The organism is Aerococcus urinae (assembly GCF_001543175.1).
In the GTDB taxonomy this organism is placed as follows: Bacteria; Bacillota; Bacilli; order Lactobacillales; family Aerococcaceae; genus Aerococcus; species Aerococcus urinae.
Genome location: NZ_CP014161.1, coordinates 403700 through 461370, shown reverse-complemented (window position 1 = coordinate 461370; position 57671 = coordinate 403700). Strand labels below are relative to the sequence as shown.

General features: G+C 43.7%; 48 protein-coding genes and 1 riboswitch (1 of these 49 cut by a window edge). Of the genes, 8 read left to right on the top strand and 40 right to left on the bottom strand.

Translation table 11 applies throughout. From position 1 onward, the window contains the following. Positions 1–820, bottom strand: partial view of an excinuclease ABC subunit UvrB gene (uvrB, locus tag AWM73_RS02050; RefSeq protein ID WP_060777863.1) — the beginning only. It extends 1175 nt beyond the left edge of the window; the window shows 820 of its 1995 coding nt (coding positions 1–820); the start codon lies at positions 818–820; the stop codon falls past the left edge of the window. A gap of 180 nt (positions 821–1000) precedes the next feature. Between uvrB and rpsT the strand changes: the two genes are divergently transcribed. Further along, entirely contained in the window at positions 1001–1255 is a 255-nt protein-coding gene (gene rpsT / locus AWM73_RS02045; protein WP_060777862.1) for a 30S ribosomal protein S20, read from the top strand. A gap of 77 nt (positions 1256–1332) precedes the next feature. Here rpsT and holA read toward each other — a convergent pair whose 3' ends face one another. The 13 genes from holA to AWM73_RS01980 all read right to left on the bottom strand — a co-directional run bounded on the left by holA (position 1333) and on the right by AWM73_RS01980 (position 20401). Then, positions 1333–2352: a DNA polymerase III subunit delta gene (gene holA, locus AWM73_RS02040; protein ID WP_060777861.1), complete on the bottom strand. Its 1020-nt coding sequence runs from the start codon at positions 2350–2352 to the stop codon at positions 1333–1335. A gap of 61 nt (positions 2353–2413) precedes the next feature. After that, positions 2414–4738: a DNA internalization-related competence protein ComEC/Rec2 gene (locus AWM73_RS02035; protein ID WP_060777860.1), complete on the bottom strand. Its 2325-nt coding sequence runs from the start codon at positions 4736–4738 to the stop codon at positions 2414–2416. 1 nt (position 4739) lies between these two features. Then, positions 4740–5486: a helix-hairpin-helix domain-containing protein gene (locus tag AWM73_RS02030; protein ID WP_060777859.1), complete on the bottom strand. Its 747-nt coding sequence runs from the start codon at positions 5484–5486 to the stop codon at positions 4740–4742. Between the two features lie 93 nt (positions 5487–5579). Next, positions 5580–6161 (bottom strand): 16S rRNA (guanine(966)-N(2))-methyltransferase RsmD, encoded by a 582-nt coding sequence (gene rsmD / locus AWM73_RS02025; protein WP_255204086.1) that lies wholly within the window; start codon positions 6159–6161, stop codon positions 5580–5582. Between the two features lie 184 nt (positions 6162–6345). Then, on the bottom strand, positions 6346–7620 hold the full coding sequence (locus AWM73_RS02020; RefSeq protein ID WP_060777857.1) for an LPXTG cell wall anchor domain-containing protein: 1275 nt from the start codon (positions 7618–7620) through the stop codon (positions 6346–6348). 467 nt (positions 7621–8087) lie between these two features. Then, complete coding sequence (gene ltrA / locus AWM73_RS02015; protein WP_235585862.1) at positions 8088–9476, bottom strand: group II intron reverse transcriptase/maturase; 1389 nt, start codon at positions 9474–9476, stop codon at positions 8088–8090. A gap of 533 nt (positions 9477–10009) precedes the next feature. Beyond that, a complete protein-coding gene (locus AWM73_RS02010) occupies positions 10010–11458 on the bottom strand; it encodes an LPXTG cell wall anchor domain-containing protein (protein ID WP_060777856.1) in 1449 nt (482 codons plus the stop codon). Between the two features lie 455 nt (positions 11459–11913). Beyond that, positions 11914–12222 (bottom strand): YlbG family protein, encoded by a 309-nt coding sequence (locus tag AWM73_RS02005; RefSeq protein ID WP_060777855.1) that lies wholly within the window; start codon positions 12220–12222, stop codon positions 11914–11916. 36 nt (positions 12223–12258) lie between these two features. Continuing rightward, positions 12259–15693: a pyruvate carboxylase gene (locus AWM73_RS02000; protein ID WP_174519273.1), complete on the bottom strand. Its 3435-nt coding sequence runs from the start codon at positions 15691–15693 to the stop codon at positions 12259–12261. Positions 15694–15769: 76 nt separating this feature from the next. Then, entirely contained in the window at positions 15770–17050 is a 1281-nt protein-coding gene (locus tag AWM73_RS01995; protein WP_060777854.1) for an FtsW/RodA/SpoVE family cell cycle protein, read from the bottom strand. Between the two features lie 160 nt (positions 17051–17210). Next, positions 17211–19049: a translational GTPase TypA gene (typA, locus tag AWM73_RS01990; protein ID WP_060777853.1), complete on the bottom strand. Its 1839-nt coding sequence runs from the start codon at positions 19047–19049 to the stop codon at positions 17211–17213. 201 nt (positions 19050–19250) lie between these two features. Beyond that, entirely contained in the window at positions 19251–20045 is a 795-nt protein-coding gene (locus tag AWM73_RS01985; RefSeq protein ID WP_060777852.1) for an inositol monophosphatase family protein, read from the bottom strand. An 83-nt stretch (positions 20046–20128) separates the two neighbouring features. Beyond that, a complete protein-coding gene (locus AWM73_RS01980; RefSeq protein WP_060777851.1) occupies positions 20129–20401 on the bottom strand; it encodes a UPF0223 family protein in 273 nt (90 codons plus the stop codon). A gap of 805 nt (positions 20402–21206) precedes the next feature. Between AWM73_RS01980 and AWM73_RS01975 the strand changes: the two genes are divergently transcribed. Further along, positions 21207–21938 carry a pseudouridine synthase gene (locus AWM73_RS01975; protein ID WP_060777850.1) on the top strand — a complete coding sequence of 244 codons (732 nt, stop codon included), beginning with the start codon at positions 21207–21209 and terminating at the stop codon, positions 21936–21938. Positions 21939–22037: 99 nt separating this feature from the next. Here AWM73_RS01975 and AWM73_RS01970 read toward each other — a convergent pair whose 3' ends face one another. From AWM73_RS01970 to pdhA, 9 genes are all read right to left on the bottom strand, one after another. Continuing rightward, a complete protein-coding gene (locus tag AWM73_RS01970) occupies positions 22038–22685 on the bottom strand; it encodes an amino acid ABC transporter permease (RefSeq protein ID WP_060777849.1) in 648 nt (215 codons plus the stop codon). A gap of 14 nt (positions 22686–22699) precedes the next feature. Then, the gene (locus AWM73_RS01965; RefSeq protein WP_060777848.1) at positions 22700–23341 is read right to left on the bottom strand and encodes an amino acid ABC transporter permease; all 642 of its coding nucleotides are present in this window, start codon (positions 23339–23341) and stop codon (positions 22700–22702) included. A gap of 1 nt (position 23342) precedes the next feature. Next, on the bottom strand, positions 23343–24185 hold the full coding sequence (locus AWM73_RS01960) for a glutamate ABC transporter substrate-binding protein (RefSeq protein ID WP_060777847.1): 843 nt from the start codon (positions 24183–24185) through the stop codon (positions 23343–23345). 14 nt (positions 24186–24199) lie between these two features. Further along, positions 24200–24934, bottom strand: coding sequence for an amino acid ABC transporter ATP-binding protein (locus AWM73_RS01955; RefSeq protein WP_269465267.1), 735 nt, complete (start codon positions 24932–24934; stop codon positions 24200–24202). Between the two features lie 276 nt (positions 24935–25210). Further along, positions 25211–25636, bottom strand: a complete 426-nt coding sequence (locus tag AWM73_RS01950) for a hypothetical protein (protein WP_060777846.1) — start codon at positions 25634–25636, stop codon at positions 25211–25213. Between the two features lie 146 nt (positions 25637–25782). Then, positions 25783–27192, bottom strand: a complete 1410-nt coding sequence (lpdA, locus tag AWM73_RS01945) for a dihydrolipoyl dehydrogenase (RefSeq protein WP_060777845.1) — start codon at positions 27190–27192, stop codon at positions 25783–25785. Between the two features lie 15 nt (positions 27193–27207). Continuing rightward, a complete protein-coding gene (locus AWM73_RS01940) occupies positions 27208–28833 on the bottom strand; it encodes a dihydrolipoyllysine-residue acetyltransferase (RefSeq protein ID WP_060777844.1) in 1626 nt (541 codons plus the stop codon). Between the two features lie 52 nt (positions 28834–28885). After that, on the bottom strand, positions 28886–29872 hold the full coding sequence (locus tag AWM73_RS01935; protein WP_060777843.1) for an alpha-ketoacid dehydrogenase subunit beta: 987 nt from the start codon (positions 29870–29872) through the stop codon (positions 28886–28888). Between the two features lie 2 nt (positions 29873–29874). After that, the gene (gene pdhA, locus AWM73_RS01930; RefSeq protein WP_060777842.1) at positions 29875–30978 is read right to left on the bottom strand and encodes a pyruvate dehydrogenase (acetyl-transferring) E1 component subunit alpha; all 1104 of its coding nucleotides are present in this window, start codon (positions 30976–30978) and stop codon (positions 29875–29877) included. Positions 30979–31419: 441 nt separating this feature from the next. Here pdhA and def point away from each other — a divergent pair, with 441 nt between their 5' ends. After that, positions 31420–31998, top strand: coding sequence for a peptide deformylase (gene def / locus AWM73_RS01925; protein ID WP_060777841.1), 579 nt, complete (start codon positions 31420–31422; stop codon positions 31996–31998). Between the two features lie 74 nt (positions 31999–32072). Here def and coaBC read toward each other — a convergent pair whose 3' ends face one another. Continuing rightward, on the bottom strand, positions 32073–33311 hold the full coding sequence (gene coaBC, locus AWM73_RS01920; RefSeq protein WP_060777840.1) for a bifunctional phosphopantothenoylcysteine decarboxylase/phosphopantothenate--cysteine ligase CoaBC: 1239 nt from the start codon (positions 33309–33311) through the stop codon (positions 32073–32075). A 9-nt stretch (positions 33312–33320) separates the two neighbouring features. Next, positions 33321–34796, bottom strand: coding sequence for a threonine synthase (thrC, locus tag AWM73_RS01915; protein ID WP_060777839.1), 1476 nt, complete (start codon positions 34794–34796; stop codon positions 33321–33323). Between the two features lie 289 nt (positions 34797–35085). Between thrC and AWM73_RS01910 the strand changes: the two genes are divergently transcribed. After that, positions 35086–35715, top strand: coding sequence for a 50S ribosomal protein L25 (locus tag AWM73_RS01910; protein WP_060777838.1), 630 nt, complete (start codon positions 35086–35088; stop codon positions 35713–35715). A gap of 59 nt (positions 35716–35774) precedes the next feature. Here the strand turns inward: AWM73_RS01910 and AWM73_RS01905 are convergent, their stop codons facing one another. The 7 genes from AWM73_RS01905 to pyrR form a co-directional block, all read right to left on the bottom strand. Then, positions 35775–36764 (bottom strand): YeiH family protein, encoded by a 990-nt coding sequence (locus tag AWM73_RS01905; protein ID WP_060777837.1) that lies wholly within the window; start codon positions 36762–36764, stop codon positions 35775–35777. A 138-nt stretch (positions 36765–36902) separates the two neighbouring features. Further along, positions 36903–38792, bottom strand: a complete 1890-nt coding sequence (locus tag AWM73_RS01900; RefSeq protein WP_060777836.1) for an aryl-sulfate sulfotransferase — start codon at positions 38790–38792, stop codon at positions 36903–36905. A gap of 2 nt (positions 38793–38794) precedes the next feature. Continuing rightward, positions 38795–39103 (bottom strand): thioredoxin family protein, encoded by a 309-nt coding sequence (locus tag AWM73_RS01895; protein ID WP_060777835.1) that lies wholly within the window; start codon positions 39101–39103, stop codon positions 38795–38797. A 115-nt stretch (positions 39104–39218) separates the two neighbouring features. Further along, positions 39219–39872, bottom strand: coding sequence for a Crp/Fnr family transcriptional regulator (locus AWM73_RS01890; protein WP_060777834.1), 654 nt, complete (start codon positions 39870–39872; stop codon positions 39219–39221). An 87-nt stretch (positions 39873–39959) separates the two neighbouring features. Beyond that, complete coding sequence (locus AWM73_RS01885; RefSeq protein WP_060777833.1) at positions 39960–41216, bottom strand: cation:proton antiporter; 1257 nt, start codon at positions 41214–41216, stop codon at positions 39960–39962. 324 nt (positions 41217–41540) lie between these two features. After that, positions 41541–42107: an energy-coupled thiamine transporter ThiT gene (gene thiT / locus AWM73_RS01880; protein WP_060777832.1), complete on the bottom strand. Its 567-nt coding sequence runs from the start codon at positions 42105–42107 to the stop codon at positions 41541–41543. Positions 42108–42157: 50 nt separating this feature from the next. After that, positions 42158–42257, bottom strand: a riboswitch (TPP riboswitch). Further along, on the bottom strand, positions 42256–42789 hold the full coding sequence (gene pyrR, locus AWM73_RS01875) for a bifunctional pyr operon transcriptional regulator/uracil phosphoribosyltransferase PyrR (protein WP_255204084.1): 534 nt from the start codon (positions 42787–42789) through the stop codon (positions 42256–42258). (Overlaps the previous riboswitch by 2 nt.) 155 nt (positions 42790–42944) lie before the next feature. Between pyrR and AWM73_RS01870 the strand changes: the two genes are divergently transcribed. The 3 genes from AWM73_RS01870 to AWM73_RS01860 all read left to right on the top strand — a co-directional run bounded on the left by AWM73_RS01870 (position 42945) and on the right by AWM73_RS01860 (position 45644). Further along, positions 42945–43772, top strand: coding sequence for an alpha/beta hydrolase (locus tag AWM73_RS01870; RefSeq protein WP_060777831.1), 828 nt, complete (start codon positions 42945–42947; stop codon positions 43770–43772). 104 nt (positions 43773–43876) lie between these two features. Continuing rightward, on the top strand, positions 43877–44200 hold the full coding sequence (locus AWM73_RS01865; protein WP_060777830.1) for an iron-sulfur cluster biosynthesis family protein: 324 nt from the start codon (positions 43877–43879) through the stop codon (positions 44198–44200). A 133-nt stretch (positions 44201–44333) separates the two neighbouring features. Then, positions 44334–45644, top strand: coding sequence for a hydroxymethylglutaryl-CoA reductase, degradative (locus AWM73_RS01860; RefSeq protein ID WP_060777829.1), 1311 nt, complete (start codon positions 44334–44336; stop codon positions 45642–45644). Between the two features lie 256 nt (positions 45645–45900). Here AWM73_RS01860 and AWM73_RS01855 read toward each other — a convergent pair whose 3' ends face one another. The 5 genes from AWM73_RS01855 to opp3b form a co-directional block, all read right to left on the bottom strand. After that, complete coding sequence (locus AWM73_RS01855) at positions 45901–47064, bottom strand: hydroxymethylglutaryl-CoA synthase (RefSeq protein WP_060777828.1); 1164 nt, start codon at positions 47062–47064, stop codon at positions 45901–45903. Between the two features lie 455 nt (positions 47065–47519). After that, on the bottom strand, positions 47520–48449 hold the full coding sequence (locus tag AWM73_RS01850; protein ID WP_060777827.1) for an ABC transporter ATP-binding protein: 930 nt from the start codon (positions 48447–48449) through the stop codon (positions 47520–47522). Further along, entirely contained in the window at positions 48442–49563 is a 1122-nt protein-coding gene (locus AWM73_RS01845; protein ID WP_060777826.1) for an ABC transporter ATP-binding protein, read from the bottom strand. The genes AWM73_RS01850 and AWM73_RS01845 overlap by 8 nt, the downstream gene beginning before the upstream one ends. An 11-nt stretch (positions 49564–49574) precedes the next feature. Further along, entirely contained in the window at positions 49575–50612 is a 1038-nt protein-coding gene (gene opp3C / locus AWM73_RS01840; RefSeq protein ID WP_060777825.1) for an oligopeptide ABC transporter permease, read from the bottom strand. Positions 50613–50614: 2 nt separating this feature from the next. Then, positions 50615–51559: an oligopeptide ABC transporter permease gene (opp3b, locus tag AWM73_RS01835; protein WP_013669345.1), complete on the bottom strand. Its 945-nt coding sequence runs from the start codon at positions 51557–51559 to the stop codon at positions 50615–50617. A gap of 61 nt (positions 51560–51620) precedes the next feature. Between opp3b and AWM73_RS01830 the strand changes: the two genes are divergently transcribed. Further along, complete coding sequence (locus AWM73_RS01830) at positions 51621–52013, top strand: DUF3899 domain-containing protein (RefSeq protein WP_082702826.1); 393 nt, start codon at positions 51621–51623, stop codon at positions 52011–52013. A 217-nt stretch (positions 52014–52230) separates the two neighbouring features. On the opposite strand, the gene AWM73_RS01825 is transcribed toward AWM73_RS01830, so the two are convergent. The 3 genes from AWM73_RS01825 to AWM73_RS01815 form a co-directional block, all read right to left on the bottom strand. Continuing rightward, positions 52231–53859 (bottom strand): peptide ABC transporter substrate-binding protein, encoded by a 1629-nt coding sequence (locus tag AWM73_RS01825; protein WP_060777823.1) that lies wholly within the window; start codon positions 53857–53859, stop codon positions 52231–52233. A 210-nt stretch (positions 53860–54069) separates the two neighbouring features. Beyond that, positions 54070–55698 (bottom strand): peptide ABC transporter substrate-binding protein, encoded by a 1629-nt coding sequence (locus AWM73_RS01820; RefSeq protein WP_060777822.1) that lies wholly within the window; start codon positions 55696–55698, stop codon positions 54070–54072. A 252-nt stretch (positions 55699–55950) separates the two neighbouring features. Beyond that, positions 55951–57582, bottom strand: coding sequence for a peptide ABC transporter substrate-binding protein (locus tag AWM73_RS01815; RefSeq protein ID WP_060777821.1), 1632 nt, complete (start codon positions 57580–57582; stop codon positions 55951–55953). Positions 57583–57671 lie beyond the last annotated feature (89 nt).

Below are 57671 nucleotides of genomic sequence, written 5' to 3'. Positions count from 1 at the left end.
ACTTCTTCAATTGGACCTCTAATTCCGCCTCAATGGAGTCAACCGCTCTTTGCATCTTGTTATAATCCACCACAAAGTGAGTGGCCGGATAGATGGGATAGTGTTTGACGTCATTTTTGACTTCACCGGTCAAAACATCAACTTGACGAATCCGATCAATTTCATCACCAAAGAACTCTACCCGGATGGCTTCACTATCGCGGGAAGGCAGGAAGACTTCCACCACATCCCCGCGGACGCGGAAAGTCCCACGGCGGAACTCAATGTCATTACGCTCATACTGCATATCCACCAAACGCCGCATAAAGTCATTACGGTCAACTTCTTGGCCTTGGCGGATGGAAAGGAGATGGTTTTTATACTCCATCGGGTCCACTAAACCGTAGATACAGGACACCGAAGCCACAATGATGGTATCCCGGCGTTCCAGGATCGATGAGGTGGCTGAGTGGCGGAGCTTATCGATCTCGTCATTAACCGAGGCTGATTTTTCAATATAGGAATCGCTGGAAGGCACATAGGCTTCCGGTTGGTAGTAGTCATAGTAAGAGACAAAGTATTCGACTGCGTTATGGGGGAAGAATTCCTTGAGCTCTGAATACAGTTGCCCCGCTAAGGTTTTATTATGGGCTAAGACCAAGGTCGGCCGGTTAGTCTCCGCAATGACATTAGCCATGGTAAAGGTCTTCCCGGTCCCGGTACCGCCCAAAAGGACCTGGGCCTTATCGTTATTCTCTACTCCTTCAACCAGTTTTTTGATGGCTTGGGGTTGGTCCCCACTGGGTTGGTAGGATGATACTAATTCAAACTTGCCGTCCACTTTACTTCACTCCATTTTTCTTTTCTCCTATCTAGTTTATCACGACTAGGGCCTAAACCCTATTTTAAGCTTCCAAGGACTAAGTAAAATTTCTCTTGCCAGCCTGGTCAAATTTCTGTATAATATTCATGTTAGTGACCTGTTCACTTGAAAAAGCGAAAAAAGAAAGAGGTGGACTCCATGGCAAACATTGCATCAGCTATTAAACGCGTACGTCAAAACGAAAAGAACGCTGCAGTAAACTCTGCAAAAGTCAGCGAAATGCGTACCGCTATTAAACGTTTCGAAACTGCTGTCCAAGAAGGCGCAGATAACGTCGAAGAATTACACCAACATGCTCAAAAATTAGTGGACCAAGCAGTTTCTAAGAACTTAATCCACGCTAATAAAGCAAGCCGTATTAATTCACGTATGGCTCAAAAATTAAACAAGTAATTAAAAAAGCCACCGCTTCTCTTAACTGGCCTAAGCCGTTGAAGAAGCGGTGTTTTTTTGTGTATTTCTTTCGCTGACTAGGCCGCAAAGCGCAAGATAAACCATTCAATGCCTAAGTTAGGATCTACCTGGCCTGACTTAATCTCATAATCCAACTCCACCAAGTCCTGGTAGGCTGCTAGTAATTGCTTGCCATCGTAGGAGCGCATTTGTTTCATACTCATCTTGACCCGGTAAGGATGGGCGCCTAGGCTCTTGGCTATTGCCCCTTGGTCATAACCCGTGCGGGAAAGAAGTGCAATTTGGCTAAAAAGTCGAAAGTTAGCCTCTAAAAGGGCCAAAATCGCAATAGGCTGGTGTTTTTCCTGGATCAGGGTCCGATACAAGTCCAAGGCCGCTTCCAGGCGGTGGGCCATGACATAGTCGGTCAAGTGGAAGATATTATTATCCAAGGAAGGCGAAACCACGGTCTCGACATCGTGCTTAGTGATACGGTCTTCCTGACCCACAAAGAGAAAGAGCTTCTCCAATTCATTCATGGCACTCGATAGCTGATAGTTGGTTCTTTCCAAAAAAAGCTGTAAAACCGAACGATCCATCAAGTAGCCCGCATTTCTGACATAGTCTTTAATATAGTTAGTCGTGGTGGACTCATCCGCCAAGGAAACGTCGACCAGATTGGCGGCTTTTTTTATTTGCTTAACAACCTTTTTGCGCCCGTCTAATTTCTCAAAATCACAGACAAAGACCAGGGTCACGTCAGGGGCCGGTTCAGCCAGATAGTCCAAGAGGGCCTGGGTATTTTCCTCCTTCTTCCCCTTCTCCGTACTCAAAAAGACCGGATTAGTCAGCCAGATAATCTTAGGCTCAGAAAAAAAGGAAATGGTATTGGCCTCTACCAGGGCCTCTTCTAAGGAATGTTCTTCTAAGTCTAAGCGGACAAAGTTAAAATCACTGACCGCTTCTTGGTCCCCAATGACCGCTCGACTTAACTGATTTTCAAATTCTTGGATCAAAAACTTCTCTTCCCCTAATAAAAGGTAGATAGGATCCACTTGTCCTGCCTTAATTTTCTGTATGGTACTTTGAAAAGTCATGACGCCCCTCCTCACATCCCATCTATTTTAACTGACAAGGCCGACTTTGTCATTAAACAAGTCAATCTCCAATAAAATCTTCTTCCCCCGCTGCTTTTACCGTCTTAAAAACATAATGCCTTCCCAGGTAAAAATAATGGATAGCCCCATCCCGGTCAGTGCGGAAAGTTGTTGCCTTGACTGCAGCTAGATTATCGACTACCCGGTCACTGGGATGGCCGTAGCGGTTATTCTCTCCCACTGAAATCAAGGCATAGTGGGGTTGCCATTGGGCGATTAGATCACTAGGGCTGGAATGGTCAGAGCCATGGTGGGCTACCTTCAAGACATCGATCGGTCCATTAAGCTTTTCTGCCATTTGGATCTCAGCAGCCCCATCGATATCTCCAGTAAAAAGAAAAGTCAAGGGACCCATCCTACCTAACATAGCTAAGGAATCTTCATTCTCCCCTGGTCCTGGTTTTTCTGGCATCAGGACTTCCAAGGCCATGGACCGATTGAGACTTAGACTTTGGCCAGCTTGGAGCCAGACCACTTGGATATGGGGATTCTTACTGACTTTGAGCGCCTGATCCAAGATGGCTAGGACTTCATGATCTTCCTGCATGCCAATAGGTAAATAGAGATTGTCTACCGAGATTTGGCTAATGATTTCAGGTGCCGACCCATAGTGGTCAAAGTCGCCATGGGTCAAGAATAGCCCGGCTAGTGAGCGGACTCCCTGGGCGGCTAAGGCAGGCTGAATTTGACTTTCAAACAAGGTCCGTCTGGGTCGCTTTTGCCAGTCTTCTTTGGGAAAAGTGGGCCTGCCAGCCGCATCAATCAAATAGGCCGAGGCAGAAAACGGCGGTTTGACGAGGATACAATCCCCTTGACCGATATCTAAGACAGCTACCTGGCCTAGAGGGGATAAATGAGGGAAAAGATACAAGAACATGAGAGTAAGAGCCAAGGCCACCCAGCCTCGCCCTTTCCTCTTGGCTAAGACTTGCCGATCTAACCAATAAGCCAATATCATGCAATAAAACAGGACAAAGATAAAAGGCAGATGTCCAGTTAGCCAGTAAAATCCTGGCAGGTCACTAAAAAAGACCGACACTTTCTCTAGATGAAGGACCAGCCAGGACAAGGGCCAGGCCACTAGGGACACTAGCCAGCCTAATCCTCCTATTCCTAAAGCCACTACCAAAAGAAGGCCAGGAAAAAGACAGACAGAAAATAGCCAGGAATAAAAGTAATTGACCCACAAGGCTAACCAAGAGAAACCAGCCTGACTGATAATGAGGAAAGGAATGGTGACCAAGGTGCAGGCCAAAGAACAGATGAATTCTTCCTGCCAGGCCTGCTTAAAGGGCGGTGCTTGTTTAATAATTAATAAGGTAGCAGTTAGAGCATAGGACAACTGAAAACCCAAAGAAAAGATGGCCTGGGGATGGATAAGGAGGATAAATAATAGCGACCAGGCTAGGCCAGCCCAGGGATCGACAGGTCGGTCGGCCCGCCTTTGAATGAAGGCGTAAAGATAAGACCCAATAGCCCGAATCATCCCATAAGGTAAGCCAAGTAAACAGCCATAAAGCAGTAAGACTACTAAGGCAATCCATTGGTAGTGTTCTACTAAGACCCCCAGGCGGAGAAGTGACCGCTTCAACAAGGCTAATAAATAGTTGACATGAAAACCAGATAGGGAAAATAAATGAATAATCCCAATTTCCTGGTAGGCAGCCATGGCCGATTGGTCAATGCCGGACTTATCATTCAAAAAGAGAGCCTGGAAATAATCCGCCAAGATTCCTAAGTCCAAGCCCTGTAAATAGGCATATATGCTCTGGCGAAAGTTGGGCCAAAAATAAGACCAATAGGGTAAATCAGCCAGTTCTTGAACCTTTTCTACCTCACAGACCCAATCAATGTTTTGCCGACTCAAATAGACCTGGTAGTCAAAACCATGAAAATTACGCTGGCCGTTGGGAGGGGTTAAGTGGCCTAGGAGACTGACTTGAAAAGATCGCTCTTGATTTAACCAAGCCGCCTGCTCAGCCTCAGATTTTAAGTAATAAAAGACTTGAAAATTTTCCCCCGTTGCCAATTCTTGGCCTTGAAATTGGACTAAGTCCCCTTCCACCTTCAAGTTATCGATAGCCACTTCTAAAGTTAAAGCAGCCTCCCCTCCAGTAAAATGAGACGTCCGTTGACTAAGGAGATAAAGATAGGCAGCCATCAGACAGTGACTGACAAGTAGCCACTTGACCAGTCCCTTCTTCTTTAAGGCAATTACCCGGCCCCAATACCAAAGATAGAAGACCAGGGTCCAAACCGAAGGCGCCAACATGAGGGCTGTCAGTAAGAGGATGCCCAAGGCTAACCAAAAAATCTTCGTCTTCATCTTAATTCACAGTAATTTGTTCTTTGATCTTCTCAAAGGTCTTGTCGCCAATACCAGAGACTTCGGTAATCTCCTCAATCGTTTGAAAAGACCCCTTACTTTCCCGATATTGGATAATATCAGCCGCCTTCTTCTCCCCTATGCCGGATATTTCTTGGAGTTGGCTGGCGTCAGCAGTATTGATATTGATCTTCTGACTATCTCCCTGGCTACTTCCTGCAGTTGGGCCATCCTCAGACAAAGCAGGAGTTATAGCCATCAAGTCATCCGCTCCCACCTCTTCATCCAAGGCCGGCACATAGACCACCATCTGGTCCTGGAGGCGTTGGGAGAGATTAATCCGTTTAGAATCGGCTTGGTCATTGAGTCCACCCGCCAAATCAATGGCATCGAGGACACGATCACCTGCTTGAACTTGGTATAGGCCAGGGGACTTGACTGCCCCTTTGACATCCACATAGATTAAATCGTCTCCCTGCCCCTCTGAATTCCCAGCTTCGCCACCTTCCGCTTGGTCTGTCACGGACGGCTCCGGCTGACTATTTTCCTCTAGATCAACTGATTCCACCAAGGCGGTTGCGGCTACTGGGGCTTGACCAGCTGGACTAAGCACCCGGTCAAAAACAAAATAAAACAAAACAGCCACCAATAAAACCCCAGCGACCAAGGCTCCGACCAGTAATTTGCCATAATTTTCAATGATTTCTGCAAAGGATAAGTTCTTTAATTCTTCCCACCACGCTTGCATAGCGACACCTCTTTCTCTACTTATTCATCCGTAAAGAAAGCATCAGTTAACGAAAAAAGCTGACTTCAATTTCATGAAATCAGCTTGAATGCCCTATGCAGCAAAACGATAGCAAACCACCCGGGTGTGGCCGTAAGTCGCATTTTTAAAGACGTGTAAGTTTCCCACGATGTCAGGCAGGTTATCTTGACTATCCAGCTCACAAACCACTGTGACTTGGTCACTGAGCCAGCCTTCTTCTTGGAACTGAAGGAGCAAGTCTTCCAAATGTTGGCCCTTATAAGGCGGATCTAAGAAAACCCAGTCAAATTGTAAGTTAGGAGCCTTCTTCCGCAAAAACTTCAACTGCTTTTGGTTGTCACCCTTCAATAAGTGGTAACGCTCTTCAAGATGGGCTTTACCCACATTCTTAGCAATTGTTTCTTGGGCCTTACAGAAACGTTCAAAAGCATAAACCTCATCAGCTCCCCGCGATAAGGCTTCCAGTCCCAGAGCTCCTGACCCCGCATAAAAGTCAAGGACAATCCCGCCATCTAGGTATTGACCAATAATATTAAACATGGACTCCTTAATCTTATCTGTCGTGGGCCGGGTATTTGATCCTGGCACCGCTTGTAGGGGGATCCCCCCAAATTCACCGGCTATAATCCGCATCTTGCCACATCCCTTCTCAATTCGCTATTCATTATAGCACAGTCATTTACGAAGAGACGACCGATTCATAGCCCTTTTCCGGCTATAAACAAAGAAAGACCTTGGCACGAAAGCACCAAGGTCCGCTAGAGGGAGAGTAAGATATTCTTGCACCTTTATTTAAGCAATTTAGATACTATTAACTATTCGCTTAAGGTCTAGTTAATTATTTACGACGACGGAAAGATAGAGCTGAACCAGCAGCAACTAAGGCAACACCTAAGCCTGCAACAGAACCAGCAACTACACCAGTAGCTGGTAATTTAGCGTTAGCTTTTTGAGCTTTAGCGTCTTTCTTAGCTTTGTTGTCTTTCTTAGCTTTTTCGTTAGCTACGACAACTTTGCCATCAGTATTCTTCTTGTTACCTGATTCCTTACCTTTTTCTCCTTTAGCTTTAGGAGCTTCATTAGCTGGTTTATCAGCAGATGTTTTTTCAGCTTTTGGTGCTGAAGGGTTTAAAGGTTCGCCAGTTTCAGGGTTTAAAGCTTTAGGTTTAACAACGCTACCAGGAACTTTTTCAGCAACTGTTCCTTCTACTGGTTTCATAGTTGTGTAAACTACATAGTGGTCACCTTCAGCCAATGGATTTGAACCTGGGAAAGCAGCTAATGCTTCTTCAACAGTTTTAAATTCATATTTAACTTTAGGTGATGCTTGTGTATAAACAACATATTTACCATTTTCAAATAGAGGTTCTACATCTTGGAAAGCGTTAAATGCTTCTTCTTGAGTATCAAACACATATTTTAATAATGGAGCTTGAGTTGTATATACGTAGTATTTACCGTTTTCAGCTAAAGGATCTAGGTTAGGGAATGCATTCGTAGCTTCTTCTAAAGTATTGAATTCATATTTAACTAATTGACCTTTATCGGTATATACAACATATTTTTTACTTGCATTATCATATAATGGTTTTGAACCAGGATATGCTCCTAAAGCTTCTTTCAAACTATTAAAGTAATGTGGAACAGCTTCATAAGAAGTAGTTGGAGCAACTTTATTCACTTTTGTTGCACCAAATGGGTCTTCTGCAGAATTTAATTCAGTACCTTTTTGTTTATTTTTGAAAGGTGCTTCTGCTTCGGTGAATTTTTCACCTTGTGTTTTACCAGCAAAAGGTGCTTCTGCTTCAGTAAATTGAGGTTTTTTAACTTCTCTACCAGCAAAAGGTGCTTCTGCTTTGGTTAAAGGACCTTTATCTGAAGTTTTTTCAGCTGGTTTTTCAGCTGGTTTTTCTTCGTTGGGTTTTACTTCTTCTTTATTATCGGTTGCGTTATTTTCTGCACCATGAACTACTTTTTTACCTGCGAAAGGATTTTCAGCAGCGGTGAGGGTTGGTTCAGCTGCTTGAGCAACAGTTGCTTCAGCTGAGAAAAACACACCAGCTGCAGCAGTAGTAGCTACTGCGCCTAATAATAATTTTTTCAAGTCTTTCATAATATTGACCTCCCATTACAAAATCATATATTTCTTTGCCAGTGCACTAGTAAAGAATGTCAGCTTATTTATCGCTGAACTTTCGTGCAAGTAAATTTTTTATCTCCCTCTATAAATTAATTTTAGTACATATTCAATTATATTCAAGTTATACTTCGCAAAATCTTCACACTTTTAGTATTTTCTGGCTAATATGTCATATTTTTGACACACTGAAGCTAGTCTTAATAAGGATTCTAATCTATATTTACAAATTTTACAATTTAATTACAGAAATGTTAATTTAACAAAGTTATCCTTTATTTCTATTTCTTTTTATGATTTTTTAAATTTTAAGCAAAAAGTGTTGATAAAGAACTTTTAATTCTCATCAACACCTAGGTACTATAGAATCGAGTAGGACTCTGTCCGTTAGTCGGACAGAGGACCTCTCACACCACCGTACGTACGGTTCCGTATACGGCGGTTCAATATCTTAAATAGGCAGACTTCGCCAGGAGGGTTAATGATTTTAATCCCCACTGACGGAGTCTTTTTGTTGTCAGAGCGTAGTGCACCTCCGGTGTCTTGGATAGGCGCCAATATTTCTTGCGTGAGAAAGCAATACGCTTCGCGCTATCACTATCCAATCCCAACCGCATGAGGCGTATAATCTTCGTTCGACAGTTTTTCCATCGCTTCAAAATGAGTTGCCTTAGGCGATGGTTTAACCATTGTTCTATATCTTCAATATAGGTTTTAATATAACCTAATCCAAAATAGTTGATCCAGCCTTGTGTGACTTGGTTGATCTCTTTTACAATGGTTTTAAAGGGACCTGGTCGCTTTCGACTTGTCAGACGTTTTAACTTTGCTTTGAATTTCTTCTTCGCTTCATTCGTCGGACGAAAACGACAACCCTTTCGGGTAGGCATGATAAGGCAACCCAAGAATTTTAAACGGGTTGGCGAACCCACTTGACTTTTCTCATGGTTAACGGTTAATCGAAGATCTTTTTCAATGTAAGTAGTAATACTTTTTAGCACACGTTCTCCTGCTCGCTTAGATTTGACGAAAATCGCAAAGTCATCTGCGTAACGCACAAAACGATGTCCACGACGTTCTAATTCTCTATCCAATTCATTTAAATAAACATTACATAGAAGCGGTGAAATGACACCCCCTTGAGGGGTGCCCGTATGACTGTTAATCAATTGACCCATCAGATCAATAACACCTGCACTCATAAAACGTCTAAGAATACGTGATATCGCTGGATCTTTTACCATTTGTTCCAAGTAATGAATCATTTTATCTTGATTAAAATTATCAAAACAATTCTTCAGATCACAATCAACCACAACTTTATAGCCTGTTTCGTAATAGTCGACACATTGTTTCAGTGCACTATGTGCACTCTTGCCTTTACGAAAACCATGACTATAAGGTGATAGTTGAGGATCTATGATTGGTTCAATCACTTGTCGAATGGCTTGTTGAACAATGCGATCCCTGACAACAGGAATACCTAATCGACGAACTCCTCCATTGGCCTTAGGGATTTCTACCCGCTTGACCGGTTGAGGTTTATATGTTGCATTCATCAGTTTCTGTTGTAAGGGTCTAAGATACTTTCTTACTTCGGCTTCCGCATCTTTTGCGGAAACACCATCAATACCAGCTGCTCCTTTGTTCTTTCGAACCGATTGAGCCGCACGCATGAGTTTTTCTTCTCTGACAACGAGACTCATTAGAGACCCATCATGTCTTTTCATATATTCAATAGCTCTACTACTAAGCACACCTGCATACTTTTCAGGTTCCACCTTATTTCTCTGTAGGCTGCGTTGCTTTCGCAACTTTTCTGCTTTTCCCATAATTGAGCTACCTCCCATCTAAATAAACATGGATATTGTTCAGTCCTTCGTTTCCTCTGGAAACTACTATGACTTCGGCTGACTTCTTACAGTAAACCTTTTTCGACCGGCTTCTTATAAGGGGACTCCTGCGCCGTCTGTGAGATCTCCCTGGGTAAGAACGACAACTTTCTACTCATGTCACTGCTTCATCTACTGTCTCAGATTCGTGCAGTATTGGACTTCACTTTGTTAGGCAAGCTCATCCATCTTTTGACAGCCTTTCTTTATGAAGTTTCTGTACGTCAGTGCAAGTATTTGCCTCCAACTTCCTTCAGATTCCACCTCACGGTGGACACCCTTGTCTTTGGCTAACAGTTCCTACTGCAAAGGCCTGTAGTGGACTTTCACCACCGAGTTGTCGCCCATGCCAGGCACACATACAAAAAACCTTGGCGCCGAAGCACCAAGGTTCACTAGAGGGAGAGTATGATATTTTGCACGCTTTTTAAGCAATTAAGATATTATTAACTATTCTCTAAAGAGCTAGTTAATTATTTACGACGACGGAAAGCGAATGCTGAACCAGCAGCTACTAAAGCAACACCTAAGCCAGCAACAGAACCAGCAACTACACCAGTAGCTGGTAATTTAGCGTTAGCTTTTTCAGCTTTAGCTTCTTTCTTAGCTTTTTCATCTTTTTCGTTAGCGACAACAACTTTAGCGTCTTTGCCATCTTTCTTGTTGTCTTTATCAGCTTTAGCGTTATCTTTTTTGCCTTCAGCTTCAGGATCTTCTTCAGTTGGTTTTTCGTTTTCTTCAGCCTTAGGATCTTTTTCGTCTGCAGCTGCTTCTTCACCCTTATCTAATTCGTCAAGAGCGTTTTGAGCGGCTTCTGCACGACCTTCAGCATCCTTGATTTCCTTAGCAACTTCTTCAGAACCTTTACCGATAAGTTCTTCTAAGTTTGCTTGAAGTTCTTTATCAGCAATTTGTAAGTCTTCGTTAACGTCAACTTTTTGGTCTAATGATAATTGAGCTAAGTAACCGGCTGCTTTATCTGCTTGAGCTTGAGCTAAACGATATTGTTCTTGGTAAACGTTTAAGTTAGTACGAGCAAGTTTTAAGTTTTGTTCAGCTTCTTCGAAAGCATCTTTTGCTGCTTTAGCGTCTTTAACAGCTTGTTCTAAACCGGATTGTTTGTAACGGTCGTTACCGCCTTCGCCATCTAAGTTATATTTAAATTGGATTTGACGAATTTGTTCATCAAGTTCATTCTTAGCAACAGCCTTAGCTTCTTCTTGGTCTTTCTTAGCAGCTTCATTGTCTTCTTTCTTGAAGTCAGTTGCCTTTGTTAAAGCGTTTTGAGCTTCTTGAAGAGCGGTCTTAGCAGCTTCTAAGTCAGTTTCATATTGAGTCTTCAATTCATCAGAAGCGTCTGCTGAATTATCAACTAATTCTTGAGCATTGTTAACATTAGTTGTGGCAGTGTTAACAGCTTCTTGTGCTTCTTGTTCTGCACGGTTGTTAGCAGTTACACGGTCAGTGTATTCTTTATCGATAGTAGCTACTTTATCTTCGTAAGCTTTACCAACTTTATCTAAAGCATCGTTACGAGCATTGATAACTTCTTGCTCATTTTTAGCATCTGTACCAGCTAATTTGTTAGCTTCATCTAAAGCTGCTTGCTTGTTGTCATAGTTTTCTTTAGCTGCTGTAAGGTCAGCTTCTTCTTGGGCAACAACTTTTTCTTGAGAAACAATCTTGTTTTCTGCATCCTTAGCATCGGCACTTGCAGCGTCATAGTGCTTAATTGCTTCTTTAGCAGTATGAACAGCGTCTGACTTAGTCATTTCACTAGTTTTAGCATTAGCGTCATAGTCATAAGTTACGCCGTTATAAGTTTCAGCTGCTTGAGCAACCGCAACGTCAGAAGCGAAGAATACACCAGCTGCTGCGGTTGTAGCCGCTGCGCCTAATAATAATTTTTTCAAGTCTTTCATAATATTGACCTCCCATTACAAAATTGAGTGATAGATACACTACGTTAAGTAATTGTTATATTTAATATTTATCTTTCTTTGCCAGTGCACTAGTAAAGAATTTCAGCCTAGTTATAAGCTGCGATTACCGTGCAAAATTTTATCACCGCTCTCCCTCATATCTCTCATTTTAACAGATATTTTTATTTTTTGTATGAATAAAGCACATAAAGTTCACAATTTAATCATATTTTATAAAATTACTAAAGTATGACACGATAAAAACCATTTGTAGCAAACAATTTGTATATTTCTAGAGAAATTATTAAATAAATTACATTTTTATGACAATTGTCATCATTGGGTCAACATCACTGACATTGTAGGTTTTCTTACAACTTTATTTAGCTTTACGCAAACTTTTTATTCTCAAGCAAATAAAAAACGTAGCAGTTTTTTCTGCTACGTTAGCTTGTTTATTTCGGTGGATAGATAAAGTCCTCGAATTCCTTGATGACTTTGGCGCGGTCTTCTTCGCCGTCTAAAGCCACTGTAAAATCCATGTTGATGGTAGCTTTGGGAGAGACAGTGACTTTAATGACTTGTCGGACTTTCTTGAGTCCCTCGACAGCTTCTTCTACCTGGTCCTTATCGACATAAAGGATGGCGTATTTACGTTCCTTGTTCAGGTAGTGAAGATAGCCATAGCGTTTCAATTGCCGAGTTTTTTGGGTGGAATTCAACCAGACGACGAGTTCTTGCCGTTGGGTATGAGAATTGGTCATGGCACCAGGCTCCTTTCTCTTAAATGATCCTTTGTCTTATTCAGTTTCTAGTTCAATCAATAGGTCTCCGATTTCAACTTGTTCGCCGGCTTGGACAGTGACTTGACGGACCTTACCCGCCTTTGGTGCCTTGATGGTGGTTTCCATCTTCATGGCTTCAGTCACTAGGACCACTTGGCCAGCACTGACATGGTCGCCTTCATTGATTTCCACCTTGAGAATCGACCCGGGCATAGTTGCTGCAATATGGTTGGGATTATTGGTATCTGCCTTGGGACGACTGGCCACCACATTGGTGTAGTGGGCGTCTTGGACGGCAATTTCCCGCCGTTGACCATTCAAGTCGAAGTAGATAATCCGTTGCCCAGAGTGATCGGCTTCCCCAATTTCAATCAGGCGAATGAGGAGGACCTTGCCCTTTTCAATTTCAACGGTAATGGTTTCACCTTGGCGCATTCCATTAAAGAAGGTAGGCGTATCGACATTCGAGATGTCACTATAACGAGCAATCTTCTCCCGGTAGTCGGTGAAGACTTTGGGGTACATGAGATAGCCGAGCACATCTTTATTGTCGACTTCATCGCCTAATTTTTCACTTAGTTCTGCCTTAACTTGATCAAAATCAACCGGTTCTAAGAGATCGCCAGGACGTTCTTCGGTATAGTCAGCGCCTTTGAGGATGATCTCGCGAACGTCTGCTGGAAAACCGCCTGCTGGTTGACCCAATTTTCCTTGGAAGAATTCAATCACGGAATCAGGAAAATCGATGGTCTTGCCCTTTTCGTAGAAGTCTTCAATGGATAAGTCATTTTGGACCATGAAAAGGGCCATATCACCGACCACCTTAGAGGAGGGGGTTACCTTGACAATGTCGCCAAAGAGCAAGTTGACATCGTGGTACATGACCTTGACTTCTTCCCAACGGTCGCCTAAGCCAACAGAAGCAGCCTGTTGTTGGAGGTTGGTATACTGGCCTCCTGGCATTTCGGTCCGGTAAATTTCGGTTTCTGGGGTTTTTAATCCAGAGGCGAAATCTTCATAATAGGTCCGCACACCTGACCAGTATTGGTTCATGGCTTGGGCATTCTTCACGTTAATTGTTGGCTTACGGTCATTGTGTTCCAAGGCATAGTAGAAACTGGTCATACTTGGTTGGCTGGTGGTTGAGGAGAAGGCTGAAGTGGCCACGTCCACAATATCGATGCCAGCCCGAACCGCTTCCGAATACATCATAATCCCATTTCCTGAGGTGTCATGGGTATGAAGATGGATCGGTACATCGATTTTGTCCTTTAATTCAGAAATCAAGACATAGGCTGCTTGTGGCTTCAAGAGCCCCGCCATATCCTTAATGGCAATAATATCCGCTCCCATAGTTTGGAGTTCCTTGGCTAAGTTGATATAGTAATTGAGGTCATACTTGCTGCGATTAGGATCTAAGATATCCCCGGTATAACACATGGCTGCTTCGGCAATCTTTCCAGTTTCCTTGACAAACTCTAAGGGCCGTTCAATTTGCTTGGACCAGTTCAAACTGTCAAAGATTCGAAAGACATCGATCCCCGTTTCTGCCGCTTGTTTAATAAATGCCCGTAAAACATTGTCCGGATAGGCGGTATAGCCCACCGCATTGGACCCTCGAAAGAGCATTTGCAGAAGGGTATTGGGCATAGCCTGACGAAGTTTCTCTAAGCGTACCCAAGGGTCTTCGGTTAAGAAACGATAGGCCGTATCAAAGGTCGCCCCGCCCCAGACTTCTTGGGAGAAGATGGCCGGGTTAGCCGCTTCCATTTGTTCAGCGGCCTTGAGCATATCTCTCGTCCGCATCCGGGTCGCAATCAGACTTTGGTGGGCGTCCCGCATGGTGGTTTCGGTTAGGAGGACTTCCTTAGTGTCATGGATATAGCGTTGGACGCCGGAAACGCCCGCTTGGTCGAGGACCTGTTTGGCACTTGGTCGGTCTACGGTCACTTCCTCTATGTCAGGAATATGGGCCGGACGGTAGTGGGGCTTATCTTTTTGTTGTAAGCCTGGGAAACCATTGACCGTGGTATCCCCAATATATTGGAGGATCTTATTGCCCCGGTCACGGTTACGTTCCTTAGGAAAGTCGAAAAGTTCTGGTGTATTGTCGATAAAGGTTGTGGTGGCTTGGCCACTGGTGAAAGTCGGATGGGTGAGCACATTCATTAAGAAAGGAATATTATTGTGGACGCCCCGGATCCGGTATTCCCGTAGCCCCCGGACCATCTTGCGCACCGTGTCTTCAAAGGTCATGGAATGGGAAACCAGCTTGGTTAAGAGGGAATCGTAGTAAGGCGACACTTCGGTATTGGTATAACCATTCCCGGCATCTAAACGCAGGCCAAATCCACCTGGTGACCGATAAGTATTAATTTTCCCGGTATCAGGGAAGAAATGGTTGGCCGGGTCTTCAGTCGTGATCCGACATTGGATGGAATAACCAATCAGAGGCATGTCTTCCTGCTTAGGAATTCCAATTTCCTCTAAAGTCTTCCCCGCTGCGATTTGGATCTGAGCTTGGACAATGTCGATACCGGTTATTTCTTCACTGACCGTATGTTCCACTTGGACCCGGGGATTGACTTCAATAAAGTAGAAGTCATCACCAGAAACCAGGAATTCCACAGTCCCCGCGTTAACATAGCCCACATTGACCATCAATTGCCGAGCTGCTTGGCAAATTCGTAGTCTTAAGTCATGGTCTAAGGAAACGGAAGGCGCCATTTCTACCACTTTTTGGTGGCGGCGCTGGATCGAACAGTCCCGCTCCCATAGGTGGACCACATTGCCGGCCTGGTCACCTAAGATTTGGACTTCAATATGCTTAGGGTTTTCAATGTATTTTTCCGCATAAATTTCGTCGGATCCAAAGGCAGTCTTGGCTTCACTTTTAGCGGTATTATAGGCTTCTTCCACTTCATCGTCAGAACGAACGACCCGCATACCACGGCCACCGCCACCTAGAGCGGCCTTAACCATAATCGGATAACCAGCCTTCTTAGCAAAAATCTTGACCTCTTCAACCGATTCCACGTCCCCTTCAGTCCCGGGAACTTCTTGGATGCCCGCCTGATGGGCAGCCGCCTTGGCCTTAATCTTGTCCCCAAACATGTCTAGGGTATCGGTATTTGGTCCAATGAAGATAATCCCCTCTTCCCGACAGCGACTAGCAAATTCTTGATTTTCAGAGAGAAAGCCATAGCCGGGATGGATGGCATCAGCCTGGGTTTCCTTAGCGATGCGGATAATATCTTCAATGTCTAAATAGGCATCAACAGGTTTCTTGCCGGCGCCAACCAGGTAGGATTCATCAGCCTTAAAACGGTGGACACTGGTTTCATCTTCACGGGCGAAGATAGCCACAGTTTCAATGCCTAATTCATAACAGGCCCGAAAGACCCGAATCGCAATCTCGCCACGGTTGGCGACTAAGACTTTTTTTATCATAATATTCCCTCCGTTAATGCTTGAATTAGCTTTGCCTATGAAAGCGGTTATAATAGTCTCATTATAACACAAGAAATTAAGAAAGCTGTTGAGCAAGCACCATGCGGCGGTTACGGTAGTCAATGGCTAGGGCCAATCCTACCATAATTCCAGTTGTCATGATTGAGGAACCCCCGTAGGAAATAAAGGGGAAGGTAACCCCGGTAATGGGGATAAGACCAGTAATCCCGCCCAGGTTGACAATGGCCTGGCTGAGGAAATAGAAACCCACGCCAATCATGACCAATTGGTAGAAATTATTTTGAATTTTCTTAGCCCGGTAAAAAATATAGAAGGTGAGATAGAAATAAAGGGCCAAGATCACAAAGAGGCCTATAAAGCCGTACTCTTCACCGATGATCGCCATGATAAAGTCGGTATGGGCTTCAGGCAGGTAGCCGGTCTTTTGGATACTGTTCCCCGGTCCTTGCCCCAGTAAGCCCCCCATGGCTAAGGCATAGAAGGAATTAACTAATTGCAGTCCCGAAGTCTTGGCGACTTTGAAGGGATCAGTAAAGGAAATAAAGCGCTGTATCCGGTAGTTGACGTCCCCTGAGCCCGAAAAATCAAAGAGGTTCAAGAGACCAATCACGAGGACATAAGCTAAGGCGCCTAGTCCCAGGGTTCTAAGAGTATACTTACTGGAAATGCCTGAAGCTAAGGTCATGCCCCCTAAGATTAAGCCTAGTAGGAGGACTCCCCCAGTATCTGGGAAAGTGAGGACCAGCCCCAGCCAGAAAAACAAGGCCAAAGGAAGGACCAGGTTGGCCTTCACCGTCTTAAAGAAGCCCTTATTCAAGATCGCCAGACGGTGGCGGTCTAGATAATCGGCCCAGAGCAGAATCATCACGGGCTTAAGAAACTCGACCGGTTGAATCGAAATCGGCCCCAAAATAATCCAGCCCTTGGCCCCATTAATGGCTGGCATCAGGAAGCGCACCACCAAGAGGAGGACCGTCATCACTAGGAGCAAGCCACTTCTGAACTTAGGTTTTCTGAAGTAATCAGGCTTAAAACGATAAGTCACCAAGCCAACAACTGTCCCAATGAAGGCAAAAACAACCTGGCGGACAATATAAGTGGTGGCCGATTCATAGCCAGTTTCCTGGAGAGACCGGTAGCTTGAAGCCGAAAAGACCCCAATCAGACCGAGCACTAGCAAGAGAAAACTAGGAATCAGAATATGCTGGTTTAAACCCCAGGAAAAGTTTTGAAAAATCGGATGGGAAAACTTGGCTTTTTTTCTGGCTTTTTTACTTTTTTTATTGGATTTTGCTTGGCTAGCCTTGCCTTGACTAGCTGAATGAATCAATCGCATCAAAACGCTCCTCATTGATTATATTCTATAAATTAAAGATTACATGCTGACCTATTTTTCAATTATAGCATAGCCCTAAGGAAAAATAATGAGTCTAAAAGAAAAAGGCCAAGACAAAAGTCTCAACCTTTATTCGACTAGTCCACTTCAATCAGCATCCTTAGTCATTTTTCTTTTTACGTTTATTGTAACGGGCCCGTTCGCTCTTGTTTAAGATTTGTTTACGGAGACGCACATTTTCTGGAGTCACTTCACAGTATTCATCGTCATCCATAAATTCAAGCGATTGTTCCAGGTTTAGGATCCGCGGTGCCTTGATGGTAGCGGTTTGGTCCTTGGTTGCTGAACGGACGTTAGTTAAGTTCTTAGAACGAACAATATTCACGTCAATGTCCGCTTCACGGGCATTTTCTCCGACAATCATGCCTTCATAGACTTCAGTCCCTGGTTCAACAAAGATGGTCCCGCGGTCTTCAACCTGCATGATCCCATAAGTGGTAGCCTTACCAGTTTCGGTAGAAACTAAGGCCCCATTACGCCGGCCACCAATTTCTTCCTTAATGACAGCTTGGTATTGTTCAAAGGTATGGTTTAAGATCCCGTAACCATGGGTCATTTGCACAAATTCAGTAGAGTAACCAATCATTCCCCGGGAAGGCACTAAGTACTCTAAACGCGCGGTTCCCCGTCCAGTGTTTTCCATATTACGCATGGTCCCGTGACGTTCATTTAAGGACTGAATCACAGCTCCTTGGTATTCTTCTGGGGTATCGATTTGTACTGCTTCAAAAGGTTCACATTCTACCCCATCGATTACCTTGCGGATAACTTTAGGCCGTGAAACTTGAAGTTCGAAGCCTTCACGACGCATGTTTTCAATCAAGATAGAAAGGTGGAGTTCCCCACGACCAGAAACGACCCATTGGTCTGGTTGGTCGGTATCTTCAACCCGTAAGGAAACATCGGTGTGAAGTTCATATTTCAAGCGTTCTTCAATCTTACGTGCGGTCACCTTATCCCCTTCACGACCAGCAAATGGTGAGTCATTGGTTAAGAAGGTCATTTGTAGGGTAGGTTCGTCAATGTGTAAGGCTGGTAGGGTTTCTTGAACTTCAGTATCGGTCACGGTTTCACCCACGTAGATATCTTCCATCCCGGAAACGGCAATGATGTCGCCGGCCTTGGCTTCATCAATTTCAATCCGGTCTAAACCGAGATAACCGAATAATTTAGTGACCCGGAAGTTCTTTTGACTACCGTCTAACTTGTTTAAGGTCACGGTATCGCCTACTCGAATGGTTCCACGGAAGACCCGGCCCACTCCGATACGACCTACATAGTCATTATAATCGAGCATGCAGACTTGGAATTGGAGGGGTTCATCTTCATTATCTTCTGGGGCAGGAATATTTTCCAGAATACTATCAAAGAGCGGATCCATGGTCTTTTCTTGTTTTTGGGGATCTGGAGCTAGACTTGAAGTCCCGTTCACAGCTGAAGCATAAACCACTGGGAATTCAATTTGGCTCTCATCAGCTCCCAGTTCGATGAAGAGGTCTAAGACTTCATCAACCACTTCTAAGGGACGGGCTGCGGGTTTATCGATTTTATTCACCACGACCACAGCTGGTTTACCCGCTTCAAAGGCCTTTTGTAGGACGAAACGGGTTTGGGGCATGGTGCCTTCAAAGGCGTCAACCACTAAAACTACGCCATCCACCATGGTCATAATCCGTTCAACTTCCCCACCGAAGTCGGCGTGGCCGGGAGTGTCCATAATGTTAATCCGGGTGCCCTTGTAGTTCACCGCGGTGTTCTTGGCTAAGATAGTAATTCCGCGTTCACGTTCAATCGCATTGGAATCCATGGCACGGTCAGCCAGCTGGGTACGCTCATCCAGTGTATCTGATTCTTCTAAGAGTTGGTTCACCAACGTTGTCTTCCCGTGGTCAACGTGAGCAATAATTGCGACGTTACGAATATCATTGCGATTTCCCATTATTTTAATTCCTCCAAACAAAATAATAATGAACTTGTTTTGATTTTCTGTTAATGCTTTTGGTTTTTACAGACGACTCATTGTAACACTCATCTGCCTAAAATCCTAGTTTTTTTATCAACTAGGAAAAAACAGCATTTCTCAACCTGACTGCGGTCAAGTAAAAGCATAGTTAGCAGCCCCTGGACAAGAGAGACTCGCCTAATCACCTTCTTGTACTGAACGGTCATAGAGGTCACGGAAGGTCTGATAGGCACTAGGATAGGCAATCACAGAAGCATTGGCCTGCATGAGGTTAAGCGCTTGGCCATCGAGCTGGGTCAGTTTCAAAGGACTTTCATTGACCAGGGCCACCCCTGCCGCTAAATCCCAGGGCTTGAGGGCTAAGGCGGCATATAGAGACAATTCCCCTTTTAGGACATTGAGAATTTCCAAACCCGCACTGCCGTTGTAGCGAATCCCTAGGGACTGACTAACCAGGTCTTTAGCATGGTAGCGGTCATCGAGTAAGATTTGTCGGTTAAGGGCGATCAAACTCTCACTAATGGCTAAATCGTCATAAGGGACCTGGTAGGCTTGACCATTACGTTGTATTCCTTGGCCCTTGACGGCTGAAAAATAATCGTCGTTCATCACGTCATAGATGGCGCCAAGTTGGACATCCCCGTCCAAGGCAAAGGCCACCATAATAGCAAAGTGATTATGCTGGCAGACAAAATTTGTGGTCCCATCAATAGGATCAATGATCCAGACTGGCCCTTGCAAGTTATCAATCTGACCTTGCCCGCCCTCCTCACCTAAGATCTTATCATTAGGAAAGTGGGTCTTAATCTGACTGCGGATAAATTTTTCGGTCGATTGATCGAGATTAGTCACTAGGTCTTTAGGGTTGGACTTGGTTTTAACGATCAAGGGATTCTTCAAACCTTCATGGATCTGATCAGCAGCTTGGTAAACCCACTGTCTCACCAATTGGGCACGTTTATTTAAATCCAAAAGATTACCTCCTTTAATATAGATAGTTTCCATTTAATCCTGTCCTACACTTCTTTATGCTAGACTTAAAAGAGTGAAAAACTTTAGGGCATTTTTATTGTTTTACTGGATTCTTGCTGGGCTTTCTTCACAGTAGGATAGAGCTCATAGCCAGACGCTTGGGCAAATTCCTTGGCTAATTGTTTTTCTTCCATCTTACTTGGTATAATTTTCTTAAAGCCCTTGTACTTGTCGAGAAACTCCTGGCGGTCAATACCGTCTTCATAAGCCGCCTCCAAGGCAACCCATAAAGCAATCACATCAGCAATCTCTTGACTAGAACATTCAAAGGGAAAGGGATAAGAATAAGCTTTCATGTTTATTTCCTCTCTTAATATTAACTATATTTATTATAGCAAACAAAAACAGCTAATAAAGCAATAGAGTGCGACAGTCACACCAAAGGACGAAAACACTGGAGAAAACTGTCATAAGCTAAGCTATAAGGATGTGGGGGTGCCGTCAGAGACTTGAATCGCTACGCATACTATATCTGTACGTCGCTTTGCTTCCTACAGCTACAGCAACTGGAGGAAAATACCATAAGCACAGCAAGTCTGTGCGTTGGAATTTTCTGAAGTGACTTCAAGTCTGGCAACCAAACTCAACTAGCCTGAGCGTTGGCAGTTTTTGAAATGGACGTTCGTCCTGTGACTGGAGCAGGTTTGAATAGGATGTGAGGAAGGATCAGTGAGGGAGATTCCTTGGAAGAAAAGTTGAAAAGATCGGCTTGCTGATCGTTCAACTTTTCTGAAAGGACATCCCCTCACCCTTCCGAACTCAACTGTAAGGATGTGAGGACGCCGTCAAAGACTTGAATCGCTGGAGGAAAATACCATAAGCACAGGGAGCTGTGCGTTGGGATTTTCTGAAGTGACTTCAAGTCTGGCGTCCGAACTCAACTTGAGAGTGCGACAAGCGCACCAGAAGGCAAGACCACTGGAAGAAAATGGCGTAAGAATTCTCAAAGAGAATTTGTCGTCATTTTCTGAAGTGGACGCTTGCCTTGCGCTTGGAGTACGTTTGGATAGAGTGTGACAAGCGCACCAAAGAGCAAACATTCCTATAAAAAAGTCCAAAACTCAATTCCAGCCATAAAGTCATTGATAAAGGAGCATCACGATGCGTTTAGATAAATTCATTGCCAATTTTACCCTCTATAGCCGTAAAGAAGTCAAAAAATTAATCAGGGCCAAACGGATTACGGTGAACGATTCCATTGCCAGCCGGCCAGAAATGCAGGTTGACGAAGAGGCCGATACCATTAGTCTGGACGGTCAATGGATCGGCTATGAACCTTACATTTATTATCTGCTCAATAAACCGCAAAATTGTCTGTCCACTACCCGACCTGGTCCCACAGCGATTGTGACGGATTTTCTCCCCGCTAATGAAGTTGAGATTTACCAACCTTTTCCCGTGGGGCGCTTAGATAAGGATACCGAGGGCCTCCTCCTGCTTACTAATGACGGTGACTTCGCCCATGACCTCCTCTCGCCCAAGAAATTAGTCAGCAAGGAGTACTATGCTGAGATTGAAGGTATTGTGACTGAAGAGGATGTCAAAGCTTTCGCTAAAGGGTTAACTATCGACCAAGGCGACCACTGTGCCCCTAGTCAGCTAGACATCTTAGCCACTGATCCAGCCAAGAACCGGTCGGAAATCACCGTGACCTTGACAGAGGGCAAGTATCACCAGGTCAAGCGCATGTTTCAAGCGGTCGGAAAAGAGGTTATCTACCTGCAACGCTTTCGAATCGGTTCGCTTTACCTGCCTGAAGAACTTGAGCTCGGACAGACCTTTAAACTCCTCCCTGAGGAAGCCCAATTAGCTTTAAAAAATGAGACGAAGTAAATCAATCTATCCATATCAAATAAAAAACTCCTCATTACCGCCCTGGCTCTAAATCAACAGAGTCCTTAAGCAAGCATTGAGGAGTTTTTATTTGTCATTTTATCCGGCAAATTTCAACCGCTTAGCTAGGCGTGACAGGAGGAAGCAGGTGATCCAATAGAGAAAGGTCATGGCCACAAAAATTGGAATCACATAAGAGGTCTCCTGCCCATAGATAATCCGGGCATTATGGGTCAGCTCTGGTAAGGAAATCACCGTTGCTAAGCTGGTGTCCTTAATGAGAGCAATCAGCTGACTGACAATGGAAGGTAGCATGGACCGGATCGCTTGGGGTAGGATAATTAAAATAATCACCTGCCCACGGGTGAAGCCAGTTGAAAGCCCCGCCTCCATTTGCCCCTTAGGTACGGCATTCATCCCACCACGAATGATTTCTGAAATCATGCACGACTCAAAGATGGTCATCGCTGCCACCGCTGCCCAAAAGATATTCAAGCGCAGGCCGATTTGTGGTAAGGCAAAGTAAGTAAAAAATATAATTAAGAGCAAGGGTAAATTACGGATGGTATCCACCACTAAGCCTACTCCCTTGGCTACAAAAGGGAGCTTGAGGTAGCGAATGACTCCTAAGAACGTCCCTAGGAGTAAACTCAAAAGGATGGTTATCCCGGTAACTTTTAAAGTGACCCATAGGCCTTCTAAGAGAAAAGAAATATTTACCCAAGAAAAAGCATCAGAAAAATTCATGATCATCATCCCTCCTAGTTAGTCAAGCGCCGTTCTAGATACTGCATCAAGGCAGTCAGTGGTATGGTTAACACTAAGTAGAACAAAGCCACTAAGATATAAGAATCAAAGGTATTAAAGGTTTCGCTAGCAATCAAATCCCCAAAATACATCAAGTCTAGCCCAGCAACCATAGCCAAGATACTCGAGTTCTTCACTAGGTTAATGAACTGGTTGCCTAATGGGGGGATCACAATGCGAACGGCTTGGGGGAAGATAATATAGACCATGGTCTCAGTCGCGGTGAAACCTTGAGATAGTCCCGCCTCCATTTGTCCATGGGGAACGGCTTCAATCCCCGACCTCACCACATCAGCAATAAAAGCCGAGGTATAGATAGTGAGGCCGATTAAACCAGCAGTAAAGCCATTTAATTTCACCCAGTATAAAGGCACCACCACGTAGAAGAACATTACAATGATTAACAAGGGAATATTGCGGAAAAATTCCACATAGATATCTCCCAGCATCCGTAGGCCCTTATGATGGCTGGTTTGCATAATTCCCACCAAGCTCCCGATGACTAGGGAGAAGACTAAGGCTAAGACACTGACCATGATGGTATTCTTAAAGCCTAGGAACAGTTCACTGGAATAGTTATTCAATAATTGAAACATTTTACTCCCCCTCCTTCACGTCATTAGCAATAGACGCTTCTTGGGCCTGGTCATTAAACCACTTCTTGAAAATGGCTTGGTAGCTGCCGTCAGCAACCATGTCTTTTAAAGCCTGGTTGATGGCTTGACGGAAGTCATCTTGGCCTTTATTGACCGCAATCCCATAAGGCTCCCGGGTAAAGGTAGATCCCGCAATATGGTAGTCAGGATTTTCCTTACTGATCCCCAAAAGAATAGCATTATCAGTGGTCATGGCTTGGCCTTGACCAGATTTCAGAGCAGTGAAGGCTTCCGAATAATTTTCTAATTCCAAGACCCTGGCTTCTGGGGCGTGTTCTTTAATTCTTTGTGCTGAAGTAGACCCCTTAACCGCGAGAACCGTATGGTCAGGCCCCAAGTCCTCTACCCCCTTAAGCTTGGCATCTGGTCCTACTAAGAGGGCTTGCCCGGCATTAAAATAAATATCAGAAAAATCAACCTGTTTTTTCCGCTCTTCGGAAATAGTCATCGTGGCAATAATAGCGTCGATATTGGCATTTTTGAGTAATGGAATCCGGGTTTTGGAGGTCACTTCGACAAATTCTGCCTGAGCATTGGGGCCAGCGATCCGCTTAGTCAGTTCCTTAGCGATATCAATATCAAAGCCCTCAACTTCCCCTTTTTCTATGTTGTAAAAGCCGAATAAATTGGTATCCACCTTGACTCCCCAACGAATCTTAGGGGATTGATCTGTTTGCAAGCGGTCCATAATATTTTTCTCACTCACAGATTTCCCACAGGCACTGAGCAAACACAAGAGGCCTGTCAGGGCGAGGAGCAAGAGCTTTTTACATGGATTTTTCATGGTAAGCCCTCCTTTTATAAACCTTCAAGGGAGGAGATAAAGTCACGCGCCCGTCGTGATTTCGGTTGACTAAAGAATTCTTCACTCGGACGATCTTCGACAATTTCACCCGCCTCCATGAAGATAGTTCGGGTTGAGACATGACGGGCAAAGCGCATTTCGTGGGTAACAACCACCATGGTCATTTGGTCACGTTGGGCAATGCTTTGCATAACTTCTAAGACTTCGCCGACCATTTCTGGGTCCAGGGCTGAAGTGGGTTCATCGAAAAGCAAGACCTTAGGCTTCATAGCTAAGCCCCGGGCAATAGCGACCCTTTGCTTTTGACCACCAGAGAGTTGGCTTGGATAAGAATCCCGCTTGTCCCACATATTTACGCGCTTGAGTAGACGCTCTGCGCGCTCATAGGCCTCCTCTTTAGTCTTTCCAATCACCTTAATTGGCGCCAAGGTCACATTCTCCATGACAGTCATATGCGGATACAATTCAAAGTGTTGGAAGACCATACCAAAGTCACGGCGAATTTGGCGGATGTTGGTTTTAGGATCAGCAATATCTTCGCCATCACAAAAGAGATGACCACTAGAAATTTCTTCCAGGCCATTAATACAACGCAAGAGGGTCGACTTTCCTGACCCAGATGGCCCAATCAAGGTGACCACCTCCCCTTCAGCAATGCTAAGGTTAATATCTTTTAGGGCATGAAAATCACCGTAATACTTTTCCACATCTTTAAATTCAATGATCATTTTTCTCACTCCAATCTTGCGATAATCGAATATGTTATATTTTCTAACATATTTGTTATGGTTGTTTATATTTTACGTATTTACTTCTGAATTGTCAAACTATTTTACATAGAAATTTAAGGGTTCTTTATTATTTATTAATAAAATAAGTTATTAGCTAATTATTTCCATAAACCCGATGTTTATGTGTTACTTTTTTTAACAATTTCAAACTAAAAAAGAGTGTAAAAAAAGACCGCATGTTAGCTTGCGGTCTTCTCAATGAAGTCTAATCCTTTAATCTTTAAACAGCTTTGATTCTTTGACTAAGATCCTCAATACCTGTTGGCCGGCCATAATAATCTCATAGAGGGGGCGCACATCTTCCGATACCCGACCTAAAGTTCTTAAATAAATTTCTCCATCGCCAGCTAAGCATAGGTGGAAATAACCTGTGTGAACTCGGTTGAGCCGGTTAATTTCATCTAAGGCCTCACCCCGTTGGTTATAGTCCTTCACATAGGCTAGCTTACTGTAGGTAATTTGATAATCCACCGCCGGGTCTTCCTTACCGTCGATAATGATGGCTACAGGGATGACCTCCCTATCCGGCAGCTGCATTCCCATCCGGAAGAGCTTCTGTCCACCGTCCAGGTTAGATTCTTCAACCGGAACGCCTCCTTTTAAGGCATAGCCCTTAAATTTTTCAGTAATTTTACTCATAACGACACTCCATCCTAGTCTTTTTCCTTAGTATGGCTAAGAAATTCCTAAAGTGCAAGTCATAGATCATTTGTCAGTAGCATTTTTGACCAAAAACAAAAAGCCCTTGCCAAAGCAAGAGCCTCTTGTCCTGTCATATTATATTCTTACATATGGATTGGCATGCCGAGAACGCCTTCTGCTGTATCCATTAAGCTTTCCCCGAGGGATGGGTGGCCATGGATAGTGAGGGCAATATCTTCAGCGTTCATGCCTGCTTCAATAGCTAGGCCTGCTTCAGCCATCACGTCTGAAGCACCAACGCCGACCATTTGAGCACCAACGATCACCTTGTCATCCTTAGTAGCAACTAAGCGAACGAAACCTTCTTTTTGGTTTAATGACAAAGCCCGTCCATTCCCAGCTAATGGGAACTTGGTTGCTTTCACGTCAAGCCCTTGATCTTTAGCTTCTTTTTCGGTTAAACCGTAAGAAGCAATTTCAGGGTCAGTGAAGGCTACGGAAGGCATTACCTTGTAGTCCACTGCAGCGGCTTTACCAGAAATGGCTTCCGCAGCAATTTTACCTTCGTAGGACGCTTTGTGGGCTAAAGCAGCACCAGGAACGACGTCACCAATTGCGAAGATATTCTTCACGCTGGTCCGTCCTTGGTTATCCACTTCGATTAAGCCACGGTCATTCTTCTTAACACCTAGGGCTTCTAAGCCAAGATCTTCAGTGTTAGGACGACGACCAACAGAAACTAAGACATAATCCGCTTCAATTTCGTTAGCCTTGCCGTCAATTTCATATTTAACGGTGACAGAGTCCCCGTTGTCGACAGCTTCCTTGGCCATAGCGTTAACATGGATATCCATGCCTTTAGCTTTCATGCCTTTTTCGACAACCTTAACCATATCTTTTTCAAAGTTAGGTAAGATTTGAGGAGAACCTTCTAAGATGGTGACTTGGCTACCGAGGTTAGCATAAGCTGAACCCAGTTCGGCACCAATGACCCCACCACCGATAACAACGAGTTTCTTAGGCACTTCTTTTAAGTTTAAGGCACCTGTGGAGTCAATGACACGGCCACCAAACTTAAAGCCTTTGATTTCAATTGGATGAGAACCTGTCGCAATGATTGCGTGTTTGTAGCTATAGAGTTGGTGTTCATCACCTTCACCCATCACGGTTAATTCACGTTCATTGTTGAAGAAAGCTTCCCCGCGGATAATTTCCACTTTATTTTTCTTCAATAGCATTTCTACCCCACTAGTTAGGGTTTTAACCACACTATTGTCTTTCCATTCTTGTGTTTTGGTGAAATCTAAGCTAGCTTTTGAATCCACACCAAAGACTTCTAAACCGCCATTGGCCTCGTGGTAAGCATGTCCAGCTTGGATTAAAGCCTTGGAAGGAATACAGCCAACGTTTAAGCAGACACCACCAATATATTCACGTTCAATAATGGCTACTTTTTGTCCCATTTGGGCTGCGCGGATCGCCGCAACGTATCCGCCAGGTCCAGCCCCAACAACGACTGTATCCAGTTCAATTGCCATTGCACCTACAACCATTTACTAACTACCTCCTTAAGATTCCATTAATAATAATTCAGGATCGCTAAGCAGACGACCAACTTCGTTCAAGGCTTTTTGTCCTGTTGCGCCGTCGACGATACGGTGGTCGAAGGTTAATGAAAGTTTCAATACTCGACCAACTGCTAATTCACCATTGTCGTCAACTACAGGTTGTTGCACAATTGCACCAAAGCCTAAAATGGCAACTTCTGGGTAGTTAAGAATTGGGGTGAAGTATTCCCCGCCAACTGAACCAATGTTAGAAATTGAAACAGTACCGTCTGACATATCAGCAGCCTTCAATTTTCCTTCATGGGCCTTGGCAGCTTTATCATTAATTTCATCGGCAATATCAAACATGGATTTGCGGTCTGCATTATGAACTACAGGAACGTATAATCCTTGATCAGTATCAGTAGCAATACCAATGTTGTAATATTTCTTCAATAAGAATTCTTGAGCATCATCATCAACTGAAGCGTTGAGCATTGGGTATTTCTTAACTGCAGCAATTAAAGCTTTCACTGCATATGGTAAGAAGGTTAACTTGGTATCACGTTCAGCAGCAATACCCTTGAATTTCTTACGGTGATCCCATAGTTTGGATACTTCGACATCCTTGAACAAGGTCACTTGAGGAGCAGTGTATTTAGAGGTTTCCATGGATTTAGCGATCGCTTTACGCATTGGAGTCATCTTAACGTGTTCTACATCGCCGTCTTCATGGCTTTCCTTCTTAGGTGCAGCCTTCTTAGCAGGTTCTTCGCTGGCTTTAGCACTTGTTGCTTCAGCAGCTGGAGCACTTGCGGTTGCAGCTTGTCCGTCAAAGTTATCAATGTCTTCTTTGAGAACACGGCCATTCTTACCGGTACCTGCAACTTGAGAAATATCAACGCCTTGTTCACGCGCATATTGACGTACGGAAGGCATTGCTAATACGCGTTTGTTTGGATCAGCGGTTTGTGGTACGCCACCGTTACCATTAGCTGCACCGGTTGCACCTTCATTGCCTTCGTCAGCTTTTTCAAGTTGAGCTGGAGAAGCTGGAGTTGAAGATGGTGCTGAGCCTTCGCTGTTATGTTCTGGTGAGTCGATTTCAGCAAGAACGTCACCCACATTGGCTACTTCGCCGGCAGGCACAATGATGTTCTTAATGGTACCAGCCACTGGAGCGTAAACTTCTTCTACGGATTTGTCATTTTGAATTTCAACAACCGCAGTATCTTCAGTGACTTCGTCGCCTTCACTGACTAGCCATTCAGCGATCTCACCTTCGGCCATTCCTTCACCAACATCTGGTAGGCGGAATTGGTAATATCCAGTGCTTGCATTCGCTGAAGGAGCTGAGGCTTCTTCACTAGCTGGTGCTTCAGAAGCTGCATTATCACTTTCTGGTAGGCCTTCACCTGAGAAGTCAATCAAAGGTTCACCAACGATAGCTACGTCACCTTCTTCAACGTATAGTTTTTCAATTTTACCGCTTACAGGTGAAGCGATTTCTTCAACAGATTTATCATTTTGGATTTCAACAAGAACATCTTCTTCTTGAACAGAGTCTCCGACTCCAACGTGCCAGCTAACAACTTCGCCTTCGCTCATGCCTTCACCGACGTCTGGCATATTAAAAGTATATGTCATCTTTTTTCATCATCCCTTCTTAGCTTAAGTGATTCAATAGGATTACTTATTTCTAGAAATTAACTGTGTTCTTAACTGCTTCTTTGATGTCATCAGCATTTGGCAACCAGTCATTTTCTGCTAAACCAAATGGGTAAACTGTATCAGGAGCTGATACGAATTCAATTGGTGATTCTAGAGAAAGAATGAAACGTTGAGAAATTTCAGCGATCACATTGTTACCTGCACCAGCTTCACGTTGAGCTTCTTGTACCATGACAACACGGCCGGTTTTTTCAACAGATTTACCAATGGTTTCATAGTCAACTGGTGAAATCGTCCGTAAGTCAATGACTTCAACAGAAATATTTTCTTTTTCTAATTCTTCCGCAGCCTTAAGCGCTTCACGAACCATGTAACCGTAAGCGATCACAGTGACGTCAGAACCTTCACGTGCCACATTGGCTACGCCTAGAGGAATGGTATATTCTTCTTCAGGAACTTCTTCACGGAATGAGCGGTATAACTTCATGTGTTCAAGGAATAAGACTGGGTCATTGTCACGAATGGCTGAAGCAAGTAAACCTTTAGCTTCATAAGGACTTGATGGAACAACCACTTTCATCCCTGGGGTTTGAACAAAAATACCTTCTACTGAGTCCGCGTGCATTTCAGGTGTATGAACCCCACCACCAAATGGTGAACGCACGGTAATTGGGAAGTTACGGGTTGCTCCATAACGGAAGCGGTAACGTGACATTTGTCCAGCTAAGGAGTCCATCACTTCAAATACGAAAGCGAAGAATTGGATTTCCATGATAGGACGGAAACCTTGGAGACAAAGTCCGATTGCCATACCACCAATACCTGATTCAGATAGAGGCGTATCACTTACACGGTCTTCACCATATTTATCATATAAACCTTTAGAAGCACGGAACACACCACCGTTTTTACCTACGTCTTCACCGAAAAGTAAAATTTTATCGTCACGAGCCATTTCTTGGTCTAACGTTGCAGTGATGGCTTCTACCATTGTTTTTCCAGTTCTCTTGGCCATCCTTATTCACTCTCCTTCGCTTCATATTTTTCAATTTGTTCTTTAATGTTTTGTCCTGGTTCTTCGAACATGTTCTTCAAGAAGTCAGAAACTTTTTGCTTAGGCGCAGCTTCAGCTTTCTTGATGGCTGCTTGAACTTCTTCTTTAACGCTTTCGACATAGTCGCTTTCAGTTTGTTCGTCCCATAAACCTTTTTCTTCTAGATATGCACGGAAACGAATCAGTGGTTCACGACTGGTCCAGCTTTGGATATCTTCATCGGTACGATAAATCTTAGGATCGTCACCGGAAGTGGAGTGAGCGCCGAGGCGGTTGGTAATGGTTTCAATTAAGACTGGTCCGTTACCTGCTGCAGCCCATTCACGTGCTTGTTTAGCAACTGCATAAACTGCTAAGGCATCGTTACCGTCCACTTGAACACCTGGCATACCAGCTGCAACGGCTTTTTGTGCTAAGGATTTAGCCGCTGATTGTTTTTGACGTGGGGTGGAAATCGCAAAACCATTGTTTTGAATGAAGAAAACAATTGGTGCTTTATAGCGACCAGCATAGTTCCAAGCTTCATATGAGTCCCCTTGACTTGAACCACCATCACCGGTGTAGGTGTAGGTGACATTCTTAGAGCCATTTAGTTTTTGACCAACAGCATTACCCATACCTTGGATAAGTTGAGCCCCAATAATAATTTGTGGAGGCATTGCATGGAAGTCTTCTGGATAATTATTTCCTTCGACGTGTCCACGAGACCAATGGAAGGCCTTGTCTACTGGTAATCCCTTAGCCACTAATTGTGGAATATCACGGTAACCTGGGAATAGCCAGTCATCTTGTTCAAAGGCATAGGAGCTAGCCATTTGGGAAGCTTCTTGTCCATAAGTTGGCGCATAGAAACCTAAACGTCCTTGGCGAGCAAGTGCCATTGAGCGTTCGTGTAAGGTTCTTGAAAAGACCATCCGTTTCATTATTTCTACAAGTTGGTCGTCAGTTAAATCTGGCATAATGTCAGGGTTAACGACTTTCCCTTCCTCGTCTAGTATACGAACCATTTGGAACTGTTCGTCAATACCAGCAAGTTGTGCTTGATAATCTACTGGTTGTTTTGCCATCTGTACACATTCCTTTCTGTAAAGAAAATATTTTGCCATGCCTTGGCATTGGCTTATTCACCCTTCACTTCACTAATTTATCATGGAAAGGAAGCGAATTCAAACAATTGAGGCCCAAATCCTAACTTTCTATATTAGAACAGTTGCTTTATTTGTGTAAACGTTAACATGTACGCCCTGATTGCTTTCCTAAAAGTCTGGCTAAAGTACTTATATAAAGCCATTTTCAAAAATAATACAGGTGTTTGCAACTGTTATAACACTGTTATAGTTCGATCAGGAAAGCGCTTACCTTGTGAAAATTTTATTAATTAAGGGATACATTTATTGTTCTGATTCGATGATTTATGGCCTTAAAAAACGGCGAGATCCTTTTGACTTATTTGCTGTAATTTGAGAAAATGAATTAAAATATAAGATAATTAATGGAGGATAAGCTGTATGTACTTAATGGATGACATAACCCGTGATGGTAATCCAGTTTTACACCGTGAAGCAGACACCATCACTTTTCCCTTAAATGAAACGCAAAAACAAGCCGCTCACGATATGATGGAATACCTGTATAATAGTCAAGATGAAGAAAAGGGCCCTGAACTTGGTCTCCGCGCTGGTGTTGGTCTCGCCGCCCCTCAAGTAGGCATCGGCGAAAAGATGATTGCCCTTTTGGTTCCTAATATCGAAGATCCTGATTCCGATGAAGAGATTATCTTAGAAGGGGTTATGGTCAATCCAAAGATCATTAGTCATTCCGTAGAAAAAGTCTGCCTCAGAGAGGGCGAAGGCTGCCTCTCAGTCGATGATGACGTGTCCGGCTATGTGCCCCGCTACGCTCGAATCACCATCACTTACGATGATTTAGAAGGCAATCACTTTAAGAAACGTTTCAAGGGCTATCCTGCTATCGTCTTGCAACACGAAATCGACCACCTCGACGGTCACCTCTACTATGAAAGAATTAATAAAAACGATCCCTACTCCTTAGGTGAGCACACCTATCTTTTAGGTGACGAGTTTTAAGCCTTGATCCCCTGATCAAGAAAAAAAGGACCTAGCTAGCAGCCATTTCCTGGCTTAGAGCTAAGTCCTTTTTCTTATGGATTCAATTCTTGAGCAATTTGAGCAAAAATTCCAGCAGCAATCATCATTTTATCGGCTTGAGGTAAGGTTTTTGCCCCCTTTTGACTGATGATGGTGACGGCATTGTCTTCACTAGAGAAACCGATAGCTTGTTGACTCACGTCATTAGCTACAATCATATCGATGCCCTTGGCAGCTAATTTCTTCTTGGCATAGTCGAGCACGTGGTTGGTTTCAGCGGCAAAGCCTACCAAGAAAGTCCCTTCCTGGGAAAGGCTCTTGAGAATATCAGGATTCTCTACCAGGTTAATTTGCAAGTGGTCCTGGTCAGTGTCTTTATTTTTCTTGATCTTCTCGGGGCTAGGCGTCTCGACCCGATAGTCTGAAACCGCTGCCGCCATGATAATGATATCACTAGCCTCGTTCAGTTCGTGCATGACTTGGTAGAGCTGGCGAGCGTCTTTGACCTGACGGGTTTGAATGGCAGGGAGATGGGGCAAATCTCGGGCCGTTGGGGTCATCACTAAAGTGACTTCGGCTCCTAAGAGTAAAGCCACATGGGCTAAGGCCAAGCCCATTTTCCCTGAGGAATGGTTACCAATAAAGCGTACGGGATCAATAGCTTCTTGAGTACCTCCAGCGGATACGGCGATCTTCTTCCCTTTAAAGGGGCTGGTCTTAAGGATATTCTTTACTTGACCATTGAAGGCCTTGTCCAAAGCCACTAAAGCTTTAATTGCTTGCAAGACCTCAATGGGTTCAGGCATCCTCCCTTTCCCTTCATAGCCTTCCGCCAAAAAGCCACTAGCCGGTTCGATAACAATATCTCCGCCTTTTCTTATGTTGTTAACATTATTAACCGTAGCCAGATTTTCCCACATTTTACTATTCATGGCTGGAACAAAAATCCGCGGACAATCCATGGCTAATAAGGTAGCAGTTGCCTCATTATCCCCTAAACCCAAGCTCGCCTTGGCTAGGGTGTTAGCGGTAGCTGGGAGGACAACCACCAGGTCAGCCCAGTCAGCTAAATGAATGTGACCGATACTTTCAGGATAATCTCCCTGGTCAGTTAGGACGGGGTACTTGGTTAAGACCTCGAAAGTAAAGGGGCGGACAAATTGTTCAGCTGCCTCAGTCATCACTACCCTGACTTCAGCGCCGGACTTGATCAATAGACGCACAAAGTCTGGCGCCTTGTAAGCAGCAATTCCACCGGTCACGATCACAACGATTTGTTTATTTTCTAACACCTTAATCTCCTATCCTTTGGCAATCTCTCTTACCACTGTTTCCATTTCCTCCACTTCAATTACCCGTTCAGGCCGGCTGTCCGCTTCAAGGATGGCTTGGATTGCTTGGGGATAGTCCAAACCATTGGCCGCTTGCACTGCCTCTAAGAGTTCTAAGTCACTTAAATGACTGTCGCCCTTATCGATTGATTCCAAAACGGCAGCGGGGAATTTAAAGGGACTGGCGGTCGATACCACAATACTTTCCCCCGCTAACTGGTCCTTCACCTTGCCTAGGCAGGCGGAAGCCACGGCCGTATGGGGATCCATGAGGTAGTGGTCCTCTTGGTAAACGCGCTTAATTTCTGCTCTAGTTTCAGCTTCATCACTATAGGCTCCAATAAAGCTATCAAAGGCCGCTTGCACTTCTTGACCTAATTGGTAGTGACCTTCATCCTGTAATGCAGCCATCAAGTCTTTGACCGCTTGACTATCCTGACCCACGGCGTAATACAAGAGCCGTTCCAGGTTACTGGAGACCAAAATATCCATCGAAGGAGAGATGGTCAATTTAAAAGGACGACGGCGGTCATAAGTCCCGCTATTGAAGAAGTCATAGAGGACGGTATTGTCGTTTGAGGCACAGACTAAGCGGTCAATCGGTAGGCCCATTTGCTTAGCATAGTAGCCAGCCAATATATTTCCAAAATTCCCGGTTGGCACCGTAAAGTTGACCAAGTCCCCTGCTTGAATCGCGCCCTGTTTCAGTAATTGCCCATAGGCATAGAAATAGTAAACCACTTGAGGGAACAAGCGACCGATATTCATGGAATTAGCAGAAGAAAATTGGCTATGGTTGGCTTGAAGTTCCGCTGCTAAGTCCTTATCATTGAAAAGCTCCTTGACCTTACTTTGAGCGTCATCAAAGTTTCCTTTGACCCCAAAGACATAGGTGTTGTCTCCTTTTTGGGTCAGCATTTGTTTTTCCTGAATGCTGGAAACCCCGCCCTTAGGATAGAAGACAATGATCTTAGTCCCAGTCACGTCTTCAAAACCAGCCATAGCGGCCTTACCGGTGTCTCCTGAAGTCGCGGTTAAAATGATAATTTCTTCATCGCGACCCAAGACTTTTTGGGCAGCCTTCATTAAGTGAGGGAGTAAGGATAAGGCCATGTCCTTAAAGGCAATCGTCGGCCCATGGAAAAGTTCCAAGAGATAATGATCGGATAAACCAACTACCGGTGCAATGCGGTCATCATCAAATTTTTCATCATAGGCGGCTTGGATACAGGTCTGTAAAATGTCCTCAGGAAAATCATCAAAATAGAGGCTTAAAATTTGAAAGGCTAGTTCCTGGTAGGACAACTTGCTCATCGTCTCCCAATCCCCTTGATAATGAGGAATCGATTTAGGAACATAAAGCCCCCCATCAGGCGCTAGGCCTTGCAAAATTGCCTCTGTTGACCGAACAGAAAGCTGACTATTTCTCGTACTGGTGTATAACATGGATAACCTCCTAGGTAAGCAGATATTATTGCCGTTATTTTACCATACTTAGGCCTTGAGTTGGTCCACTAGGGATTAAAAACTAGAAGTCCTTCTTTTATTCTCTAGACAAGCAAAAAGCGAATTACAAGAAATATTTTTCAAAAACACTACAACTCTTGGCCTTTTTATGGTTAAATAGAAATTGAAAAACTATGGATTCTTGATCTATTATGGCCCTTTGTGCTATAATTGAGTAGTTTTTAGGAATTCAAAGAATTCATAAAAGTAATAATCAGGAGGTAGAATGATGAAATTTGTAGCAAAAACGCGTGATGCTGCAGGAACATCCGCTTCAAAGGCTTTACGCCGTGAAGACTTAGTTCCAGGTGTCGTGTATGCTAGTGACCTAGACCCTATCAAAATTTCAATGGAACGCCCAGACGTGGAAAAAATTGAACGTGACTTAGGGACTAACTCAGTTTTCGAATTAGAAATTGAAGGACAAGGAAGCCGTACCGTTTTCTTACGTGAAATTTCTCGCGCAGCTATTAAGCCAATCGTTTATAACATTAGCTTACAAGCAATCAAGAAAGGTGAAAAACTTGAGGTTAACGTTCCTGTATCTATCGTTGGCGAAGAGAAGCTAGCTAACCCTGCTGGTGTGGCAGCCATCAACGTCTACGAAGTTACCCTACGTATTGACCCTGCTAAAGCGCCAGAATACTTCACTGTGGATGTTAGCGGCTTAGACATTAATGACAGCGTTACTGCCGGCGAAGTTAAATTCGAAGGTATGGAAGAAGCTGAATTAATTACCGACCCAGAAGAAGTTATCGTATCAGTCAGCGCTCCAGATGACGAACCTGAAGAAGATGCAGAACCAGCTGTAGCCGCTGAACCTGAAGTAATCGGCGAAAAAGATTCTGACGCAGAATAACCACTTCATACAAAAACGCAAGCCCGAATGGACTTGCGTTTTTCTTTTACTCTATTTGACTAGAAGAACATTTTAGCCGCAACAAAGACAAGGGCAAAGAGAGCTACTGAGCCGGCGAAGCAAACTGCAAAGACTTTTTGTCCCTTTTCAAAGACCACTTTAAAGTTCACATTTACCCCTAAAGCAGCCATTGCCATCCCTAAGAGAATATAGGCTAAGTCAACTAAGTGACCCACAATAGCTTCTGATAGACCAGCGTAGGTCCCAATGGCCGAAGAAATAATGAAACCTAACATGAACCATGGCCATTGAATCTTGGCATGACTATTGCCATCACTCCGACGACTAGCAATATAAGAGAAAATCAAGGAAACCGGCGCTAGCATTAATACCCGTGACAACTTAACAATCACGGCAATATTTTCTGAAGCAGCTCCACCCGCGGCCCCAGCAGCGACAGCATGGGCGATCTCATGTAATGAGCCACCAGCTAGGACTCCAAACTGAACATCGGTTAAACCCATGATTGGCCGTAAGAGTACCATAATCAAGGTAAAGATGGTCCCTAGAATAGCGACTACGGCAACAGAAATAACCTCATCGTCCTCATCGGTTTCAATAATGGGTGATAGACCAAGGACAGCAGCTGCCCCACAGATCCCACACCCTGAAGCTGATAAGAGGGATAATTTACGTTCAATCCCTGCAGCCTTAGCCAGGCTATAAATTAGCCCAATCGTGAAGGCGATGACCACAATAGCTAGGGTAATGGTCTTGACACCGTGTTGAGCCAGCACTTCCAGGTTGAGGCGGAAGCCCATCAAGATAATCCCTAAACGTAAGAACTTGTTAGAGATAAAGCCTGATCCCCCCTTGGCGATCCCCTTTAATTGACCAGATGCTTGTAAAACCATCCCAATAATTAAGGCAATCACTAAGTGACCAATTAAGGATAAGCCAGGGAAGCCTGATAGCCATTTAGCGAATAATGATACTAATAATAACAGAATAAATGAGAGCCAAAAGCTCTTCTTTTTTAAAATGTCCATATCTTCCTCCTTAAAATAATAAAAGCACCTCAGAAGTCGCTTCTTATAACGGAAAAGGCTTCCGAGGTAGCTATTTTATTAGACCATAGTTTGGTTAATTTGTCCAAATTTTTTTAAAGAAATTTAAAATGTCTTTCTTTAACCCTTAATGGTTAGGCCAGTATCATATTTCTTGTCATCGATGATTAATTTGACCTTGTAATCTCCCTTATCAAAGCCGTATTTGGTGACCACAGTACGGGTTTCGCGGTCATCCTTAGGTAGGAAGGTTCCGGCACACATAGCTCCGCGATGCCCCTTAGCGGTTGAAATGAAGTAACGACGGGTATCTTCTTCGCCTTCAAGGACTAACATGACCAATTGGCCTTTTTCAAACATGGCTTCAAAGGTAAACATATCTTCTTCATCGGTTAGACGAACGTCAACCTTTTCAGGAACGGGTTCATTGACTTCTTCAGCTGGGATGTCATAGTCCATTTGCGCGGTTTCACCTAAGTAACCGAGAACACGTCCAGCGCCTAATTGTAAGTCATATTCCCCACCCTTCTTAGAATATAATGGGAATTTCTCAGCCCGGTAGTAGTTAGAACGCACGCTTAATTCATATTCCTTAACGCCATGGTTCCACTCAACGGTAATGGATTCTAATTTAGCATCAGGATCTTCTTGCATAGCAAATGGCCCTAATTCTTTAGATGGATTACCTTGGCCGTCATAAGCAATACCGCCGGAATGAATGAGGTAGTGGTCTTCATTATAGTAAACCACATTACAGATATATGGTGAGAAGAATTCGTAACCACGTTCTTTACCATATTGCCAGACTTGTTCAATTTCCATGGTTTCGGTATCGATCTTGTAACGGACCCCACGTGAATAGGATTCTTCTGGTGTTAAGTACTTGTCTGGATCTTGAGCCCCGTAGTGGTGGTTGTCAAAGCACATCACGTCGCCATCAGGAGTAATCAAGTTAGCGTGTTGTTCATATTGCCAGTCAAATTCTCCATCACCCACTGGAGTGAAGAGATATTTATGATATTCTTCTGGCCAGCCATCGGGATCAGAAATAATCCAGTTAATTTCTTCGGTATCGAAGTCAATATTCACCATAGCATTCACATGACGACCAGATAAGGTTAAGGAGTTGGTATGTTTGTCATACCAGACAGCATTGTTATGGAACCAGTCTTCTTCTGACCAGGAACCAGATTTTTGAGCGCCAGGTTTTAAGAAGTCAATATAGTTAATGGTCCGTTTAACCACCCCGGTATCCTTATCCACTACCACTAATTGGTCTTCTACGGTGCTATTTTCATGGTTACAGGTTAGGGCAATGATATCGCCATTTGGTAAGACACAACAGTCGTGGTGGAAACCAGTAGGTACCCGGTATTCGGTATAAATCTTACCTACTGCTGAGAATTCATACATCCCACTCATAAAGTAAGGCATAGAGGTCAAACGGTCACTGGACATGAGCAAGTGGCCATTGTCTAGCACCTTAACGTCCCAGACCATAGGCACATCTAATTTCAAACGCACGTCACCCGCATAGTCTACCGCAATGGCTAAGGCATAGTTAGCTGGGCAGAGGAACATAATGTTGTCTTGCATGTACTCAGGGGTGGTTTCAATCGAGTTGACTAGGTCGGTACCTTCCACTTGGCCCACTGGAATAGTTACGGTATGTTTCTTGGAAGGAGTTTGGTAAGGATAGATTTCCACCTTGTTTTCATATTCAGGGTAAAGTCCCACAATCGGAAGTACATGTTCAGTACCTACTGGGAAGGTTTGGAAGATGTCGGCTTCTTCAGTCTTACCTAGGACGCGAACAGTAATGGCTGTAGGTTCTTCGGTCTTAAAGAGGACCACTGCGGATAAAGGGTTAATGAGGTAGGCATTGTATTTCACTAAAGGATTGTCAAGAGTATAGTCTCCCAAGTGAAACTCCTCTAACATGGCTTCTTCAGCTTTTCTTTGCTTTTCAATCAAGTGTTCTTTATAGGTATAAGTTGCAGTTTCTGTCATGATTATTCCTCCTCTAACATTTTTTCAATCACTGGTTTTTGTTGTAAGCCCGCTTTACGGGTAATTTCATTACCGTCTTTAAAATAAACTAAGGTTGGATAGCCTTCGACGCCATATTCTTCCACGATGTCAGTATTTTCTTCAAAACTCACTTTAAGAATAGTCAGGTCATCCCCATGGCTTTTATCGATATCCTCTAAGATAAAACTTAACATTTTACAAGGGCCACAGGTCTTCGAATAGAAATCGACCAAAACATTGCCCTCAGCAATTTCAGCTTTAAAATCACCTTGTTGGTATTCTTTTATCATCTCAACACTCCTTTATTTAATGTTTGATAGCTAATTGATGATGGAGACGTTAAAGACTAGTTATAAGGCTTAACGCCATCGCATGAGTTATGAATATTTTTTGACATCAACTCCTTTACAGGTTATCCCAAATCTTCTCTTGATTAATATGGGTTAAGGCCTTCCGTGTCATTTTAAAGAAGCCCTCTTCTTCCATATGGTGTAATTCTTGGTTTAAACTGGACCGGCTGACCTTGATTAACTTGGCAAAAATTTCTTGGGTGAAGGGTAGTTCCATGTCGGGCTTTATGTCGCTCCGCCCAATTTCTAGAGAATTCTTGGAGGCAATCCAGTAACAAATCCGTTCACGAATAGTAGGATAGTTCAAGCAGGAAATGATCCGCTGGGATTCTAAGCCCCGCTCAATCAAGTGGTGGACATAGAGTTCCATACCCAAGCTGTCTTCAAAAACGATGGCTTTAAATAATTTTGCCGGTATCCAGGTAACGGTAGTGGCCCGTAAGACCACTAAATCATAGGTATAGTTTAAATTCTCGTTAAAATAAAGGTATTCCAATAGGATTGAATTGGTAAAGAAGAGTGTGGTATTTAATTCCTTACCCTCTGCCGAATAATTCACTGTTTTGAGTAAACCTTTATCGACAATGCCAATTTCAGTAATCCGTGTTCCAATGGTCTCAATCACATCGCCCTTTTTATAGCTTTCCTGGCGGGTGTGATTAATGACTTTCTCATGGTTGAGACAGTAGTCAATAAATGATGTTGACATTTTCCCATCCCCCTGTGTCTTTCAATATGGTTGGTTTGCTCCTTTTATTTTAATACAAGTTGAGTCATGTCCGCTTCGTTTCATCACTTAGCTAGGCAGTAAGTCTTCTTGCCTTGCCAATTTTTCTTTCTCCTTGCCCGCTTCGCCGAGTTTTCGATAAACCATGCCGGCTAGGGGGAGAGAAATAATTTCAATGATTAGGGCAGCGGCTGAAATTGTGATCTGTAAGAGATTAGCTAACTCAGGGTAAACCCCCATCAAATTATAGGCAGCAATCCCAGCAAACATAATCGAGACCCCCGAGTGAGGCATCATAATGATTCCCATATACTTTTCAACGACCTTGGGGGCATGACTGATTTTGGCACCCAGATAACAACCCAAGTATTTGCCTAAAGCCCTAATCAAGATATAGGCCACCATTAGCATGCCACCGTCAAATAGGGCTGCTGGATTCAGGTGAATCGATAGGTTGACAATGAAAATCATTAAGGCATAAGAGTGAACTGGGCCGAGATCCATTTGCAAGCTCGGTACTTTCTCAGGATCCACCACGTTCATAAAGGCGCATGAGCCCGCGATCCCGGCTAATAAGGACATCATCTGAGTTTCAGTGAAGACATGCCAGTTCAAATAATTATCTAAGGCATAAATGACTAGCATGGAGAACAAATAGATAAGGAAGCTTTGCTGTTTGGAAGCGCCTTTTCCTACTAATTTCCCTGCGACCAGTCCGATTACCCCACCCAAGAGAATCGGAGCTAAGATCATAATCAGTAATGAGCCCAAGACGGAAGTGGAACTTTCGTTTAAGACCGCTCCAATAATCGATACTAGGGGGAAGAAGACAATGTTAACCATCACTGAGTTAAAAGCCGTCATCGATGGCACTGAATCAGATAAGGGGCCGGAACAATCATACTGTTCCACCACTGAGACTGGAGGTGCCGGTGCAGTCGCAATAGCGATCCCCCCAAAGAGTAAGGCAGCAATGATGGGTAGACCTAAGAGGTGAAGAATAAGGGCAAAAGATCCCGTCACCACTGCAAAGGTTACCACCAGGTCAGATATTCCCATGGCGAAGACTTTACTGATGGAATCCTTGATGTCACGGTAAACTAACTTATAGCCCACCATCGACCCCACTAGAATTTGCATAAGTACCATCAGTGATTGATAGACCTTGGTTGAAATTAGTTCAGGGCTTAAAAGGTTTAGCCCGTGCTCTCCGAGAAACATGGCCACAATCAACCAACCAATGATGGCTGGGAATTTGATTTTCTTAGCCAGTTCTCCGGCAAAATAAGCAATAAGCATTGCCAGTAAGAAACGAAGAACAAACACATTGAACACTCCTTTCCAATATTTTTCTTAAATCCTCTATTACTTATTGGTCGTTATAGCCTTCTCACTTTGGGTAAAAAATATAGTTCATAACTTCACATACTTAACTAAAAAAAGAGAGAAAGCTTTCAGCTAGGCTTTAACTTTAGTTATCCTTTTCACAAAATATTATAGCAAACGCTTTCTTATTAAAGTGTTTGCGCGCCAACAATTCCATAAAATCTTTCTTTTTGTCAAAAAATCAGTCTCAGTCAATAAAAAGACGCCCTCTCAAAGGACGTCTCAGAACAATAATTCCATCTAAGCAATTGTTAAAATTGCTCTTTAATCTTCTGGATTTAAGAGCCTGGGGGCATTATTAAATAATAAAGCCACCACTAAAGCCCCTACTAGCCAGGTAAAGAAACCGGTAGGTACATTGACAATGGTCGTATACCACCAAGCATTCATCCCTTCTGGGGCATAAGAAGACCAGAAGGCATAGCCGGCATACCAATGGATAAAGTATTGGGCCACCATCCCAATAAAGGTCGCTGAAAAGATACCGATCCAAAGCCCTTTTTTATCTCCTTCTAGCCCTGCTTTCTTGACCCGACTAGCTAAGAGTCCCGTTAAGCCTGCTAACATAAAGGCGAAGAAGTATTCAAGGAAAACTTGGAAAGGGGTTAGAATGGTGGCTTGACCAGTGATTAATTGCAAAAGCCCAAACAGGAAACCGGCAGCAAAACCGCTCTTTATCCCACGTCTTAAAGAGATCAAATAAATGGGAATAACCCCTAAGTTTACCCCAATACCTACTCCATTGGTGGTCGGTAATAGACCTAATAAATAAGCCAAGACCGCTACCATAGCAACTTCTAATAAAACTCTTACTTGTTTACTTTGTCCCATAATTATAAAGTCCTTTCCTAGCAAAAAACAGGTAAGAGAAAATGCCTCTTACCTGTTTTTGTGCACTTTCTTCCGCTAGTATTACCTAGTCTCAAGTTCAAAGGGTCTGTAAAATACATCTCAGCCATAAAGGCTCCCCTAGTAGCAACTATTTAATTATATATACTGCATCCTTACTGTCGAGTTCCCGCATCTTCACCCGAATTTTCTCTTGCCGGGAAGTGGGAATGTTTTTACCAACAATATCAGCACGAATCGGTAATTCCCGGTGGCCCCGGTCAATAAGTGTGACTAAAGAGATCTTGCTTGGACGCCCATGATCCATCAAGGCATCCATCGTCGCCCGAATGGTCCGACCAGTCATGAGGACATCATCACAGATAAAGATGTGTTTACCATTCACATCAAAGTCCAACTGGGATAAGTCTTTGACCAACTGATCCTTTTCCTGGTCGAGGTCATCACGGTAAGCACGAACATCCAATTCCCCATAAAAGACATCAGCCTCTTCTAACTGGTTGATGCGGTCCTTAATCCGGTTAGCAATAATTGCTCCGCGGGTTTTAATCCCTACGATGGCTAAATTAGCGGTACCATGGTTGCGCTCCAAAATCTCATAGCTCATTCGCGTTAAGGCGCGCTTCATTTCTGCTTCGTTGAGAAGCTCGACTTCTGTTGCCAAGGCATCTCCCCCTTATCCTTTATTCTACACATCATTGTAGCGAAATATTGTGAAGTCTGCAATTATTTCTTAACCTTGAGCACCTTCAGGGGGATTGCGCTTGCTTAATCCCCCTGGGTCAAGTATGCTAGTAGCACATTAAGCGGAGGTAAATCATGTTCAATGCCGATTATTATTATCTAAAAATGAAAACCCACTACTTAAGCTTGCCCTATTCCGGCAAGAAGCGGCGGGTGCGAGTCCTACTCCCTAAAAATTACCAGCAGGAATCCGCGTCCTATCCAGTTGTTTACATGCATGACGGACAAAATGTCTTTTATAGTAAGGAGTCCTTCCTAGGCTATTCCTGGAAGGTCATCCCTACCCTCAAGCGTAATCCCGATTTAGCCAAGATGATTGTGGTCGGGATCGACAATGACCCTCAAACTCGCTCGGATGATTATAATGCTTGGAGCTTTGAAAATCCTAGTGACCCTAAGGCAAGGCCCTTGGGGGGTTTAGGCAATGATTTTAGTGACTTCATTATGAAGGTGGTTAAACCCTTTATCGACCAGACCTATCGGACTAAAACCGATAAAAACCATACGGCCATGATTGGGTCTTCTTTTGGGGCCAATATTACCGCCTATATGGGAATTAAGTATGCCGATCAGATTGGCCGCTTGGGGATTTTTTCCCTAGCCCAATGGATCGTTCAAGAACCCTTTGATCGCTATCTCAAGTCACAAAGCTTAGACCCCGAGCAAAAAATCTACCTCCAAGTCGGCAGCAAAGAAGGCGATGATACCGATCGTCTCTTTATCCAAGGCAATATGGCCCAAGCCTATATCGACGCTTCCCTCCACTACCAAGCTTTGCTTATCGCAGGAGGGATTCCAGTAGAAAATATTGACTTCAACATCTATGTGGATGAAGAGCATAATGAATATTACTGGGCCAAACACCTCCCCGACTGTCTCCGTTTTCTCAGTAGCGACTGGTGAAGTATGAAAACGTTTTAAAAATTATTTTTAGGCTTTTCCGACTAAACTGCTCACGAATTCTGATATAATCATCCTTATAAGAGTTGTTGTGAGGAGGATATGCCATGAAGTTATTTTTCACCCAGAAAGCCATACAACAGTTACAAAACTTAGATCGTTTCCATAATATTTGCCTAACAACCTCCGATGAAACAGGTCATACCAGCCACAGAGCCTATCGGAGTTTGGTCTTACAAACCAATGCGCCTACTTTTGAAAACTTTGATGAGGTCCTTGAAACGCATATCGGTCAAATCCATGTCACAACACAGGCCCTCAGCATATTAGGCAATGACAACCGGATAGATTTTGATGAATTTCGGCAAGTTTTTGTCCTCTTAACTGACGATCAAATAGTCGATGATAATCTCTATTGCATCGACCATTAATATCGACTTACTATTGATTAATGCAGTAATGCCCCATAAACTAGAAGTTGGAAGTAATCCCCAACTTCTTTTTTTATGAAAAAGTAATAAAGCTTACCCCTTCACTTATAAACAAAGCACTTAGGAGGTTATCATGACTCAAGTGAATTTACAGGGCTTCTACCGCCTCCCCCTAGAGGAACGCCTGGCCCGCTTAAATGAGCTCCACTTTATTAGTGATGAAGAAAAGGACTATCTCAAGAATAACCAGGGCTTGCCCCTAGACTTGGCAGATAAGATGGTTGAAAATCTCATTGGAACTTATTTCCTACCCCTGGGACTGGCTATGAACTTTGTTATCAACCAAAAAGACTACTTAGTTCCCATGGCAATCGAAGAACCTAGTGTCATCGCAGCAGCCAGTTACGCCGCTAAAATGGCTAAGGCAGGCGGCGGCTTCCATAGCGAGGTCTTGAACCGGCAAATGACAGGGCAAATGGTCTTCTTAGGCTTAGACCAAGCCAAGCAAGCTGAAATCTGGGCCACTTACATCAAAGACCACCGAGACGAACTCATCCAGTTAGCCAACCAGGCCCATCCCAGTCTCAGCCGACGGGGCGGAGGTGTACGCCAGTTAGAAACAGCCTACTATCCCAAGGCAGATGAGCCATTTTTTGTGGTCTATATGACGGTAGATACCCAAGAAGCCATGGGCGCCAATATGATGAATACCATGCTGGAATCCTTAGCCAGTCACATTGAAGCACTTAGTCAAAAGGATGAGTCACTACCCCGTCTAGAAAAATTAATGGCTATTTTAAGCAACTTAGCTACCCAATGTCTGGCTAAGGCCACTTGTCAAATCCCTATTGAGGCATTGGCTAAGCCTGGTCAAGATCCTAAGAAAGTAGCTAAGCGGATTAGTCAAGCTAGCCAACTCGCCCAAGTCGATCCTTACCGGGCCACTACCCACAATAAAGGGATTATGAATGGTGTCGATGCCCTAGTCATCGCTAGCGGTAACGACTGGCGGGCGGTGGAGGCAGCCTGTCACGCCTATGCCAGCCAATCCGGACAATACCGGGGCCTGGCCCAATGGGACTACCTTGAAGATCAGGGCCTATTAGCTGGAGAGATCACCCTCCCCTTGGCCTTAGGAAGTGTCGGTGGATCAATCAAAATTCACCCTGCTGCTAAAGTCGTCCATCATTTACTCGACCAGCCCAGTGCTAGGGACTTAATGAAGATTGTAGCTGCCCTCGGTTTGGCTCAAAACCTAGCAGCACTGAGGGCGCTGGTCATTGAAGGCATCCAAGCGGGGCACATGTCACTACAAGCCCGATCGCTGGCTATCGCTGTAGGTGCCCAGGGCGCTGAAGTCGACCAGGTCAGTCAAGCCTTACAAAAAGCCAAACATATGGATCGGCAAAACGCCAAGGCTATTTTAGATGACCTCCGTCAATAAGCCTGGGGGTTAAATAAGAGAAATTTCCACTAAAAAAGGGACCGTCTGAGGCAGTCCCTTTTAAAATATAAACTCTTTAATCAAAACCTGCTCCAAGCGCAAGACAAGCATCCACTTCACTAAAGATCGACGAATTCTCTTTGAGAATTCTTTCTTCCTTTAGTTCCAGTTGCTATAGCTGTTCGAAGCGCAAGCGAGTTACAGATATAGTATGCGAAGCGGTTCAGGGCTCTTTTGACTTTTGTCGCACTCTTCCTTATTTACCATAAATACGTTTATGGTCTTTTAGGCCGAGTAGTCGGTAGTCATCTTGGTCGCCGTGGGCTGGGATGCTTTGCTGACTACCGTCACTAAGGAGGTCTTCTTGAAAGAGGGCTTCATATTCAGGAATGGAAAGTTTTTGTCGCTCAGCAAATTGTCGGCGGTGTTTGTCCCCTTCTAGGTAATCTTGGTAATTAGCTTCAAGGTTCATGGAGAAAAATTCGGCCATCGCTCCCGAACCGTAACTATACAGGCCAATGAGGTCACCTGCTTGCAAAGAAGTATCGTTTTCCAATAAACTAATCAAACTGAGGTATAAGGACCCTGTGTAAATATTTCCTACCCGGCGATTATAGGCCCGACTGGCTTCAAAGGATTCCTCCCACTCTTCTAGTGGTTCATCCTTAGCCTTTTGGGTGAGGTGTTTTAAACCTTTTAAGCCTAGTTTGGTGTAAGGCAGGTGGAAGCAGAAAGCAGCAAAGTCATCCAGCTGGTGGCCGGAAAGTGCCTGGTGGTCAGCCCAAACTTGGTCTAGGGCATTAAGGTATTGGTCATTGGAATAGTGTCCATCCACATGGGCCAAGCGCGAATAATTAGGCCGCCAGAAATCCATGACATCAATGGTATAATAAGTCGCATCGTCATTGACACTAAGGATCCTAGGATTGGCAGTAATTAATAAGGCCACTGCCCCAGCGCCTTGAGTGGCTTCCCCTGCAGTGTTTAAGCCGTAGCGGGCAATATCACTGGTGAGAACCAGGGCCTTGGCTTGGGGGCGTTTAGCGATATGGTTGACGGCAGTCTGTAGGGCAAAGGTCCCCCCATAACATGCTTCTTTAACTTCGATACAACGCGCTTTGGGATTGATGCCTAATAAGTGGTGGATATAGATGGCCCCAGCCTTGGATTGGTCAATCCCCGATTCAGTGGCAAGAATCACTAAATCGATAGCCTCCTTGTCTTGGTCGGTCAGAATGGCTGCCGCAGCATTAGCAGCCATAGAAACCGTATCTTGAGACAAAGGGGCAAAGGCTTGCTGGTCTTGGCCTAAACCCAGCAGATACTTATTGGGGTCCGTTTGGCGCGCCTCAGCCAAGTCCCGCATTTCAATATATTGCTTTGGAATATAGAAATTATACTTATCAATACCAATTTTCATACTAGCAGTCCCTCGATTTAATTTATTGTTTTTAGTGTTATTCTTTCAGAAACTTTATTCTATCATAGTTTTAAGGGATATTTATTTTTGAGCGCTTTTTTAAGAAAAAACGAAACTTTTCCCTTTTTAGAGAATAGACCGACTCTGCTTATTCATTAAAGTCAGATCTTCTTTATGGTATAATCAAGAAAAGTCTGACCTGGGTCATAAAGGAGGAAAAATAATGGCAGTTACTAAAGCACAAAAAGCCCGCAACCGTAAAATTCTCTGGTACATTATCTTAATTGCTGGACTTCTATTCCAAAGCTACCTACAACGGAACCAAGAAGATTAAAACAGTAATCGCTAAAACTTCGCCATAACCATGACGGAGTTTTTTTGTTCAGAAGCCTTAGAAAAATCTCCACAAAAAAGCTGCAGAAGCCTTTGCCTCTGCAGCTTTTTCTTGTTTTACATTATTTATAATTCGCTTTATATTGTTCAGCTTCTTCAGGGCTACAGTAAACGTAGTGTCCTGGGACAATTTCATGCATGCTTTCATTGCCGGTAAAGTCCGCGTGGTCATATGGGATCCGTTTCCGGTTACGTTCATGAATAGGATCCGGTTGCGGCACGGCTGATAATAGACTCTTGGTATAAGGGTGTAGGGCATGGTAGTAGAGTTCATCAGAATCTGCTAACTCGACTAACTTTCCTCGGTACATAACCCCTATCCGGTTAGAGATATATTTCACCATGGACAAGTCATGGGCAATAAAGAGATAGGTCAAGTTAAACTCTTTTTGCAAGCGTTGCATCAAGTTGACCACTTGGGCCTGAATCGAAACGTCCAAGGCTGAAATCGGTTCGTCAGCAATAATCATTTTAGGGTTAACCGCTAGGGCACGGGCAATACCGATCCGTTGTCGTTGCCCCCCAGAAAATTCGTGAGGATAACGAGAAGCATGGTCAGGCTTCAAACCAACCACCTCAAGTAATTGCTTGACTCTTTCCTTGGCTTCCGCTTCACTATTACAGATCTTGTGAATTTCTAACCCCTCAGCAATGATGTCTTCAACCTTCATCCGCGGATTCAAGGAAGCATAGGGATCTTGGAAGATCATTTGAATGTCTTTTCTAAAGGCTAATTCATCTTGGCGCTTCTTAATGGCCGCAATATCCTTGCCTTCAAAGAGAATTTCCCCGTCAGTTGGCTGATATAGGCGCATGATGGCCCGCCCAGTTGTGGTCTTACCAGAACCTGATTCGCCAACCAGACCAAATGTTTCCCCTTCATAAATGTCGAAGGAAATGTCATCGACACCACGCACTTCATTCTTTTGCCCCACATTAAAATATTGTTTTAAGTGATGAACTTCTAAGAGAGGTTTTTCTTGCTTAGTCATGGGCGACCTCCTTTTGTGCGGCTTGCTTATGGGCTTGGTCAAGTACGCCTGTGCTGGTACCATTTTCTTCTACTAGTCCCTCTGCCACTAATTGTTGATAGGTTTCAAAGCGAGAACTGATTTCTTCAGGAACCGTCACTGCTGGGCAATCGGGATGAAGTAACCAAGTAGCCGCAAAGTGGGTATTAGAAACTTGGAACATTGGCGGTTGTTCTTCATAGTCGATAGCCATAGCGTAGTCACTCCGCAAGGCAAAGGCGTCTCCCTTAGGTGGATCTAATAAGTCCGGTGGGGTCCCAGGGATAGAAAGTAGCTTACCCTCCGTATCTAGGGTTGGCATGGAGGTAATTAAGCCCCAAGTATAAGGATGTTGAGGATTATAGAAAATCTCATCAACCGTTCCATATTCCACAATCTTCCCAGCATACATCACCGCTACCCGGTCAGCTACATTAGCCACCACACCCAAGTCGTGGGTAATGAAGATAATTGATGTGCTTGAGGTGGTTTGGAGTTCCTTCATCAATTCTAGGATTTGAGCTTGAATGGTCACATCCAGAGCGGTAGTTGGTTCATCAGCGATCAGAATTTCAGGCCGACAAGCTAGGGCAATAGCAATAACAATTCTTTGCCGTTGTCCGCCAGAGAATTGGTGGGGGTAATCGCGCATCCGGTCCTTGGCATTAGGAATTCCCACTTGCTCTAAGAGTTCCAAGGCCCGCTTGTTAGCTTCTTCCTTAGACGCATTTTGGTGGAGGCGGATCGGCTCGGCCACTTGGTCACCAATCCGCATAACTGGGTTTAGGGAAGTCATCGGATCTTGGAAGATCATGGCAATGTCTTCTCCACGAATCGCCTGCATTTCTTTGTCAGTTTTTTCCAGTAAGTTTTCATTTCTGAAATTGACCTCACCGCCGTTAACCACGGCATTGTTGGCTAAGAGACGCATCACTGTTCTAACCGTTACGGATTTTCCTGAGCCCGATTCACCAACAATGGCTAGAGTTTCGCCTTTTTTCAATTCAAAACTTACCCCGCGAATGGCTTGGACTTGACCAGCAAAGGTATCGAAACCAATTTCTAGATCTTTTACTTCTAGTACATTTTCACTCATTTGCTCGCCTCCTAATCCGTTGTTTTTGGATCAAGTGCATCTCTTAATCCGTTTGCTAGCATATTAAATGAAATCATAACGATACAGAGGACACCCGCTGGATACCACATCAAGTGAGGTAGGAAGCGGAAGGTCTTATAACCATCGTTAATCAGTGTCCCTAAGGATGCTTGAGGGGCTGGAATCCCTAAACCAATAAAGCTCAAGAAGGCTTCAAAGAAGATGGCTGAAGGAATGGAGAAGATGGTTTGAATAATAACCACCCCAGCAATATTAGGCAGAATATGCTTGAGGGCAATCTTGAAAGGAGATTCTCCTAGACTCCGTGCCGCTAAAACATATTCACTGGTTTTAATCTTCAGGGTTTCTGCCCGGACTAAACGTGCCATGGTAATCCACTCGGTCAAGGCTAGGGAAATAATAATGGATGAGATCCCTGGACGTAAGACCAGTAATAAGAGGATAACTACCACTAAGTTAGGCACCCCAGACATTACTTCTAGAATACGTTGCATCAAGTTGTCGACCTTGCCGCCCATCCAACCGGAAACAATCCCGTAAGGCACCCCAATTAAGAGGTTCAAGAGTGCGGCAACCACCCCGATAAAGAGGGAAACGCGAGTCCCGTAGAGAATCCGCGATAACAAGTCACGTCCTAAAGCATCCGTTCCTAGGTAGAAGTATTGACCATCAGGAACACCAGCCTTAGCATAAGCATCAACCGCTGCGCCAGCCACTTTTGTTTTACCATCGAACCAGGACAAGGCTTCCAAGCCTGGAATCTTAGGAGGTAAGTTGGCAAATTGGGCATTTTGGGCAGCATAGTCATGAGGAGCTAAAACCGGAGCTAATAAGGCAATAATAGCGACAATAATTAAAATAACTAAAGAAACAACCGCCGCCTTATTCTTCTTTAAGCGCCGCCATGCATCTTGAATAAAACTCAAGGATGGAGCTGAGATAGTTTCAGCGGATAAATAATCCTCATGGTTAACCGGGCGGAAGCTTTCTTTACTCATTTTAGGATAAGCTTTGGTATTTTCAGCCATTCTTAACGCCCTCCTTCAGTACTTACACGGATACGTGGGTCAATGATTCCGTATAGGATATCAACAATTAATAGGATAACCACCAAGGCGGTTGAGTAGAACATGGTCACACCCATAATGGTTGGGTAGTCATTAGTGGTAATGGATTTAACAAATTGTTCCCCAATCCCTGGGATAGCAAAGATATTCTCCACCACCATGGAACCAGTCATCAAGGCCACAGACAGAGGCCCGAGGATGGTTACCAAAGGAATCAAGGCATTCCGTACCCCATGTTTAAAGGCCACCTTGGTTTGACTAAGTCCCTTAGCCCGAGCTAATTCGATATAGTCAGAATTCAAGACATCCACCATCTCAGTACGCACAAAACGCGCTGAGTTGGCCAATGGCGAAATCGAAAGCGCAATGGTCGGTAAGACTGAGGACCACAAGCCGCTATCCCATAGAGCAATCGGGAACCAGCCCAGCTTAACAGCAAAAATCAGCTGTAAGAGGACGGCGAAAACAAAGTTAGGGATCGATTGCCCTAGGATCGAGAGAAAGGTTAGTCCGGAATCAATCCAAGTATTCCGATACATGGCTGAAATAACCCCAAAAATAGTCCCAATCACGGTCCCTACCAGTAAGGCTTGGGCCCCTAATTGGATGGAAGGCCAAATCCGAGCGCCTAATAATTCAGACACAGGGGTATTATTAAATTGGAATGACACCCCAAAGTCGCCCTTCAGCATTCCTAAAATATAGCGAATATATTGCACAAATACTGGGTCGTTTAAGCCATAACGTTCATTCATAATATAAATCTGCTCAGGAGAAAGCTTATCTTCATTAGTATAAGGCGTTCCCGGTAAGAGCTTCATTAAGAAAAATGTGATCGTTGCAATTAGAAATAAGGTCAAAACCATAAAGAATATTCTTCTTAATAGAAACTTGCCATATGATTTCATAAATTGCGCCACCTCCTAATTTATGGTAAATTTAATAACATTGAAAATCACAATATAAGGAATGATATCAACTATGAAAAAAAATAAAGGCCTTCTTTTGGTCAGTATATTAAGTATCTTGCCACTCCTTCAATTACTGATTGAGTCCAGCTATCCATGGGCCAGACGCTTAAGTGACAGTTACTTTATACTTTCCGCTTGTTTTTTGATTCCCTCCCTTGCTGGTTGGATATTAAAAGCCGGTACCTTTGATACGTTTCAATCCATGTGGAAGAAATATGGCCCGAGGCTGTGGAAGGCAGCTCCCGATCCATCTCCAGTCAGCACAGAAGATTCTGACAAAGAAAACTATCTGTCGACTCACATCGGACCTTGGTACCGCAAAGGTCTAGCCATAGGAAGTTTTTTCCTAGTTTTATCACTTGTATTCCTATTACTATACTACTTATTTTAGAGAATTGCATCTACTTTTTATGGCTTAAAAGTAGCCTTTAATCTGTTTGAGTGTATAGAAATCTTATCATAGTATTCCTTACGTGATATATTCTAACAAAGACAAAAGAGGCTTGCTAGAGCCTCTTTTTAATTTTGCCTCATTCATCCTTCAATTTTATAGATCAAGCTTGATTCGATGAAGGATATCTATGCTTCATTATTTAAACTCAGATTGCTTATTCAAAGTAAGCGGTTCTGAAGTCATATTCGAGGTTAACTGGGCGGAAAGTAATGCCTTTAAGATTTGGATTACGTAATTGGGTTTCTACCTCTTGATAGAGAACCAAGACCGCTTTGTCATCAGAGAGAATCTTTTGAGCTTCTTTAAAGTCTTCCCAACGTGTTTTAGGATCGTTAGCATCTTGGTTGCCTGCTCTCTCTACGACCTTATCGTATTCAGGATTCTTATAGTGCCCTTGATTGTAGAAATTATCAGATTTGAAAAGGTCATAGAAGTTGCTTGCATCCGCATAGTCAGCTCCCCAACCGGTGATAACAAGATCAAAGTTTCCTTCAGCCACTTGACTCATTCGGTTCTTCTTAGGCACGTTAGTAATTTCTACCTTAACTCCTGGCATATTTTCTTCAATTTGCCCTTGGATATATTGGGATTCCTTCTTGGACTTCTCATCATCATCAGCCAGTAAGCGGATAGTCACTTGGTCTTGACCGAGTTCAGACTTAGCCTTTTCCCAATGTTCTTTGGCCTTGCTCTTATCCGCAAATTTTTCATTACCGTATTCACTGACGAAGTCTTCCCCGGTTTCAGGATTAGCGACAAAGTTTTCTGGCACAAAGGTTGAAAGTCCCTTAGAACCGTCCCCAATAATTTGTTGGGTCAATTCATCATTGTCGATCGCATAGTCAACAGCTTGACGGAAGTTGCGGTTAGCTAAGACCTTGTTCTCATAGTTAAGTTGTAAGTAACGGGTCCGAGCTTTCTCTTGTTGAACAGCGTTCGGATGGTCAGCAAATTGTTTAACAGTTTCACCGGTCAATAGTGAGTTGTCGACTTTTTTAGAATCAAAGAGGTTAACGTTCGTTGAGACTTCTTTCATGACTTGGACGTCAATATTATCCACTTTGACTTGGTCCTTATTATAGTAGTCTGGATTCTTTTCCAATTTCCACTCTAAGCCCGATCCGTCCCATTCCACCATCTTGTATGGGCCGCTAGCAATCGAATTTTCGGCTGAACTACCATAACGGTCACCCTTTTCTTCCACGAATTTTTGGTTAGTTGGGAAGAAAGGCACAAAGGATAAGAGGTGTTCCAAATATGGCGTTGGTTTGGACAAGTTAATTTCAATGGTATGGTCATCCAAGGCTTTAACGCCAATTTCTTCAGGAGCTTTCTTGCCCTCAGCAATTTCTGGGCCATTGACAAAGTTCTCTAAGAGATAAGAATAAGCTGCCCCAGTTTTTGGATCAGCCAGGCGACGAATGGCATAGACAAAGTCATGGGCAGTCACGGGGTCCCCGTTCGACCACTTGGCATCGTCACGCATCTTGACGGTATAAGTCAGACCGTCTTCTGACTTTTCTGGCATTTCCTTGGCTAAGGCTGGTTGAACTTCATTCTTTTCATTTTCCCAATAGAGCCCTTCCTGGACTAAGCCAATATAGTTTGCCGCGTTAATATCCATTACAGTCCCAGAATCGAGTGTCGATAGTTCGGTATTAACGGCGTAGTTAATGGTCGAATTTTTTCCACTCTTGTTTCCTGCACTTTCTTGTCCACTACAAGCTGCCAAGAAAAGGCTAGCAGCCGTGGCAAGGAGCAAAGCACTACGTTTTAGTTTCATATTTATCTCCCCTTAAAAATTTATTTAACTAATAAAATACCCTATTAGAGATAAATTGTCAAACTATTTTGAATATTTTTTAAATGAATAAATACAGCTGTTTTTGAAAAAGCTTCCTTTTATAAGAAGTGATTACCCTTTATAAGCAGAAAAACAAAAAGGCGCCCTACTCGAAAGTAGTGGCGCCTGTTAGAGTTAGCCAATTGGCTATTATTCATTGGCAGAATTATCAATCGTCGCTGTACGGATGTCAAATTCATTGCCTACAGGACGGTAGGTGATGCCTTGAACACGTGGGTTACGGAGTTCAGCATCTTGTTTTTGGGATAAAACAATGGTAGCTTCATCAGCGGCTAAGAGACGTTGCGCTTCAATAAAGTCATTGTAACGGGCTTGAGGGTCGTTCGCATCTTCATTGTCGGCTTTTTCTAATAATTGATCATAGGCTGGGTTAGAGTAGTTGCCATGGTTATTCGAGTGACCAGTGGTGAATAGGTCAAGGAAGTTGGAAGCATCAGCGTAGTCAGCTAACCAACCAGAAATAGCCATATCAAAATCTCCAGCATTTTGTTGGGCAATGCGGTTCTTACCTGGCACGGTGATTAAGTCAACTTTTAAGCCAGGGAGGTTATTTTGGATTTGACCTTGGAGATATTCACCCACTTGCTTAGATCCTTCGTCATCGGAAGAGAGTAAACGGATGCTGTAAGAGTCTTGTGGCAGTTCTTTTTGAACTTTTTCCCAAAGCTCTTTAGCCTTTTCAGGGTCATATTTTGGTTCAATGGCAGCATCTTTGGTGAAATCTTCCCCGGTTTCTGGGTTATGCACGAGGTCATTAGGTACTAAGGTGCTTAGCGGAACTGAACCATCTGCTTTAATTTGCTCAGCGTATTCCTTATTATCGATGGCATAGTTTAAGGCTTCACGGAAGTCTTTATTGGCTAATAATGGATTTTCTTGGTTCAACTCGATGTAGTAGGTTGAAGCAGTCGGACGGTATTCCAGGTGTGGGTGGTCACTATACTGGCGAACTAATTCACCACGTAAGAGAGCATTATCCACTTCCCCATTTTCAAAGAGGTTAACGGTGGTGGAGTCTTCTTTAATGACTTGGACTTCAGCGCCGTCCACTTTCACTTGGTCAGCATTGTAGTAATCATCATTCTTAACTAATTTCCAATTTAAGCCAGTACCATCCCAGTCTTCCACCTTGAATGGACCATTGGCTAGGACATTATCGGAGTTAGTTCCATAGGCATCACCTTTTTCTTCCACATATTTTTGGTTAAGTGGTGAAAAGGTCGTGAAGGCCAGTAAATGTTCCATGTATGGGGTTGGACGAGATAATTTGATTTCAATGGTGTAATCGTCTAAAGCTTTTACCCCTAAGTCTTCTACTGGGCGGTCACCTTTTAGCACTTCTTCCGCATTTTCGAAGTTTTCCACTAAGTAAGCATAGGTAGCTCCAGTTTCTGGATTGGCTAAGCGTTGGACAGCATAGACAAAGTCATGGGCGGTGACAGGGTCTCCATTAGACCATTTAGCGTCATCACGCATCTTAATGGTGTAAGTTAAGCCGTCTTCAGACTTTTCTGGCATTTCCTTGGCTAAAGCCGGATGAACTTCGTTATTTTCATCTTCCCAATATAGAGGATCTTGCATATGACCAATGTAGTTAGCACTTTGAATATCTTCTACCCGGGTAGAGTCTAGGGTAGTCATTTCCTGTAATTCAGTCCGACGAATAACATTCTGGTTTTGGCTTTGGCCCTGTCCACAGCCACTAAGTACTAAGGCTGCAGAAGCTAGGACCGTCACAGCGAGTTTCTTAAACTTCATAATAATATTTTTCCTCCCCTAAAATAAATATAATTCGTATGGGATAATATACCCTAAACTGTCAGAAAAATCAATCATTTTCACTAATTTTTAGTACAAAAAGATACATTGTGAGCGTTTTCTGGGAATTGCAGTACTTTTTGACCTATTTTCTTATATAAAATTAGTGAAAGCAAAAACAGGGGCAGTCTCCTGTCTCAATAAGAGTTAGGGAAACTACTCCTGCTTAATATTGTGCTTATTTACTTGAGATTATTTTTCAGCGGCTGAATTATCAATCGTTGCGGTACGGTAGTCAAATTCATTACCAACGGAACGGTAGGTTGCCCCTTGGACACGAGGGTTCCGTAATTCAGCCGTTACCCCTTGGTTAAGGACAATAACAGCTTCGTCTTCAGATAGAACCTTTTGGGCTTCCAAGAAGTCATTGTAACGGGCTTGCGGATCATTAGCATCTTGGTTTGCAGCCTTGTTTAACAATTCATCATATTTTGGATTCGAGTATTTACCGTCATTATTTGGATTGCCAGTCTTAAAGAGGTCAAGGAAGTTAGAAGCATCGGCATAGTCACCCAACCATCCAGAGAGGACCAGGTCGAAGTCCCCTGATCTTTGTGCAGCAATCCGATTCTTACCAGGGACAGTAATCAAGTCTACTTTGAGGCCAGGTAAATTATTTTCTAATTGTCCTTGGAAGTATTCTCCCACACGCTTGGAGCCTTCATCATCAGAAGATAAGATACGTAGGCGATAGGAATCTTGTGGGACAGCGGCTTTAGCTTTTTCCCAAAGTTCTTGGGCCTTCTTCACATCAACTTTCGGTTCGATATTAGCCTCATCGACTAAGTCTTCCCCGGTTTCCGGATTCTTAACTAAGCCTTTAGGCACAAAGGTTGAAATTGGAGTCGAGCCGGTTGCTAGGATTTGTTCAGTATATTCCTTATTATCCAAGGCATAGTCAAGAGCAAGACGGAAGTCTTTATTAGCCAATAGTGGGTTCTTGTGGTTGACACCGATGTATGAGATTGAGGCCTTAGGTTTAAATTTCAGGTTAGGATTATCCTTGTATTGGCGGACTAGTTCACCAGACAAGATTGTATTGTCAACCTCACCATTTTCAAAGAGGTTAACCCGGGTAGAGATTTCCTTAATAACTTGGACATCAGCACCATCAATTTTAACCTTGTCAGCGTTGTAGTAGTCGGGGTTCTTAACTAATTTCCAGTTAAGCCCAGTCCCATCCCAGTCTTCCACCTTGAAGGGACCGCTGGCGAGGACGTTGTCGGAATTGCTACCATAAGCATCGCCTTTTTCTTCCACGAATTTCTTGTTTAATGGTGAGAAATTAGTGAAGGCAAGCAGGTGTTCCATATATGGCGTTGGCTTGGACAACTTGATTTCTACAGTGTGATCATCTAAAGCCTTGACCCCTAAGTCTTCCACTGGACGGTCGCCCTTGAGGACTTCTTCAGCGTTTTCAAAATTTTCCACCAAGTAAGCATAAGATGCCCGGGTTTCTGGATTAGCTAGACGTTGGACCGCATAAACAAAGTCATTAGCAGTGATTGGGTCTCCGTTGGACCATTTGGCGTCGTCACGCATCTTGATAGTATAAGTTAGACCATCTTCAGATTTCTCTGGCATTTCCTTAGCCAAAGCCGGAGTGACCTTGTTATTTTCATCTTCCCAGTACAAGGGGTCTTGCATATGACCAATATAGGCAGAGCTCCCTGTATCTTCAACCGTGGACGAGTCTAGGGTGGAGATTTCCTGCGCCTCGGTGAGGTGAACGATCTTCTCATTAGCCTTACTATTTTGACTACAGCCCGCTAAAGCAAGAGCTGAAAGGGACAATAAACTTATAACTAATTTTCTTACCTTCATTTTCTTTACCTCCTCAAAGTAAGTTATCCAAAAATATACGCCTCGAAGAGGAAAAAAGCAATAACTTATAAACGATTATTTAAAGTTTT

What these genes read in the sequence shown, in the direction of transcription:
- rpsT (WP_060777862.1), top strand. Translation starts at nt 1,001, where the DNA reads ATGGCAAACATTGCATCAGCTATTAAACGCGTACGTCAAAACGAAAAG.
- holA (WP_060777861.1), bottom strand. Translation starts at nt 2,352, where the DNA reads ATGACTTTTCAAAGTACCATACAGAAAATTAAGGCAGGACAAGTGGAT.
- AWM73_RS02035 (WP_060777860.1), bottom strand. Translation starts at nt 4,738, where the DNA reads ATGAAGACGAAGATTTTTTGGTTAGCCTTGGGCATCCTCTTACTGACA.
- AWM73_RS02030 (WP_060777859.1), bottom strand. Translation starts at nt 5,486, where the DNA reads ATGCAAGCGTGGTGGGAAGAATTAAAGAACTTATCCTTTGCAGAAATC.
- AWM73_RS02020 (WP_060777857.1), bottom strand. Translation starts at nt 7,620, where the DNA reads ATGAAAGACTTGAAAAAATTATTATTAGGCGCAGTAGCTACTACTGCT.
- ltrA (WP_235585862.1), bottom strand. Translation starts at nt 9,476, where the DNA reads ATGGGAAAAGCAGAAAAGTTGCGAAAGCAACGCAGCCTACAGAGAAAT.
- AWM73_RS02010 (WP_060777856.1), bottom strand. Translation starts at nt 11,458, where the DNA reads ATGAAAGACTTGAAAAAATTATTATTAGGCGCAGCGGCTACAACCGCA.
- AWM73_RS02005 (WP_060777855.1), bottom strand. Translation starts at nt 12,222, where the DNA reads ATGACCAATTCTCATACCCAACGGCAAGAACTCGTCGTCTGGTTGAAT.
- AWM73_RS02000 (WP_174519273.1), bottom strand. Translation starts at nt 15,693, where the DNA reads ATGATAAAAAAAGTCTTAGTCGCCAACCGTGGCGAGATTGCGATTCGG.
- AWM73_RS01995 (WP_060777854.1), bottom strand. Translation starts at nt 17,050, where the DNA reads ATGCGATTGATTCATTCAGCTAGTCAAGGCAAGGCTAGCCAAGCAAAA.
- typA (WP_060777853.1), bottom strand. Translation starts at nt 19,049, where the DNA reads ATGGGAAATCGCAATGATATTCGTAACGTCGCAATTATTGCTCACGTT.
- AWM73_RS01980 (WP_060777851.1), bottom strand. Translation starts at nt 20,401, where the DNA reads ATGAAAGCTTATTCTTATCCCTTTCCCTTTGAATGTTCTAGTCAAGAG.
- AWM73_RS01975 (WP_060777850.1), top strand. Translation starts at nt 21,207, where the DNA reads ATGCGTTTAGATAAATTCATTGCCAATTTTACCCTCTATAGCCGTAAA.
- AWM73_RS01970 (WP_060777849.1), bottom strand. Translation starts at nt 22,685, where the DNA reads ATGAATTTTTCTGATGCTTTTTCTTGGGTAAATATTTCTTTTCTCTTA.
- AWM73_RS01965 (WP_060777848.1), bottom strand. Translation starts at nt 23,341, where the DNA reads ATGTTTCAATTATTGAATAACTATTCCAGTGAACTGTTCCTAGGCTTT.
- AWM73_RS01960 (WP_060777847.1), bottom strand. Translation starts at nt 24,185, where the DNA reads ATGAAAAATCCATGTAAAAAGCTCTTGCTCCTCGCCCTGACAGGCCTC.
- AWM73_RS01955 (WP_269465267.1), bottom strand. Translation starts at nt 24,934, where the DNA reads ATGATCATTGAATTTAAAGATGTGGAAAAGTATTACGGTGATTTTCAT.
- AWM73_RS01950 (WP_060777846.1), bottom strand. Translation starts at nt 25,636, where the DNA reads ATGAGTAAAATTACTGAAAAATTTAAGGGCTATGCCTTAAAAGGAGGC.
- lpdA (WP_060777845.1), bottom strand. Translation starts at nt 27,192, where the DNA reads ATGGTTGTAGGTGCAATGGCAATTGAACTGGATACAGTCGTTGTTGGG.
- AWM73_RS01940 (WP_060777844.1), bottom strand. Translation starts at nt 28,833, where the DNA reads ATGACATATACTTTTAATATGCCAGACGTCGGTGAAGGCATGAGCGAA.
- AWM73_RS01935 (WP_060777843.1), bottom strand. Translation starts at nt 29,872, where the DNA reads ATGGCCAAGAGAACTGGAAAAACAATGGTAGAAGCCATCACTGCAACG.
- pdhA (WP_060777842.1), bottom strand. Translation starts at nt 30,978, where the DNA reads ATGGCAAAACAACCAGTAGATTATCAAGCACAACTTGCTGGTATTGAC.
- def (WP_060777841.1), top strand. Translation starts at nt 31,420, where the DNA reads ATGTACTTAATGGATGACATAACCCGTGATGGTAATCCAGTTTTACAC.
- thrC (WP_060777839.1), bottom strand. Translation starts at nt 34,796, where the DNA reads ATGTTATACACCAGTACGAGAAATAGTCAGCTTTCTGTTCGGTCAACA.
- AWM73_RS01910 (WP_060777838.1), top strand. Translation starts at nt 35,086, where the DNA reads ATGAAATTTGTAGCAAAAACGCGTGATGCTGCAGGAACATCCGCTTCA.
- AWM73_RS01905 (WP_060777837.1), bottom strand. Translation starts at nt 36,764, where the DNA reads ATGGACATTTTAAAAAAGAAGAGCTTTTGGCTCTCATTTATTCTGTTA.
- AWM73_RS01900 (WP_060777836.1), bottom strand. Translation starts at nt 38,792, where the DNA reads ATGACAGAAACTGCAACTTATACCTATAAAGAACACTTGATTGAAAAG.
- AWM73_RS01895 (WP_060777835.1), bottom strand. Translation starts at nt 39,103, where the DNA reads ATGATAAAAGAATACCAACAAGGTGATTTTAAAGCTGAAATTGCTGAG.
- AWM73_RS01890 (WP_060777834.1), bottom strand. Translation starts at nt 39,872, where the DNA reads ATGTCAACATCATTTATTGACTACTGTCTCAACCATGAGAAAGTCATT.
- thiT (WP_060777832.1), bottom strand. Translation starts at nt 42,107, where the DNA reads ATGGGACAAAGTAAACAAGTAAGAGTTTTATTAGAAGTTGCTATGGTA.
- AWM73_RS01870 (WP_060777831.1), top strand. Translation starts at nt 42,945, where the DNA reads ATGTTCAATGCCGATTATTATTATCTAAAAATGAAAACCCACTACTTA.
- AWM73_RS01865 (WP_060777830.1), top strand. Translation starts at nt 43,877, where the DNA reads ATGAAGTTATTTTTCACCCAGAAAGCCATACAACAGTTACAAAACTTA.
- AWM73_RS01860 (WP_060777829.1), top strand. Translation starts at nt 44,334, where the DNA reads ATGACTCAAGTGAATTTACAGGGCTTCTACCGCCTCCCCCTAGAGGAA.
- AWM73_RS01855 (WP_060777828.1), bottom strand. Translation starts at nt 47,064, where the DNA reads ATGAAAATTGGTATTGATAAGTATAATTTCTATATTCCAAAGCAATAT.
- AWM73_RS01850 (WP_060777827.1), bottom strand. Translation starts at nt 48,449, where the DNA reads ATGACTAAGCAAGAAAAACCTCTCTTAGAAGTTCATCACTTAAAACAA.
- AWM73_RS01845 (WP_060777826.1), bottom strand. Translation starts at nt 49,563, where the DNA reads ATGAGTGAAAATGTACTAGAAGTAAAAGATCTAGAAATTGGTTTCGAT.
- opp3C (WP_060777825.1), bottom strand. Translation starts at nt 50,612, where the DNA reads ATGGCTGAAAATACCAAAGCTTATCCTAAAATGAGTAAAGAAAGCTTC.
- opp3b (WP_013669345.1), bottom strand. Translation starts at nt 51,559, where the DNA reads ATGAAATCATATGGCAAGTTTCTATTAAGAAGAATATTCTTTATGGTT.
- AWM73_RS01830 (WP_082702826.1), top strand. Translation starts at nt 51,621, where the DNA reads ATGATATCAACTATGAAAAAAAATAAAGGCCTTCTTTTGGTCAGTATA.
- AWM73_RS01825 (WP_060777823.1), bottom strand. Translation starts at nt 53,859, where the DNA reads ATGAAACTAAAACGTAGTGCTTTGCTCCTTGCCACGGCTGCTAGCCTT.
- AWM73_RS01820 (WP_060777822.1), bottom strand. Translation starts at nt 55,698, where the DNA reads ATGAAGTTTAAGAAACTCGCTGTGACGGTCCTAGCTTCTGCAGCCTTA.
- AWM73_RS01815 (WP_060777821.1), bottom strand. Translation starts at nt 57,582, where the DNA reads ATGAAGGTAAGAAAATTAGTTATAAGTTTATTGTCCCTTTCAGCTCTT.